General features: G+C 68.5%; 46 protein-coding genes (1 of these 46 running past the window's edge). 5 read left to right on the top strand and 41 right to left on the bottom strand.

Annotation, left to right across the window (positions count from 1 at the left end):
- Nucleotides 1-384: 384 nt before the first annotated feature.
- Nucleotides 385-1686, bottom strand: a complete 1302-nt coding sequence (tyrS, locus tag E3T22_RS12170; protein WP_134480665.1) for a tyrosine--tRNA ligase — start codon at nucleotides 1684-1686, stop codon at nucleotides 385-387.
- Nucleotides 1687-1827: 141 nt separating this feature from the next.
- On the opposite strand from tyrS, the gene E3T22_RS12165 reads away from it, so the two are divergent.
- On the top strand, nucleotides 1828-2511 hold the full coding sequence (locus E3T22_RS12165; protein WP_198414995.1) for a DNA-binding protein: 684 nt from the start codon (nucleotides 1828-1830) through the stop codon (nucleotides 2509-2511).
- Nucleotides 2508-3131 (top strand): hypothetical protein, encoded by a 624-nt coding sequence (locus tag E3T22_RS12160; protein WP_088455758.1) that lies wholly within the window; start codon nucleotides 2508-2510, stop codon nucleotides 3129-3131. Before E3T22_RS12165 ends, E3T22_RS12160 begins: the two co-directional genes overlap by 4 nt.
- A gap of 85 nt (nucleotides 3132-3216) precedes the next feature.
- Here the strand turns inward: E3T22_RS12160 and E3T22_RS12155 are convergent, their stop codons facing one another.
- From E3T22_RS12155 to infC, 19 genes are all read right to left on the bottom strand, one after another.
- Nucleotides 3217-3657 (bottom strand): OsmC family peroxiredoxin, encoded by a 441-nt coding sequence (locus E3T22_RS12155; protein WP_088455757.1) that lies wholly within the window; start codon nucleotides 3655-3657, stop codon nucleotides 3217-3219.
- A gap of 64 nt (nucleotides 3658-3721) precedes the next feature.
- Nucleotides 3722-4315 carry a DNA-3-methyladenine glycosylase gene (locus tag E3T22_RS12150; RefSeq protein WP_134480664.1) on the bottom strand — a complete coding sequence of 198 codons (594 nt, stop codon included), beginning with the start codon at nucleotides 4313-4315 and terminating at the stop codon, nucleotides 3722-3724.
- A 43-nt stretch (nucleotides 4316-4358) separates the two neighbouring features.
- Nucleotides 4359-5795 carry an argininosuccinate lyase gene (gene argH / locus E3T22_RS12145; RefSeq protein ID WP_103459410.1) on the bottom strand — a complete coding sequence of 479 codons (1437 nt, stop codon included), beginning with the start codon at nucleotides 5793-5795 and terminating at the stop codon, nucleotides 4359-4361.
- 8 nt (nucleotides 5796-5803) lie between these two features.
- The gene (locus tag E3T22_RS12140; RefSeq protein ID WP_088455754.1) at nucleotides 5804-7003 is read right to left on the bottom strand and encodes an argininosuccinate synthase; all 1200 of its coding nucleotides are present in this window, start codon (nucleotides 7001-7003) and stop codon (nucleotides 5804-5806) included.
- Between the two features lie 60 nt (nucleotides 7004-7063).
- On the bottom strand, nucleotides 7064-7993 hold the full coding sequence (argF, locus tag E3T22_RS12135; RefSeq protein WP_134480663.1) for an ornithine carbamoyltransferase: 930 nt from the start codon (nucleotides 7991-7993) through the stop codon (nucleotides 7064-7066).
- Between the two features lie 63 nt (nucleotides 7994-8056).
- Nucleotides 8057-9262, bottom strand: coding sequence for an acetylornithine transaminase (locus E3T22_RS12130; RefSeq protein WP_134480662.1), 1206 nt, complete (start codon nucleotides 9260-9262; stop codon nucleotides 8057-8059).
- The gene (gene argB, locus E3T22_RS12125; RefSeq protein ID WP_088457930.1) at nucleotides 9259-10197 is read right to left on the bottom strand and encodes an acetylglutamate kinase; all 939 of its coding nucleotides are present in this window, start codon (nucleotides 10195-10197) and stop codon (nucleotides 9259-9261) included. Before argB ends, E3T22_RS12130 begins: the two co-directional genes overlap by 4 nt.
- 14 nt (nucleotides 10198-10211) lie before the next feature.
- A complete protein-coding gene (gene argJ, locus E3T22_RS12120) occupies nucleotides 10212-11393 on the bottom strand; it encodes a bifunctional glutamate N-acetyltransferase/amino-acid acetyltransferase ArgJ (protein WP_134408904.1) in 1182 nt (393 codons plus the stop codon).
- Entirely contained in the window at nucleotides 11390-12433 is a 1044-nt protein-coding gene (gene argC, locus E3T22_RS12115; RefSeq protein ID WP_134480661.1) for an N-acetyl-gamma-glutamyl-phosphate reductase, read from the bottom strand. Before argC ends, argJ begins: the two co-directional genes overlap by 4 nt.
- 268 nt (nucleotides 12434-12701) lie before the next feature.
- Nucleotides 12702-15236, bottom strand: coding sequence for a phenylalanine--tRNA ligase subunit beta (pheT, locus tag E3T22_RS12110; RefSeq protein WP_134480660.1), 2535 nt, complete (start codon nucleotides 15234-15236; stop codon nucleotides 12702-12704).
- Nucleotides 15236-16276 (bottom strand): phenylalanine--tRNA ligase subunit alpha, encoded by a 1041-nt coding sequence (gene pheS, locus E3T22_RS12105; RefSeq protein WP_088455748.1) that lies wholly within the window; start codon nucleotides 16274-16276, stop codon nucleotides 15236-15238. Before pheS ends, pheT begins: the two co-directional genes overlap by 1 nt.
- Before the next feature lie 59 nt (nucleotides 16277-16335).
- On the bottom strand, nucleotides 16336-17259 hold the full coding sequence (locus E3T22_RS12100; RefSeq protein WP_103480082.1) for an amino acid ABC transporter permease: 924 nt from the start codon (nucleotides 17257-17259) through the stop codon (nucleotides 16336-16338).
- Nucleotides 17256-17903, bottom strand: coding sequence for an amino acid ABC transporter permease (locus E3T22_RS12095; protein ID WP_088455746.1), 648 nt, complete (start codon nucleotides 17901-17903; stop codon nucleotides 17256-17258). Before E3T22_RS12095 ends, E3T22_RS12100 begins: the two co-directional genes overlap by 4 nt.
- Nucleotides 17904-18016: 113 nt before the next feature.
- Nucleotides 18017-18886 carry a glutamate ABC transporter substrate-binding protein gene (locus E3T22_RS12090; protein ID WP_134480659.1) on the bottom strand — a complete coding sequence of 290 codons (870 nt, stop codon included), beginning with the start codon at nucleotides 18884-18886 and terminating at the stop codon, nucleotides 18017-18019.
- 36 nt (nucleotides 18887-18922) lie between these two features.
- On the bottom strand, nucleotides 18923-19651 hold the full coding sequence (locus E3T22_RS12085; RefSeq protein ID WP_174776253.1) for an amino acid ABC transporter ATP-binding protein: 729 nt from the start codon (nucleotides 19649-19651) through the stop codon (nucleotides 18923-18925).
- A 160-nt stretch (nucleotides 19652-19811) separates the two neighbouring features.
- The gene (locus E3T22_RS12080; RefSeq protein WP_088455743.1) at nucleotides 19812-20612 is read right to left on the bottom strand and encodes an RNA methyltransferase; all 801 of its coding nucleotides are present in this window, start codon (nucleotides 20610-20612) and stop codon (nucleotides 19812-19814) included.
- Nucleotides 20613-20719: 107 nt separating this feature from the next.
- Nucleotides 20720-21106, bottom strand: coding sequence for a 50S ribosomal protein L20 (rplT, locus tag E3T22_RS12075; protein ID WP_088455742.1), 387 nt, complete (start codon nucleotides 21104-21106; stop codon nucleotides 20720-20722).
- Between the two features lie 27 nt (nucleotides 21107-21133).
- Nucleotides 21134-21328: a 50S ribosomal protein L35 gene (gene rpmI, locus E3T22_RS12070; RefSeq protein ID WP_066594389.1), complete on the bottom strand. Its 195-nt coding sequence runs from the start codon at nucleotides 21326-21328 to the stop codon at nucleotides 21134-21136.
- Nucleotides 21321-21905, bottom strand: coding sequence for a translation initiation factor IF-3 (infC, locus tag E3T22_RS12065; RefSeq protein WP_084020755.1), 585 nt, complete (start codon nucleotides 21903-21905; stop codon nucleotides 21321-21323). Before infC ends, rpmI begins: the two co-directional genes overlap by 8 nt.
- Before the next feature lie 294 nt (nucleotides 21906-22199).
- Between infC and E3T22_RS12060 the strand changes: the two genes are divergently transcribed.
- A complete protein-coding gene (locus E3T22_RS12060; RefSeq protein ID WP_088455741.1) occupies nucleotides 22200-22550 on the top strand; it encodes a DUF1844 domain-containing protein in 351 nt (116 codons plus the stop codon).
- 82 nt (nucleotides 22551-22632) lie between these two features.
- On the opposite strand, the gene E3T22_RS12055 is transcribed toward E3T22_RS12060, so the two are convergent.
- The 8 genes from E3T22_RS12055 to E3T22_RS12020 all read right to left on the bottom strand — a co-directional run bounded on the left by E3T22_RS12055 (nucleotide 22633) and on the right by E3T22_RS12020 (nucleotide 32983).
- A complete protein-coding gene (locus tag E3T22_RS12055) occupies nucleotides 22633-23472 on the bottom strand; it encodes a DNA-formamidopyrimidine glycosylase family protein (RefSeq protein ID WP_134480658.1) in 840 nt (279 codons plus the stop codon).
- On the bottom strand, nucleotides 23465-28360 hold the full coding sequence (locus tag E3T22_RS12050) for a DEAD/DEAH box helicase (protein ID WP_134480657.1): 4896 nt from the start codon (nucleotides 28358-28360) through the stop codon (nucleotides 23465-23467). Before E3T22_RS12050 ends, E3T22_RS12055 begins: the two co-directional genes overlap by 8 nt.
- A 162-nt stretch (nucleotides 28361-28522) precedes the next feature.
- Nucleotides 28523-29377, bottom strand: a complete 855-nt coding sequence (locus E3T22_RS12045; protein ID WP_134480656.1) for an SseB family protein — start codon at nucleotides 29375-29377, stop codon at nucleotides 28523-28525.
- Nucleotides 29361-30107, bottom strand: a complete 747-nt coding sequence (gene priA, locus E3T22_RS12040) for a bifunctional 1-(5-phosphoribosyl)-5-((5-phosphoribosylamino)methylideneamino)imidazole-4-carboxamide isomerase/phosphoribosylanthranilate isomerase PriA (protein ID WP_088455737.1) — start codon at nucleotides 30105-30107, stop codon at nucleotides 29361-29363. Before priA ends, E3T22_RS12045 begins: the two co-directional genes overlap by 17 nt.
- 63 nt (nucleotides 30108-30170) lie before the next feature.
- Nucleotides 30171-30803: an imidazole glycerol phosphate synthase subunit HisH gene (hisH, locus tag E3T22_RS12035; RefSeq protein ID WP_088455736.1), complete on the bottom strand. Its 633-nt coding sequence runs from the start codon at nucleotides 30801-30803 to the stop codon at nucleotides 30171-30173.
- Nucleotides 30800-31417 (bottom strand): imidazoleglycerol-phosphate dehydratase HisB, encoded by a 618-nt coding sequence (hisB, locus tag E3T22_RS12030; protein ID WP_088455735.1) that lies wholly within the window; start codon nucleotides 31415-31417, stop codon nucleotides 30800-30802. The genes hisH and hisB overlap by 4 nt, the downstream gene beginning before the upstream one ends.
- A 9-nt stretch (nucleotides 31418-31426) precedes the next feature.
- Nucleotides 31427-32512: a histidinol-phosphate transaminase gene (locus E3T22_RS12025; protein ID WP_088455734.1), complete on the bottom strand. Its 1086-nt coding sequence runs from the start codon at nucleotides 32510-32512 to the stop codon at nucleotides 31427-31429.
- Nucleotides 32513-32620: 108 nt separating this feature from the next.
- Nucleotides 32621-32983: a LysM peptidoglycan-binding domain-containing protein gene (locus E3T22_RS12020; RefSeq protein ID WP_103459426.1), complete on the bottom strand. Its 363-nt coding sequence runs from the start codon at nucleotides 32981-32983 to the stop codon at nucleotides 32621-32623.
- 315 nt (nucleotides 32984-33298) lie between these two features.
- Here E3T22_RS12020 and lexA point away from each other — a divergent pair, with 315 nt between their 5' ends.
- Nucleotides 33299-34000 (top strand): transcriptional repressor LexA, encoded by a 702-nt coding sequence (lexA, locus tag E3T22_RS12015; protein ID WP_088457929.1) that lies wholly within the window; start codon nucleotides 33299-33301, stop codon nucleotides 33998-34000.
- An 87-nt stretch (nucleotides 34001-34087) separates the two neighbouring features.
- Here the strand turns inward: lexA and metE are convergent, their stop codons facing one another.
- The 3 genes from metE to hflX all read right to left on the bottom strand — a co-directional run bounded on the left by metE (nucleotide 34088) and on the right by hflX (nucleotide 39296).
- Complete coding sequence (metE, locus tag E3T22_RS12010) at nucleotides 34088-36409, bottom strand: 5-methyltetrahydropteroyltriglutamate--homocysteine S-methyltransferase (protein WP_103459427.1); 2322 nt, start codon at nucleotides 36407-36409, stop codon at nucleotides 34088-34090.
- Nucleotides 36409-37470, bottom strand: a complete 1062-nt coding sequence (locus E3T22_RS12005) for a methylenetetrahydrofolate reductase (protein ID WP_134480655.1) — start codon at nucleotides 37468-37470, stop codon at nucleotides 36409-36411. The genes metE and E3T22_RS12005 overlap by 1 nt, the downstream gene beginning before the upstream one ends.
- A gap of 281 nt (nucleotides 37471-37751) precedes the next feature.
- Complete coding sequence (gene hflX, locus E3T22_RS12000; RefSeq protein WP_134480654.1) at nucleotides 37752-39296, bottom strand: GTPase HflX; 1545 nt, start codon at nucleotides 39294-39296, stop codon at nucleotides 37752-37754.
- A 41-nt stretch (nucleotides 39297-39337) separates the two neighbouring features.
- Here hflX and E3T22_RS11995 point away from each other — a divergent pair, with 41 nt between their 5' ends.
- Complete coding sequence (locus tag E3T22_RS11995) at nucleotides 39338-39964, top strand: class I SAM-dependent methyltransferase (RefSeq protein ID WP_134408853.1); 627 nt, start codon at nucleotides 39338-39340, stop codon at nucleotides 39962-39964.
- Between the two features lie 66 nt (nucleotides 39965-40030).
- Here the strand turns inward: E3T22_RS11995 and dapF are convergent, their stop codons facing one another.
- The 10 genes from dapF to E3T22_RS11945 form a co-directional block, all read right to left on the bottom strand.
- Entirely contained in the window at nucleotides 40031-40912 is an 882-nt protein-coding gene (dapF, locus tag E3T22_RS11990; RefSeq protein WP_088455728.1) for a diaminopimelate epimerase, read from the bottom strand.
- A 37-nt stretch (nucleotides 40913-40949) separates the two neighbouring features.
- Nucleotides 40950-41858 carry a tRNA (adenosine(37)-N6)-dimethylallyltransferase MiaA gene (miaA, locus tag E3T22_RS11985; RefSeq protein ID WP_088455727.1) on the bottom strand — a complete coding sequence of 303 codons (909 nt, stop codon included), beginning with the start codon at nucleotides 41856-41858 and terminating at the stop codon, nucleotides 40950-40952.
- Between the two features lie 6 nt (nucleotides 41859-41864).
- Nucleotides 41865-43514, bottom strand: coding sequence for a tRNA (N6-isopentenyl adenosine(37)-C2)-methylthiotransferase MiaB (gene miaB, locus E3T22_RS11980; RefSeq protein ID WP_088455726.1), 1650 nt, complete (start codon nucleotides 43512-43514; stop codon nucleotides 41865-41867).
- A 37-nt stretch (nucleotides 43515-43551) separates the two neighbouring features.
- Complete coding sequence (locus E3T22_RS11975; protein WP_088455725.1) at nucleotides 43552-44181, bottom strand: regulatory protein RecX; 630 nt, start codon at nucleotides 44179-44181, stop codon at nucleotides 43552-43554.
- Nucleotides 44182-44186: 5 nt separating this feature from the next.
- Nucleotides 44187-45323 carry a recombinase RecA gene (gene recA / locus E3T22_RS11970; RefSeq protein WP_088455724.1) on the bottom strand — a complete coding sequence of 379 codons (1137 nt, stop codon included), beginning with the start codon at nucleotides 45321-45323 and terminating at the stop codon, nucleotides 44187-44189.
- A gap of 336 nt (nucleotides 45324-45659) precedes the next feature.
- Nucleotides 45660-45881: a DUF3046 domain-containing protein gene (locus tag E3T22_RS11965; RefSeq protein ID WP_088455723.1), complete on the bottom strand. Its 222-nt coding sequence runs from the start codon at nucleotides 45879-45881 to the stop codon at nucleotides 45660-45662.
- A gap of 67 nt (nucleotides 45882-45948) precedes the next feature.
- Nucleotides 45949-46257, bottom strand: a complete 309-nt coding sequence (locus E3T22_RS11960) for a helix-turn-helix domain-containing protein (protein WP_088455722.1) — start codon at nucleotides 46255-46257, stop codon at nucleotides 45949-45951.
- Nucleotides 46258-46422: 165 nt separating this feature from the next.
- Nucleotides 46423-46962 (bottom strand): CinA family protein, encoded by a 540-nt coding sequence (locus E3T22_RS11955; protein ID WP_134480653.1) that lies wholly within the window; start codon nucleotides 46960-46962, stop codon nucleotides 46423-46425.
- On the bottom strand, nucleotides 46955-47557 hold the full coding sequence (pgsA, locus tag E3T22_RS11950) for a CDP-diacylglycerol--glycerol-3-phosphate 3-phosphatidyltransferase (RefSeq protein WP_088455720.1): 603 nt from the start codon (nucleotides 47555-47557) through the stop codon (nucleotides 46955-46957). The genes E3T22_RS11955 and pgsA overlap by 8 nt, the downstream gene beginning before the upstream one ends.
- Before the next feature lie 4 nt (nucleotides 47558-47561).
- Nucleotides 47562-49965, bottom strand: partial view of a DNA translocase FtsK gene (locus E3T22_RS11945; protein WP_088457928.1) — the 3' portion only. It continues 509 nt past the right edge of the window; only the last 2404 of its 2913 coding nucleotides appear in the window; its start codon lies off the right edge, out of view — the gene reads right to left on this strand; it ends in the stop codon at nucleotides 47562-47564.

Raw genomic sequence — 49965 nt, 5'->3', positions numbered from 1 at the left:
TTCCAAAGGAATCTCTTTCGCGGTATCCCCTAGAAAGGGACCCTACGACCGAGGTTTTTGGCATTTGACATTGTGCACGCTGTTGAGTTCTCAAGGATCGGACGCACCCAGCCGCCGGTCAATTGACCTTTGCACTGAGGCACTTCGATGTTGTTCTGTTTCCGTCAAGTCCGGCATCCGAATGAATTCGCTGCCAACACTTGGAAGTGGTCCCGCTTGAGGCCGGGAAGCTCTTCGGCTTTCCGCACCTGTGGGGTGACAAGAGATGACATTACGCGGGTTCCGAATGCCCCGCAATCCCGGGAGCATCCCGGGCGTGTCGCAGATAGACACCCGCCCGCAATGCGGTCGTAACCTGCCGGTCACACAGCGGGCGGGCGGGGCCTATTCGACGAAAACGCCGGCGAGGGTCTTCTTGCCACGACGGAGCACAGCCACTCCCCCGGGCAGGACCGATCCTTCAACGGTGGCCGTCTCATCGGTGACCTTCACGTTGTTCAGGTAAACGCCGCCCTGGCCGATCGCGCGGCGGGCTTCACCCAGGCTCTTGGTCAGTCCGGTGTCCACGAGTAGCTGCATCACCTGCGCCTGCGGGAACGTCGTGGTGTTCGGCAGCGCCCGAAGCGCCGACTCGAGGGTTTCGGCATCAAGATCGGCGAGCTCGCCCTGACCGAAGAGGGCCTGCGTGGCCCGAATGGCCGCATCCGTCGCCGAGACACCGTGCACCAGGCTGGTCACCTCGTAGGCGAGGGTGCGCTGGGCTTCGCGCTTGAACGGCTCGGTGTCCACCAGCTCCTCGAGCGCATCGATCTGCACGCGAGTGAGGAACGTGAAGATCTTGAGCCGGGCGATGACGTCGGCGTCGTCGGTGTTCAGCCAGAACTGGTACATCGCGTACGGGCTCGTGAGAGTGGGATCCAGCCATACCGCGTTCCCCTCGCTCTTGCCGAACTTGGTTCCGTCGGTGTTCGTGATCAGCGGGGTGCCGATCGCGTGCACGCTCGTGCCCTCCGCGCGGTGGATGAGGTCGGTGCCGCTGGTGAGGTTGCCCCACTGGTCGCTGCCCCCGGTCTGCAGCACACAGCCGTGGCTGCGGTAGAGCTCGAGGAAGTCCATGCCCTGCAGCACCTGGTAGCTGAACTCGGTGTAGCTGATGCCCGCGTCGGAATTGAGCCGTGCGCTCACCGCATCCTTCTTGAGCATGGTGCCCACCCGGTAGTACTTGCCGATGTCGCGCAGGAAGTCGATCGCCGACAGCGGCGCCGTCCAGTCGAGGTTGTTCACCAGGGTGACGGCGTTGTCGCCCTCGGCGCTGAGGAAGCGGGTGACCTGAGCCTGCAGGTAGCCGACCCACTCGTTGACGACCTCCGGAGTGTTCAGCGTGCGCTCCGCCGTGGGGCGCGGGTCGCCGATGAGCCCGGTGGAACCGCCGACGAGGCCGAGCGGCCGGTGGCCGGCTAGCTGCAGCCGACGCATCAGCAGGAGTTGAACCAGGTTGCCGAGGTGCAGGCTGGCCGCGGTGGGGTCGAAGCCGCAGTAGTACGTGATCGGGTCTCCGGCGAGCAGGGCGCGCAGCGCCGACTCATCGGTGGAAACGTGGACCAGGCCACGCCAGGAGATTTCCTCCCAGACGTCGGCGAAGGTGGGATCGTTGGCTTGCTGAGCAAGGATGCTGGGGTCTGACACGAAGCCAGATTACCAGCGCAGGCGGCCGGGTTCTCGGGATTCAGCCTCCGACACGGGCCGGATATCAAGCCCTGAAGCTAAATACAGCTGGATTAATGCTTGAAGCTTGATTAGGCTGTGATTAGGACGGAGGCTTAACCCATGTTTGTGATTACCGCCGATCAAATCGACAGCCGCCATGATCGTGATCGCGCCAGCGACATGATCGCCGAGTTGGTGCAGCGCCACGCCGAGGCTTTCACGCTGCCCCCCGACCAGACCTCCGGCGACGAGATCCAGCTCCTCGTCGGCACGGCCGCCGACGCGTTCGCTATTTTGCTCGATCTGCACCGCACCGGATTCTGGAGCGTCGGGGTGGGCGTCGGCCCGGTGCGTACCCCGCTGCCGGCCACCACCCGGCAGGCCACGGGTGACGCGTTCATCGCCGCCAGGGCCGCGGTGACCCGGGCCAAACGGGCCGAGGCCCGCTTCGCGCTGGACACCCCGCCCGCCGCGGACCGGCCCGGAACTTCGACAGCCACGGAAGTGGAGGCACTCGTGACGATGCTGCTCCTGCTGCGCCAGCGCCGCAGCGGTGAGGGGTGGGAGGCGGTGGACCTGCTCGAGAACGGGCTCGCGCAGACCGACATCGCCCGCAGGCTCGGCATCTCCACGGCCGCGGTGAGCCAGCGGGTGAAAAGCGCGCAGTGGAAGGTGGAGCGCGCCGCGCACCGGGCACTGGTTAGGCTGCTAGACAATCTTGACAGTGGCACCCTCACCAGTGACACCCTCGACAACGACACCCACGACAGCGACACCAGTGAAATGGATGGCCTCCGCCGATGAATGCCCTGACTTCCCTCGACGTCGTGCAGTACCTGTACTGGGTGCTCCTGCTCCTGGTCACAATGGCCTCGTTGATCCTGGCCGTCCTCGCCTTCCGGCTGGGTAAGCAGCCGTTCGCGATCGCGTCGGCCGGGGCGTTGGGCGGGGCCCTGCTGCTCGCCGCCCTCCCCCTCGGGGAGGCGCCGGTGGTCTTCGGGGTGGTCATCGGCCTGGCCGCGCTGGCGTTGGCCGTGATCGGCGGCGGTCCGGCCGCCGTACTGGCCCTGCAGCTGGCCACGAAGAACTCGGTGGCGCCCGGCAGCCACGGCGGCATCCTCGTCGGCACCGAGTCCTCCCCCGCCGCCGACACGGCATCCGTCGGCGATGCGGTCCCGTCGACTGCGGTGCACGAGGTGCTGCGCGGCGGTCTCACCATCGGCATCCTGGAGCGTTTGGCCGTCGCCGGCGCCATCCTGGCGGGCTTTCCCGAGGCCCTCGCCGTTGTCGTCGCGATCAAGGGCGTCGGCCGTTTCACCGAGCTGGCATCCTCTGAGGCGCGCGAACGGTTCATCATCGGTACATTCGCCAGCCTCATCTGGGCGTGCGCCTGCGCCATCCTTGTGAGCCTCGCGCAGTCCTGACGCCGGCTGCGGCCGCCCGCACACATGAATACAAGCCCGGCCCGCAGGATCATCCTGCGGGCCGGGCTTGTTGGTTGCGGGGTGCTTAGTCTTCGAGCACCGCGTCGAGGGTGATCTCCACGCCGGTGAGCGCCTTGCTGACCGGGCAGTTCTCCTTCGCGGCCTGCGCCGCGGCGAGGAAGGTCTCACTGTCGATGCCGGAAACCTCACCGGAGACGGTGAGGTGGATGCCGGTGAGGCGAAAGCCACCGGCGGGGTCGGCACCGAGGGTGACATCCGCGGAGACGTCCAGGGCCTCGATGGTTCCGCCACTGGCGGCCAGTTCGGCGGAGAGCTGCATGGAGTAGCAGGCGGAGTGGGCGGCGCCGAGCAGTTCCTCAGGGCTGGTGATCCCATTGGCGTCGTCAGCGGCGCGCCGGGGGAACGACACGTCGTGGGTGCCGAGCTGCGAGCTCGTCAGTTCGACCTGGCCTGCGCCGTCGTCGAGAGTTCCGGTCCAGGCTGTGCGGGCGGTACGTGTGGGCATTGATGCTTCCTTCTGTGTCGCTTTTCTGGGGATAGCCAGAGTAACTGGCCGGTAGGTATGAGAATCATTGGAGTGCGTGCGGATGCCGTCGGTACGCGGACACCGTCCGGTCCCCCGGAATCCAGAACCGCCAGGCGTACTCGGTGCCGCCGCCGGGGCCGCTCACTCCGGTCCGCGGGCCGGTCTGCACCGCCGGAGCCTCCTCGGCCAGGCTCAGCTCGAACGGTTCGGCGCCGAGGTCGGCACCGTCCTGGTGCAGCCCGATTCCCAACGCCTGGGTGAGGCGGGCCGGACCGCGCGCCAGGTCCCGCACAGCCACCGTCGGACCGCGACGGGCGCGAGCCGCCTCGTGGCCCGCCACGATCTCGCCGGCCCGCAGCAGCACCGCCGACGCCTCGCCCTCGGGAGAGCAGACGATGTTGGCGCACACGTGCATGCCGTAGCTGAAGTACGCGTACAGGTGACCCGGCGGCCCGAACATGGTGGTGTTTCGATCGGTGCGCCGACGGAAGGCGTGCGAGCCGGGGTCCGTTCCGGCCAGGTACGCCTCCACCTCGGTGATGCGCAGCACGGTGTCGCCGTGCCGGAGCAGGCCGCCCAGCAGCAGCGGAGCCACGTCGACCGCGCCCCGGGCGAACAGGTCAGGGTCGACGGTCATCCGCAGCGTTTTCGTCGGGGCGTGCCGGTGCTCAGCGGTACGCTCAGCGAGCCAACGCCGTGGCCAGGGAATGCACCCGGGCCACCAGGGCGGCGCGCTGCTCGGCGACGCGCACGGGCGCGGTGCCGGCCTGGCCGTCACGGCGGTTGACCGAGCCCTGGATGGTGAGCACCTCGCGCACCTCGGGAACGAGGTGCGGCGAGATCTCCGCGAGTCCGGCGTCGTCGATCTCGTGCAGGTCGAGGCCCTGGGCCTCGGCGACCTTCACCAGGGTGCCGGTGATCTCGTGCGCGTCCCGGAAGCTGACGTGCCGTTTCACCAGCCACTCCGCAACATCCGTGGCCAGCGAGAAGCCCTGCGGCGCCAACTCGGCCATGCGCTCGGTGTGGAAGGTAATCGTGGCGATCATGCCCGTGAACGCGGGCAGGAGCACCTCGAGGGTTTCGATGGAATCGAAAACCGGCTCCTTGTCCTCCTGCAGGTCGCGGTTGTACGCCAGCGGCAGGCCCTTGAGAGTGGTGAGCAGCCCGGTGAGGTTGCCGATCAGCCGACCGGACTTACCGCGCGCGAGCTCGGCGATGTCGGGGTTCTTCTTCTGCGGCATGATCGACGACCCCGTGGAGTACGAGTCGTGCAGGGTGACGAAACCGAACTCGCGGGTGTTCCAGAGGATGATCTCCTCGGCCAGGCGGGACAGGTCGATGCCGATCTGCGCCGTGATGTAGGCGAATTCGGCCACCAGGTCGCGGCTGGCGGTGCCGTCGATGGAGTTCTCCACGACGGCGCCGAACCCGAGTTCGGTGGCGATGAGGGTCGCGTCGAGGCCGAGGGTGTTGCCGGCCAGCGCGCCGGAGCCGTACGGGGAGAAATTCGCCCGCTTGTTCCAGTCGGTGAACCGTTCGAGGTCGCGCACCAGCGGCCAGCAGTGCGCGAAGAGGTGGTGGGCCAGCAGCACCGGTTGCGCGTGCTGCAGGTGCGTGCGGCCGGGCATGATGGCGGTCTCGTTCGCCTCGGCCTGCGCGGCGAGGGCGTCGATGAGGTCAACGACGAGCCGGGCGATGACGGCGGCGTGGTCGCGCAGCAGCATCCGCACCAGGGTGGCGACCTGGTCGTTGCGGCTGCGGCCGGCGCGCAGCTTGCCGCCGAGTTCGGTGCCGACGATGTCGATCAGCCCGCGCTCCAGCGCCGAGTGCACGTCTTCGTCGGTCGGGGCCGGCTGGAACCGGCCATCGTTGACGGCCTCATCGAGGGTGTCCAGGCCGGCGAGCATGCCGGCCAGTTCGTCCTCGGTGAGGTAGCCGGCAGCGGCCAGGGCACGCGCGTGGGCGCGCGACCCGCGGATGTCGTACCCGGCCAGCTGCCAGTCGAAATGGGTGGATTTGCTGAGGCGCGCCAACTCCGGCGACGGTCCGCCGGCGAAGCGGCCGCCCCAGAGGGCGCCCGCCTCACCCGCACGGTTGATGCTCGTGTCGCCGGTCATGCCGGGACCTACTTCGCGGCCTGGTCGCGGCGGGCCGCGATCTTGCTCGGCAGGCTCCACAGCTCGATGAAGCCCTTGGCCATCGACTGGTCGAACGAGTCGCCGGTGTCGTAGGTGGCCAGGTCGAAGTCGTACAGGCTCTGCTTGCTCTGACGCCCGGTGACGACGGCGGTGCCGGCGTGCAGCGTCATCCGGATGTCGCCGGAGACGTACTTCTGGGTGTCGTCGATGAAGGCGTCCAGCGACTTCTTCAGGCCGGAGAACCAGAGGCCGTCGTAGACGAGCTCGCTCCACTTGGCTTCGACGCCGCGCTTGTAGCGGGCGACGTCGCGCTCGACGGTGACGTTCTCGAGCTCTTCGTGCGCCGTGATCAGGGCGATTCCGGCCGGGGACTCGTAGACCTCGCGGCTCTTGATGCCCACGAGACGGTCTTCGACGATGTCGATGCGGCCGACACCCTGGTCGCCGGCGAGCTTGTTCAGCAGCACCACGGCCTCGAGCGGGGTGACCGGCTTGCCGTCAACGGCAACGGGAACACCCTGGTCGAAGGTGATGATGACCTCGGTGGCCTCACGCGGGATGGACGGGTCCTGCGTGTAGGTGTAGAGGTCCTCGATCGGCGCGTTCCACGGGTCTTCCAGGAAGCCGGTCTCGACGGCGCGACCCCAGACGTTCTGGTCGATGGAGTACGGGCTCTTCTTCGACTGCGCGATCGGCAGGTTGTGCAGCGCGGCGTACTCGATTGCCTTGTCGCGGGTCAGCGCGAAGTCGCGCACCGGAGCGAGCGAGGTGAGCTCGGGAGCCAGGGCGGTGACGGCGGCTTCGAAGCGCACCTGGTCGTTGCCCTTGCCGGTGCAGCCGTGCGCGACACTGTCGGCGCCGAGGGCGCGGGCGGTGGCGGCGAGGTGCTTGGCGATCAGCGGGCGGCTGATCGCGGAGACCAGCGGGTACCGCTTCTGGTACAGCGCATTGGCCTTGAGCGCCGGGACGATGTAGTCGTTGGCGAATTCGTCCTTGGCGTCGACGACGATCGACTCCACGGCGCCGCAGTCGAGGGCGCGCTGTCGGATGACATCCATGTCCTCGCCCTCTTGTCCGACGTCGACAGCCAGTGCGACGACCTCTTTGCCGGTGGCGTCCTTCAGCCAGCCGATGCCCACCGAGGTGTCAAGGCCCCCGGAATATGCCAGTACAACCCGCTCAGCCATGGTTCTCCTTCATAAGTTTTGCGTGATTCAAGTTTATTGGTGGTGCGTGCGAGCCGGCGGTTAGCGCGCGTTGTGCGCGAGCAGCCAGACGAGCAGCGCCTTCTGGGCGTGCAGGCGGTTTTCCGCCTCGTCCCAGATGATGCTCTGCGGACCGTCGATGACGTCGGCCGTGACTTCGTAACCACGGTCGGCCGGCAGGCAGTGCATGAAGTGCGCGTCGGGTTTGGCCAGGGCCATCAGGTCGGCGTCGACGCGGTAGCTGCCGAGGGAGCCGAGCCGGATGGCCTTTTCCTCTTCCTTGCCCATCGACACCCAGGTGTCGGTGATGACGACATCAACGCCGGCAACGGCCGCGGCCGGGTCGGTGAACAGGGCCACGGAACCGCCGGTCTGGGCGGCGATGGCCTCCGCGTCGGCGACGACCTGCGGGTCGGGTGTGTACCCGGCCGGCGAGGCGATGCGCACGTGCATGCCGGCAGTCGCCCCGGCGAGCAGGTAGGACTGCGCCATGTTGCACGCGCCGTCACCGAGGAAGGTCAGGGTCTGACCGGCGAGGTCGCCGCGGTGCTCCCGGATGGTGAGCAGGTCCGCGAGCAACTGGCAGGGGTGGAAGTCGTCGGAGAGCGCATTGACCACGGGCACCGTGGTGTTCAGGGCCATCTCTTCAAGTCCGGCCTGGCCGTAGGTGCGCCACACGATCGCGGCGACCTGACGCTCGAGCACCCGGGCAGTGTCAGCGGCGGTTTCCTTGCCGCCGAGCTGGCTGCTCGCGGTGCTGATGATCAACGGGCTGCCGCCGAGGTCGGCGATGCCGACGGCGAACGAGACCCGGGTGCGGGTGGAGGACTTGTCGAAGATCACAGCGACAGTTTTCGGTCCGGCCAGCGGCTGGACCGAGAATCGGTCTCGCTTCAGTTCCAGGGCCAGATCGAGGATCTCGGCCTGTTCGGCCGGAGAAATGTCGTCGTCGCGCAAGAAATGGCGGGTCACGGGGTCACTTTCGCTGAATTCTGAGGTGTAATGCGGGATTCCTCCACCTTATCTCGTGGCGGGTTACCTAGTGGCGGGCACGAGACCCGAACTGGTCACACGGGCCAGGGCCGCCCGAAAACGCTCGTCGAAGTCGGCCAGCTCGGCATCACCGACGATCAGTGGCGGTGCGATCCGGATGCTGAATTCGTTCGCGGCGTTCACGATCAGGCCTTCAACCAGCGCGGCGGCGGCCAGCTTGAGGGCCACCGGTTCGCTCAGGCCGATGCCCAGCAGCAGCCCGCGGCCACGCACTTCACTGATCAGGGGCGAATCCATGCCGACGATGAGCTCACGGATCTCCTCGCCGCGACGGGCGGCGTTGCCGACGAGGTCGTCGCGTTCGATGACGCCCAGCACCGCATTGGAGGTGGCCGTGACGAACGGGTTACCGCCGAAGGTGGAGCCGTGCTGGCCGCGGAGGAACAGGTCGCTCGTGTCGCCGAAGGTGACGAGCGCTCCGATCGGCACTCCCCCACCGATGCCCTTGGCGACAGTGACGGCATCCGGCACCACGTTGGAGTGTTCGTAGGCGAACCACTTGCCCGTGCGGCCGGCGCCGGTCTGCACCTCGTCGATGATGAGCAGCACGCCGTGCTGGGTGCAGAGCTCGCGGGCACGGCGCAGGTAGCCCTCCGGCAGGTCGATGACGCCGGCCTCACCCTTGACGGGTTCGAGGAACAGTGCGGCGACGGTGTCGTCCAGTTCACGCTCGAGGGCGGCGATGCTGGTCTCGATGTGCTGCACACCACCGGGAACGGGTTCGAACGGGGCGCGCATCAGCGGCTTGCCGGTGAGGGCGAGCGCGCCCATGGTGCGGCCATGGAACGAGTCGTTCAGCGCGAGGATCCGGCTGCGGCGACCGCCGGCGGTGTTCAGCCGGGCGAGCTTGAACGCGGCCTCGTTGGCCTCGGCTCCGGAATTGCAGAAATAGACCCGGCCGGCGTCGCCCGCACCGGTGAGGCGTTTGAGCCGCTCGGCCAGCTCGATCTGCGACGGCGAGGCGAAGTAGTTGGAGATGTGCGCGAGGGTGCCGATCTGCTGCTGGGCGGCGGCGACCATGTCGGGGTGGGCGTGGCCGAGGGAGTTGACGGCGATGCCGGCCAGGAAGTCGAGGTATTTGGTGCCGTTCTCGTCCCAGACGTAGCAGCCCTCACCGCGCACCAGCACGGCCAGCGGGGGCGACAGGGTTTTCATCATTGCGTCTGCGTAGCGTTCGTGCAGGGTCATGCGGGAACCACCTCAGTACCGATACCGCTTCCGGTGAAGATTTCGACCAGGATCGAGTGCGGCACTCGACCATCGATGATCGCCGCTTTGGCGACGCCGCCCTCGACGGCGTCCAGGCAGGCTGTCATCTTGGGGATCATTCCCGATTCGAGATCGGGAAGCAGGGTGCGGAGCGCATCGACGTCGATGACCGACACGAGAGAGTCGCGGTTGGGCCAGTCGCTGTACAGGCCGGCCACGTCGGTGAGGATCACGAGCTTGGCGGCGTTCAAAGACACGGCGAGGGCCGCGGCGGCGGCATCCGCGTTGACGTTGAGCGACTGGCCCGGCACCTCAACGTCCGGCGCGATCGACGAGACCACCGGAATCCGGCCGGCGCTCAGCTGCGCGTGCACGGCCTCGGGATCGACGCCGATCACGTCACCGACCAGGCCGAGGTCCACCTCTTCGCCGTCGATGACGACACCGCGGCGGCGTCCGCGGAACAGGCCGGCGTCTTCGCCGCTGAGGCCGGCGGCGAGGGGGCCGTGCGCGTTGATGTGGCTGACCAGGTCGCGGTTGATCTGTCCGGTGAGCACCATCCGCACCACGTCCATGGCCTCGGGGGTGGTGACCCTGTAGCCACCGCGGAATTCACTCTCGATACCGAGGCGGGCGAGCATCGCGGAGATCTGCGGGCCGCCGCCGTGCACCACGACGGGGCGGATGCCCGCGTAGCGGAGGTACACCATGTCCTCGGCGAACGCGCGCTGCAGTTCCTCGCTGACCATGGCGTTGCCGCCGAACTTGACGACGATGATCTGGTCGTGGAACTTCTTCAGCCAGGGCAGGGCCTCGATCAGCGTGGCGGCCTTGACCTTCGCCTCCGCGGGGGTGTTGTCGACGTCGTCGAGGGTGGGAACCTGTGGCGGTGTGGCGGGAGTGGCGGTGCTCATCGGCTCGGTGCTCATCAGCTGGAGTACGCGCTGTTCTCTTCGACGTAGTCGTGGGTGAGGTCGTTGGTCCAGATCGTGGCGCCCGCGGTGCCGGCGTGCAGGTCGATGACCACCGAAACGGCGCGCGGGGTGAGGTCGACCAGCTCGCGCGGCTGGTCCGGCTCGCCCGCCGTACAGACCTGGATGCCGTTGATGGCCACATCGATGCCATACGGGTCGAATGCCGCGTCGGCCTCGGGGATGGTGCCCACCGCGGCGAGCACCCGGCCCCAGTTGGGGTCGTTGCCGTAGATCGCGGCCTTGAACAGATTGCTGCGCGACACGGCGCGGGCCACCGTGACGGCCTCGGTTTCGGACGCGGCGTTACAAACCTCGATAGCCACATCGTGCGAGGCGCCCTCGGCGTCGCCCTGAAGCTGCAGGGTCAGGTCGCGGCACAGGTTGGTGAGCGCGGTGGTGAATTCTTCGGGGTCCGCGTCGACGCCGCTGGCGCCGGAGGCCAGCAGGCTGACGGTGTCGTTGGTGGACATGCAGCCGTCGGAGTCGAGCCTGTCGAAGGTGACTCTGGTGGCTTGCCGCAACGCGGCATCCAGCTGTGCGGAGGACAGGACGGCGTCGGTGGTGATCACGACGAGCATGGTGGCCAGGCCGGGGGCGAGCATCCCGGCACCCTTGGCCATCCCGCCGATGGTCCAGCCGGCCGGGGACACCTGGGTGGCCTGCTTGGGCCGGGTGTCGGTGGTCATGATCGCCTGCGCGGCGGCGAGGCCTGCGGAGGCGGATGATGCGGCGGCGTCCTTGAGTGCCACGCCGGCGTCGAAGACGCCCGCGGTGATCTTGCCGAGGTCGAGCTGCTCCCCGATCAGGCCGGTGGAACAGACCAGAACGTCGCCGGAGGAGACCTGGAGCTGTTCGGCGACGGCCTCGGCCGTGGCGTGGGTGGTCTGGAAGCCGATGCTGCCGGTGTAGCAGTTGGCGCCGCCGGAGTTGAGGACGATGGCGCTGACGCGGCCGTCGCTCATCACCTGCTGGCTCCAGATGATCGGGTTGGCCTTGCACCGGTTGCTGGTGAACACCGTCGCGGCGTTGGCGAGCGGGCCGAGGTTGGCGACGATGGCCAGGTCGAGGCCACCGGACTTCTTGAGGCCGGCGGTGACGCCGGCGGCGGCGAATCCGGCGGGGGCGGTGACGCTCACGGGGCAACTCCATTCGTGCTGAGACCCCGGGTTTCGGGCAGCCCCAGGGCAATGTTGGCGGACTGGATGGCGGCGCCGGCGGTGCCCTTGACGAGGTTGTCGACGGCGGTGACCGTGACCACCCGGCCGGCGGCTTCGTCGATCGCGAGGCCGATGAGGGCGGTGTTGGCGCCGAGAACGTCGGCGGTACGCGGGAACTGTCCGGTCGGCAGGACGTGCACGAACGGTTCGTCGGCGTAGAGGGATTCCCAGGCGTGGCGCACGGCGGCGGCGCTGGTGCCAGGTACCAGGCGGGCCGTCGAGGTGGCGAGAATGCCGCGCGACATCGGCACGATCACCGGGGTGAACGACACGGTGGGCCCGGTCGCGCCGGCCCAGCGCAGGCTCTGCTGGATCTCGGGGATGTGCCGGTGGCTGCCGCCGACGGCGTAGGGGTTGGCGGAGCCGAGGATCTCGGCGGCGAGATTGGGCACCTTGAGGCTCTTACCGGCGCCGGAGGGGCCGACGGCGAGCACGGCGACGATGTCGGCCGGTTCGATCACGCCCGCGAGGATGCCGGGGGCCAGGGCGAGGGCGACCGTGCTGGCGTTGCAGCCCGGCGCGGCGATGCGGCGGGCGCCGATCAGCCGGTCACGTTGCCGGCCGCCGGCGACGGGCAGTTCGGGCACACCGTAGGCCCAGGCGCCGAAGTAGTCGCCGCCGTAGAACGCGGCCCAGTCGGCCTCGCTCTCGAGGCGGTGGTCCGCGCCGCAGTCCACCACGAGGGTGTCGGCACTCAGTTGGGTGGTCAGTGCCCCGGATGCGCCGTGCGGGAGGGCGAGGAAGACGACGTCGTGGCCGGCCAGGGTGGTCGCATCCGTGTCGGCCAGCACGAGGTGGGACAGTGAGCGCAGGTGTGGTTGCACGTCGACCAGGCGCTGGCCGGAGTTGCTGTGCGCAGTGACCGTGCGCACCTCGAAATCGGGGTGAGCGGCCAGCAAACGCAGCAGCTCACCGCCCGCATACCCGCTGGCGCCCGCAACCGCTACCGAAAAGACCATGGACCAAACCTACCCGGCCGCCAGCACAGCCCGACAATCGCGCATTGCCCAATGAAGCCCCGCGGCACGCGCAAGTCCCCGCGGCAAGCGCAAGTCTCCGCGGCACGTGCAAACCCCCGCGGCACGCGCAAGTCCCCGCGGCACGCGCACCAAAACGTGCCGCCGCACTCGGGACGTGCCGCCACGCTCGAGACCTGCCGCCACGCAGCCCGACCGGATCAACCCGGTTCGGCGAAAGGAGTGACGGCAGGGCTCGGCAGCGTCGAAATTATTCGCGTAGGTGCGCTCCGTAGCGGGCGGCGGCGAGCTGCACGCCGGCCAGCTTCGCGTCGCTGGCCTCTGCGGCGGTGAGGGTGCGGTCCGGCGCCCGGAACCGCAGCGCGAAGGTGAGCGACTTCTGCCCGGCCTCGATGCCCGTTCCGCGGTAGTCGTCGACCAGCTCGATGCTTTCCAGCAACGTGCCGCTGCCCTCCCGCACGGCCGTGAGCACGTCCCTGGCCGGAACCTGCACACCCACCACGAGCGAGAGGTCCTGGGTGGCGGCGGGCTTGGTGCCGATCACGGTGGCCTGCAGCTCCCCGGTGACCTGGGCAAAGACCGCGGACAGGTTGAGCTCGACGACCGCGACCACGGCGGGCAGGTCGGCGCCGCGGGCCACGGCGGGCAGCAGTTCGCCCGCGAAGCCCACCGACAGCTCGCCGGCATCCGTGGCCACGAACAGCTCGGCGGTGCGGCCGGGGTGCATGGCCTGGTGGGTGCCCTGGCGCACCAGGATCGGCAGGCCGACCGCGAGGCCGATCTGCGCTACGGCGGTGAGGGCGTCCTGCCAGGATGCGGCGATGGGTGCCTGGCCGGGCTGGTGCCGCACGGTGTTGCCGAGCAGCACGATACCGGCGGTGAACGGCTGCGGCGGGATGCCGGCGTTCAGTTTCGCCTCGAGTTCGGCGCTGGGCCGCACCGCGGCCGGCGGCACGATGGTGCTGCCGTAGCTGACGCCCTCGACCGGGCGGAAGACCGAGCCGAGCTCGAAGATCGCCAGGTCGGTCGAGCCGCGGGACAGGTTGCGGTGTGCGATCTGCAGCAGGCCGGGCAGCATCGAGGTGCGCATGAACGGGGCCTCGCCGTCGAGCGGGTTGGCGACCTTGATCTGCGGAACCGTGCTGCTGGCGGGGTCGCCGAACAGGTTGTTCGCCTTCTCGGCGACGAACGGGTAGGCCAGCACCTCGGTGTGTCCGGTGGCGGCGAGCACCGTGGCGACCGAGCGCTTGAGCTGCTGGGTGCGGGTGAGGCCGCGGCCGGGCGGGGCGATGGGTAGCACAGACGGGATGCGGTCGTATCCGACGATGCGGGCGACCTCCTCGGCGAGGGTCCACTTGTCGGTGAGGTCCGGACGCCAACTCGGCGCGGTCACGGCCAGGCCGGTCGCGGTCTCGGTCATCGAGGCGCCGATCTCGGCCAGCGAGGTGCGCACCTCCTCGCGGGTGTACTCCAAGCCGATCAGGCCGGAGACGAAGCCGGTGGGCAGGTCGATCGGGGCACGCTCCGGGGTGGCGTCGTGCAGCGAGCCGAGTCCGTCGGCCACTCCCCCGGCGAGTTCCACGAGAAGCTGCACCACCCGGCCGGCAGCCACGGCGGCAACCTCGGGGTCGACGCCGCGCTCGAACCGGCGGGACGCTTCGCTGGGCAGCTTGTGCCGGCGGGCGGTGCGTGCGATCGACACCGGGTCGAAGTTCGCGGCTTCGATCAGCACGTTGGTGGTTCCTGCGCCGATCTCGGTGGTCGCGCCGCCCATCACACCGGCGAGGCCGATCGGGCCGGACCCGTCGGTGATCAGCAGGTCTTCGGGGTTGAGGGTGCGGGTGACGTCGTCGAGGGTGACGAGCTTCTCGCCGGGCTGCGCGCGACGCACGACGAGGCCGCCGGTGAGCTTGTCGAGGTCGTAGCCGTGGATCGGCTGGCCGAGTTCGATCATCACGTAGTTGGTGATGTCCACGATCAGCGAGATCGAACGGATCCCGGCCAGCTTGAGCCGGGCGATCAGCCAGGCCGGCGACGGCCGGGTGGGGTCGACGCCGCGCACGACGCGGGTGACGAAGACGCTCGCGCCGATGCGGTCGCGGATCGGGGCGGTGTCCTCAATCGAGACCGGGAAGACCTCGGTGGACGCTGTCGCGGTGACGGCCAGGGCCGGGTCGCGGAAGGTCGCTCCGGTGGCGTGCGAGTACTCGCGGGCCACTCCGCGGATCGAGAAGGCGTAGCCGCGGTCGGGGGTGACGTTGATCTCCACGGCGGAGTCGTCCAGGCCCAGCAGGCTGATCGCATCCGTGCCCACCTCGGGGTCGAGCCCGAGGTCGCCGAGCACCAGGATGCCGGCGTGCTCGTCGCCGAGGCCGAGCTCACGGGCCGACGCGATCATGCCGTCGGAGACGTGGCCGTAGGTCTTGCGCGGCGCGATCGGGAACGGGCCGGGCAGCACGGCGCCGGGCAGGGTCACGACGACCTTGTCGCCGACGACGAAGTTGTGCGCGCCACAGACGATGCCGTGAATGGCGGGGCCGCCGTCGGCGGCGAGTTCGCCGTCCGCGGCGACGCGCACCTGGCACCAGTTGATGGTCTTGCCGTTGGTCTGCATCTCACCGACGAACTCGAGAACCTGGCCGACCACGATGGGTCCGGTCAACTCGAAGCGGTGGATCTCTTCTTCTTCCAGGCCCACGCTCACCAGGGCGGCGTGCACGGCTTCGGGGGTGGTGCCGGGTTCGAGGTCGACGAATTCGCCAAGCCAGCTCAGGGGAACGCGCATCAGACGGCCATCCCATACTGCTGGCTGAACCGAACGTCGCCTTCGACCATGTCGTGCATATCCTTCACATCGTTGCGGAACATCAGTGCTCGTTCGACGCCGACGCCGAACGCGAATCCGGAGTAGACCTCGGGGTCCAGGCCGGCGGAGCGCAGCACATTGGCGTTGACCATGCCGCAGCCGCCCCACTCGATCCAGCGGGCACCGTCCTTGAAGGTGGGGTGCCAGAGGTCGAGCTCGGCGCTCGGCTCGGTGAACGGGAAGTAGTTGGGGCGCAGGCGCACCTTGGCTTCGTCGCCAAACAGGGCCTTGACGAAGTGGTCGAGGGTGCCGCGCAGGTGCGCCATGGTGAGGCCCTTGTCCACGGCGATGCCCTCGATCTGGTGGAACACCGGGGTGTGGGTCGCGTCGAGCTCGTCGGTGCGGTAGACCCGGCCGGGCGCGATGCGGTACACGGGCGGCTCGGTGCCGAGCAGCGCGCGCAGCTGCACGGGCGAGGTATGGGTGCGCAGCACCAGGTGCGCCTCGGGCGGGTCGATGAAGAAGGTGTCCTGCATGGCGCGGGCCGGGTGGTCCTCGTCGAAGTTGAGCGCGTCGAAGTTGAACCACTCGCTCTCGAGCTCTGGTCCTTCGGCGACCTCCCAGCCCATGCCCACGAACACGTCAGAAACGCGTTCCTGCAGCAGGGTGAGCGGATGGCGCGCGCCGGCCCGCCAAGTGGAGGCGGCGGCGGTGACGTCGACGGCTTCAGCGGCGAGCTGGGCGGTGGCCTCGGCTTCGACGATGGCGGCTTCGCGGGCGCCCAGCGCCTGGTTCACCCGGGCGCGGGCCTGGCCGACGAGCTTCCCGGCGGCGGCCTTCTGGTCGCCGGGCACGCTGCGCATGAGGGCGTTCAGCGCGGCCAGCGGCGAGGCCTCGCCGACGTGCGCCGAGCGCACGGCCTTGAGGGCGACGGAGTCAGTCGCGGCGTCGATGGCCGCGAGGGCGGCGTCGACGGCCGCGGTGACAACGGGTTCGGATATTTCAGTGGGGGCAGACACGAGACCCAAGTTTAGTGCCCGGCCGCGGGTGGGCTGCGGCCGGGCACAACGTGGTCGGGTCAGCGGCCGGAGTCTCCGCCGTCGGCACCGGCACCTACACCGGCACCCGCACTCAGTGAGCTATCGGGAATCGGCTCCGGCGCCATGGGGCCGATCAGTTTGCCTGACTTGGGGCCTGAACGCCGGGCGATGAACCGCGCGAACCACGACAGGGACAGGTTCATGGCCAGGTAGATCACGAGGACTACGAGGAAGAAGGAGAAGAAGTACCGGTTACCGAAGTAGTCCGGCAGGTTGCGCGCGCCGACGCGCAACAGTTCGCTGTAGCCGACGACGAAGGCCAGCGAGGTGTCCTTGAGCAGCACCACGAGCTGCGCGATGATGATCGGCAGCATCTGACGGAACGCCTGCGGGAACTCGATGCGGAACCGGGTCGACAACGGGGTCAGGCCGATGGCGAGGCCGGCTTCGCGTTGACCGCGTGGCAGCGACTGGATGCCCGCTCGGAGCGCCTCACCGATGATTGCGCCGTTGTACAGGCCGAGGGCTGCGACACCGGCCCAGTATTGACCGCTGGAAAAGACCAGCAGGATGAAGAGCATCATCAGCAGGACGGGCATCCCGCGGACGAACTCGAGGATGATCGCAGCCGGGATCGCGATGGCCTTGTGGTCGGCCGCGCGGGCGAAGGAGAACACGACGCCAAGCACCAGTGCGATCACGGCGGCGACGCCGGCCATGCGTAACGTGGCGAGCACGCCCTCGCCGATCGATCGCCACACCTGGACGTCGGTGAAGACGTCCCATCGGGTCGGGTCCCAGAGACCGGGCTGCACGGCGCCGTTGGCGTTGGGCTTGGGGGCGCCGAGGGCGAGCACCAGCAGGGCCAGGCCCGCGAGGATGATCACGATACCGACAACGGAAATGACTCTGGAACGGGCGCGGGCCCTGGGCCCCGGCGCGTCGTACAGGACCGAGGTCATCGCAGCACCGCAACTTTCTTTTCCACCCGGGCGGCGATCTGCCCGAGCGTGATCGTGATGATCAGGTAGAAGAACGCCACGGCGAGCAGGATCGCGATGACGGCGTCGCCGCGGTCGTTGACGACCCGGCGGGCTGCCCCGAAGAGCTCGAAGACGAAGAAGGCGCCGGCGACGGAGGTGTTCTTCGTGAGTGCGATGAGAACGTTGATCAGAGGCGGGATCACCATGCGGATGGCCTGGGGCATGATCACGTAGGACAACGACTGTCCGAAGGTGAGGCCGACGCTGCGTGCCGCCTCGGCCTGGCCGACCGGGACCCCGTTGATGCCGGAGCGCAGCGCCTCGGCGATGAACGGCGAGGTATAGACCGTCAGACCGATCACGGCGAGGGGGAAGTAGCCTGGCGAGAATTGCAGGTACGGCAGCATGAAGGCGCAGAAGAACAGCACGAGGGTGAGCGGGGTGTTCCGCACGATTTCGGTGTAGACGGTTGCAAATCCGCGGAACGATGCGATGGGCGAGATTCGCAGGGCGGCGACGATGGTTCCGAGCACGAGCGCGCCGATGCCGGAGAGAATCAGCAACCCGAGCGTGTTCCGGAAGCCTTCCAGAAAGAGCGGCAGGTTTTCGATGACTGCGTCCATGACTCACCTCCTCTTCTGTGTTGGTCTTCAGTTGGGTCTGGGTGTTTCAAAAGCGGAAAAACTGCCGATCGGGGTGGCCGGTGCGGCCACCCCGATCGGTCGGTGCGGTGGTGCTAGTAGCGGTCGACCGCCGGCGGCTCAGGCGTTTCGAGCACGGAGCCCGCGGTGCCCTCCCAGGCCTCGGCCCAGGTGCCGTCCTCGTAGGCTTCTTCAAGAACGTCGTTGATGAAGTTGCGGAACTCGGTGTCGTCCTTGGCCAGGCCGATGCCGTAGGGCTCCGCGGTGAACGGGTTGCCGACAACCTCGAACTCACCGGCGTTCTGGTCGGCGAGGCCGGCCAGGATCACGTTGTCGGTGGTGACTGCGTCGACCTCGCCGCTGCGCAGCGGGCCGAGGCAGTTGGAGTAGGTGTCGGTCGCGATGACGTTGGTCGTGTACGCGGCGATGTTCTTCTCCGACGTCGAACCGCTCACGGTGCAAACCTTCTTGTCAGCGAGGTCCTCCGGTCCGGCGATGTCAGCTTCGTTACCCGCGAGAACGAGGAGATCCTGTCCAGCCTCGTAGTACGGGCCGGCAAAGGAGACAACTTCCTTGCGCGCGTCGTTGATCGTGTAGGTGGCGACGACCAGGTCGACGTCACCGTTCTGGATGAACGGCTCGCGGTTAGCGGACACGGTCTCGGTCCAGGTGATGCCCGACGCCTCAATGCCGAGCTTCGATGCGATGAGCTTGCCGATTTCGACGTCGAAGCCGACCGGGTCCCCATCCGGGCCCTTGAGGCCGAAGAGCGGCTGGTCGAACTTGGTGCCGATGGTGATCTCGCCGGCCTCGTTCAGCGCCGCCATGGTGGTGCCCTCATCGAAGGTCACCTCTTCCACGGGTGCCGCGGACGGCGTGCTTGCGCCCGAATCGGTGCAGCCGCTCAGCGCGAACGCTCCGGCCAGAGCGATGGCTGAGATCATTAGACCCTTGTTGCGTCTCATGGTTTCCTCCTGTGTGCTGTGTGTCTCGCCGACAGATTAGTGGGCAAGTATTTTGGAGAGGAAGTCCTTCGCTCTCGTGCTCTGGGGGTTGGTAAAGAATTTCTCCGGGGTGGTTTCCTCGACGATGTCACCCTCGGCCATGAAGATGACCCGATCGGCGGCCTTCCGGGCGAAGCCCATCTCGTGCGTGACGACGATCATGGTCATGCCCTCATTGGCGAGGTTGACCATCACTTCGAGCACCTCATTGATCATCTCGGGGTCGAGCGCGCTGGTGGGCTCGTCGAGCAGGATCACCTTGGGGTCCATGGCCAGGGCCCGGGCGATGGCCACACGCTGCTGCTGGCCACCGGAGAGCTGGGATGGCATCTTCTTGGCCTGGTTGGCAACCCCGACGCGTTCGAGCAACGCCATGGCCTTCTTCTCGGCGTCCGCCTTGCTCATGCCGCGCACCTTGATGGGGCCGAGCGTCACGTTCTCGAGCACGGTCTTGTGCGCGAAGAGGTTGAACGCCTGGAATACCATGCCCACGTCGGCCCGGAGATGGGCGAGGGCCTTGCCCTCGGCCGGCAGTTCCATGCCGTCGATGGTGATCGAGCCGGAGTCAATGGTCTCGAGCCGGTTGATGGCCCGGCACAGGGTGGACTTGCCCGAGCCGCTGGGACCGATGACCACCACGACCTCGCCGCGGGTGACGGTGGCATTGATGTTCTTCAGAACGTGCAGTTCCCCGTAGTGCTTGTTGACGTCCGTCATGACGACCAGGGGTTCGCCCCGGCGCACGGTGATGTTGGACGTCGCCGGTGATGCGTCTGTTGGCTCCATACCCTCCAACTTAGGCCCGTGCTGCCAGACCGACCACCTTTACCGCAGCTTTAACCCGGTCGGTAACCCAAACGTAATAGACGCCCGACCGGGAAAGATGCTAAGGGCGGTGCGAGAACGCGCTTTCGTAGAGACACACCGAAGCGGCCGTCGCCAGGTTCATCGATTCCGCGTGACCGTAGATGGGAACGCTGATCGAACGGTCCGCCATGGCCAGGTCTTCCTCGGTGAGACCGCGGGCCTCATTGCCGAACAACCAGGCGGTGGGCCCGGCGAGTAGGCCGCTATTGCGGGCCGCGAGCAGGTCCTCGCCCTTGATGTCGGCGGCGAGGATCTGCATGCCGGCGAACTTCGCCCGCTCACGCACATCGGTGAGAGTGACGCCAACGGCGACGGGCAGGTGGAAGATCGAACCGGTGGAGGAGCGCACCACCTTGGGGTTGTACAGGTCCACGCTGCGGCCGGTGAAGATCACGGCGTCGGCGCCCGCCGCATCCGCTGCCCGGATGATGGTGCCGGCGTTGCCGGGATCGCGCACCTCTTCGAGGATGGCGATGAGCTTGGGCTCGTTGGCGAAGATCTTCTTGATCGAGGTGGGGAACTGGTGGCACACCGCGATGAAGCCCTGCGGGGTGACGGTGTCGGCCATCGTCTCGAGCACCTGCTCGGTGACGAATTCCACGTCCACGCCGGCGGCGACCGCGGCATCGCCGATCTCGGTGTAGCGCTCGAGGGCCGTGGGAGTGGCGTACAACTCCACGACGAGTTCGGGGCGGAAGGTGAGGGCTTCGGAGACGGCCTGCGGACCCTCGAGGAGGAACAGTCCCGTCTCGGAGCGGGCGGCTCGGTTCGCAAGTTTCGCGACGGCACGCACGCGAGGAGATCGGGGGTTATCTAGCATGCACCCAGTTTAGGTGCCGGGCACCCCGGCCATCTAATGCGCCGCCGGGTACGCAAAACGGGAGCGACCATCAGTGATGGTCGCTCCCGTGAAACAAGCAGGTGTGACTACTTGGCAACCTTGGCTGCGGAGGTGTCAGCGGGCAGTGCTGCCTTGGCGCTCTCAACGATGGCCGCGAAGGTGGCGGGCTCGGTGACGGCGAGGTCGGCGAGGATGCGACGGTCAACCTGGATGCCGGCCAGGGCGAGGCCCTGGATGAGGCGGTTGTAGGTCAGGCCGTTCGCACGGGACGCAGCGTTGATGCGCTGGATCCACAGGCGACGGAAGTCACCCTTGCGTGCACGACGGTCACGGTAGCTGTAGACGAGGGAGTGAGTGACCTGCTCCTTGGCCTTGCGGTACAGGCGTGAACGCTGACCGCGGTAACCCTGTGCGCGCTCAAGGATTACGCGACGCTTCTTGTGGGCGTTTACGGCCCTCTTTACTCTTGCCATTTTCTAATTCCTTTAGGGGTACGGGGCCTAGTGGCCGAGAAGCTTCTTGATGGCCTTGACGTCGGCCTTGGCGAGAACCTGGTCCTGGTTCAGGCGGGACTTGCGCTGCGTGCTCTTGACCTCGAGGTTGTGGCGAAGTCCGGCCTGCTGCTTCATGATCTTGCCGGAGCCAGTGACCTTGAAACGCTTCTTTGTCCCAGAGTGGGTCTTCTGCTTAGGCATTCTTTTCCTCCTGTTTGGCTGCTTTATCTGCAGCTCTATGTGCATTGGCCTCTGCCTTGGCCTCTGATTTGTTCTTCAGCGGGCCAATCACCATGACCATGTTTCGACCGTCGATGGTCGGGCTCGATTCCACAGAACCGAATTCCGCGACATCCTCGGCAAATCTCTGAAGCAGACGTACACCCTGATCGGGACGGGACTGTTCACGGCCACGGAACAGAATCATGGCCTTGACCTTGTCGCCGGCCTTCAGGAAGCCTTCGGCGCGCTTGCGCTTGGTCTCGTAGTCGTGCTTATCAATCTTGAGACGGAAACGAACCTCTTTGAGGATCGTGTTCGCCTGGTTGCGCCGGGCTTCTTTCGCCTTCTGCGCAGCTTCGTACTTGAACTTGCCGTAATCCATGATCTTCGCGACCGGCGGCTTGGACGTGGGGGCTACTTCGACCAGATCGAGGTCAGCCTCCTGTGCCAGGCGCAGGGCGACATCAATCGCCACGACCCCAACCTGTTCGCCGTTGGGACCAACGAGACGGACTTCGGGGACGCGGATACGGTCATTTGTACGGGGATCGCTGATGCGTCTCTCCTCTACTCAAGCATCGTGGCTACAGCCTGACAACGGATGTCGTCCGGAGACGAAGAGGAGACAATCGCGCGCGCAATTCCTGGGATCGGGAACATTTCCTTGTTCCGTCACTCATCAACCACGTACGGCACCCTATCTACCGTGCAAGCTGGAAACCAGCGAGCGACGGCGGAGTGCAAACAACCCGGTAACCTTTATGAAGCGGTCAAGCGCGGGTGGGAGATTATCCACTTTCGTACCGAGACTTTCATCTCGGAGCCCGGGTAAGCATAGCAGAGGAAACCAGTGAGCGACAATTACGATCAGGACCAGTCCGGCCAGGCCACGAGAGACATCGCGGATGTGGCGGCGGTGGAGATCATCACGACCGCGGCGGTGCACCTGATGAGCGCCTCGGCGGTCAAGGTGGGCCTCGCCGACGACCCCGACACGCAGATCGACCTGGACGAGGCGCGCAAGTTGATCACGGCCCTCGCCGGCCTGATCACGGCATCCGCCCCCGATATCTCGGACATGCACGCGCGGAGCCTGCGCGACGGGCTGCGGTCGTTGCAGCTGGCGTTCCGCGAGGCGTCGACCATCCCGGACCCCATCGGCCAGGGCCCCGGCGAGAAGTTCACCGGCCCGGTCAACTAGCTCCGTCCCCCGCAACTGTTGCCGAATCAGACATGTGCGTCCGGTGCGCCGGGCACAATTGTCCGGACGGGCAACAGTTGGCTCAGGTTTGGCAGCGCGGGCACCAGTAGGTGACCCGCTGTTCGAGTTCGCTGCGGCCCAGCCGGCCACTGCGGATGCTCGTGCCGCAGCGCCGGCACGGCTGCCGTTCGCGCCCGTAGACGAAAGTGCGTGCGCCCCGGCGCAGGTTGCCGGTGGTGGTGCGCTCCGAACGGTCCCGGTTGGCCATGATCAGCCGGTGCGCCAGCGCGACCAGGCCGGCGACATCGGTGACCTCAGCGATCGGCCGGGTGGGCAGCAGCCCGCGCAGGAAACACAGTTCGTTGACGTATACATTCCCGAGCCCGGCGAGGTTGCGCTGGTCGCCGAGGGCGACCGCCACCGGCCGGTCCCCCGCTGCACTGTCTTCGGCAGTGCTGTCTCCGGCCGTTCTGTCTCCGGCCGTGCTGTCCCCGGCTGCGCGGAGCCGGCGCACGGCCTCCGCGGCGTCCCAGTTCGGGCCGAGCAGGTCGGGACCGAGGTAGCCGAGGTGCTGCTCGTCCTCCGGGGTGGGAAACAGCTCGAGGGTGCCCAGCTCGAATCCCACGGCCACCCAGTCCGCGGTCTCCAGCACGATGCGGGCCTGGAATGCGGGCCGCTGCCATTTGGTGCCGTGCCGGTAGAGGTGCCAGGTGCCCTCCATCTTCAGGTGCGAGTGGATGCTGGTCTCCCCCACGTGCGCCACCAGGTGTTTGCCGCGGCTGATGACCTCGTGCACGGTCTGGCCGGTCAGGTCGACGGTGGCGAAGGCGGGCACCCGGATGTCGCAGCGCGTGAGGGTGGCGCCGTGCAGGGCGTCGTCGAGGCTGCGGGCGCTGCGGTAGACGGTGTCACCCTCAGGCACTGAGCCTCAGCCCCCTCGGCGTCTCGGTGAAGCCGGCGGCGCGCAACGCGTCGCCCACGGTGGTGCCGAGCACAAACTCGGCGTTCACGGTTTCCACGGCGAGCTTGGGCACCCGCCCGGCGGTGACGGTCGCGGCCAGCGACCGGGTCGCCGCGAGCACGGTCTCGGATGCCGCCGGTCGTGGGGTGCCCGCTGTGCCCGGTGCCGCGCGGGAGGCAGGTGCCGTCGCCGGAGCCGAACGGGGCGTCGCGGCGGGTGCGGGTGCGTCTTCGGTGGCACCCGCACCGGTCTCGCCGGCCTCTCCGTCAACGGCGGCGGCCGGATCGAACACCAGCATCGACTTGCCGCCGCGCTCCACGTAGAGCACCAGGTGCCCGTCGACGAGTACCACCAGGCCGCCGGCCTTCCGGCCGGGCCGGTGACCGGTGCCCTCGGGCAGGGCCGGCCAGGGCAGCACGGCGCCGTAGGGGTTGGCCGGGTCGGTGGCGGCGAGGGTCACCGCGGCGGAAACCGACCTGTCGCCGCGTTCGGCGCGTTCCCGCTGGTCGACGTAGCCGCGCATCCGGTCGATGGTGCCGGCGGTGGCGAACTGGGAGGCGCCGAGGCCCTCCACGAAGTAGCCCCGGCGGCAGCGGCCCATCTCCTCGAAGCCGCTGAGGGTCTTATAGACCAGGGCGAAGCCGCCGAGCACGTTCTCGCCCATCACGGCGCCGCGGGTGACCACGCCGTAGCGTTCGAGCATGGTCTCGCCCAACGCGTGTGCGCGGCGGGTGGCCGAGGTGTCGGCGACGGGCACGATCGACCAGCGGCCGGAGACCGTGGGCGGGCCCTGCCGGCTGGGCAGGCTGGGCCGGGGTAGGGCGCGGCCGCGGTGCAGCCGGGCGCGCGGTGCGGCCCGGCGGGTGGAGTGCGCGGTCTTGCCGCCGGAGACCAGCGAGCGCACCGGGGCGAAGGTGTCGTTGCTCACCAGTCCGGACCAGACCAGGTCCCACAGCGCGTCGACGAGGGCACCGTCGTCCTGGCTGCCGACCGAATCGGCCAGCTGCCGGAAGAAGTAGCCACCACCACCGCCCAGCGTGGCGAGGATCTCCCGCTGCAGCGCCGTGGTGTCCAGCTCGGTGGGCACCGGCAGGGTGAGCGGGGCGGTGTCGGCCAGATGCAGGCTCACCCAACCATCGTTGCCGGCGAGCGTTCCGGCGCCGGCCCAGAGCACCTCGCCGGCGTTGGTGAGTTCGTCGAGCATGCCCGGGTTGTAGTCGCTCACCCGGGCGGGGAGGATCAGGGTCTCCCAGGCGGAGGCCGGGATGCGAGCGCCCTCGAGCTGTTCGATCACGGAGACCACGCCGTCGACACCACGCAACTTACCGCCCACGTGCTGCCAGGCCGGCAGGAATCGACCGAGGGTGGCCTGGTCGACAGGCTCCACCTCGTGTCGGAGCGCGGCGAGCGAGCGTCGCCGCAGGCGCCGCAGCACCTCGGCGTCGCACCATTCGCTGCCGCTGCCGTGCGGGCGGAACTCGCCCTCGACGATCCTGCGGGCATCCGCCAGGCGGCGCAGGGCGCCCAAGGCGATGGCCGTGCCGAACCCGAATCTGGCGGCGACATCGGCGGTGGTGAACGGGCCGTGGGTGCGGGCGTACCGGCTGACCAGGTCGCCGAGCGGGTCTTTCACACTTTCGGTGAAGGCCTCCGGGATGCCCGGTGCCAGCGGAACGCCGAGGGCGTCACGCAGCCGGCCGGCGTCCTCGATCACCGCCCAGCGCTCCTCGCCGGCGATGCCCACCCTGAGGGCGCGGCGCGCGGCGGTGAGCGCATCCAGGTGTGCACGCGCCTCGGCCTCGCCGGCGGCGGGCGGGGCGGAGGCGCCGTCGGACTCCGACTCACCGACCGCATCCGCCGGCTCGCTCCGTTCGGCCACGCCGGTCGCGGCTTGCAGTCGGGCGGCGACCTCGGCCACGGTGAGCGGGCCGAGCCCGCGGAGCAGGTCGGCCACGCCCTCCAGGCCCTTGGCCCGGCGGTCGGGGGCCAGGCGCTGCAGCTCCGCGTCGGTACGGTCGATCACGACGGGATCGAGCAGCTCCCGCAGTTCCACCCGCCCGAGCAGTTCGGCGAGCAGGCCGGAGTCGATCGAGAGGGCGGTGGCCCGGCGTTCGGCCAGCGGCGAGTCGCCCTCGTACATGAACGCCGCGACGTAACCGAAGAGCAGGGCGTTGGCGAACGGGCTGGCCGAGTCGGTGCTGGTCTCCACCAGGCGGATGGCGCGGCTGGCCACCTGCTTGGCCAGGGCCACGAGGGCGGGCAGGTCGTAGACATCCTGCAGGCATTCGCGGATGGTTTCGAGGATGATCGGGAACGACGGGTATTCGCGCGCCACGTCGAGCAGCTGGGCGGCTTTCTGGCGTTGCTGCCAGAGCGGTGAGCGGCTGCCCGGCCGGTACCGGGGCAGCAGCAGCGCCCGGGCGGCGCACTCCCTGAATCTGGAGGCGAACAGGGCGGAGCCGCCGACCTCGTCGGTGACCAATTGCTCGAGTTCGTCGGGGTCGAAGACGAAGAGGTCGGCGCCGGGCGGTTCGGCCTCGGTGTCGGGGATGCGCACGACGATGCCGTCGTCGCTGGCGACGCAGGCGCCGTCGATGCCGAAGCGTTCCCGCACCCGCGCGCCGACCGCCAGGGCCCACGGGGCGTGCACGGTGAGGCCGAACGGGGAGTGCAGGATGACTCGCCAGTCGCCGAGCTCGTCGCGGAACCTCTCGACGACCAGGGTCTGGTCGGTGGGCAGGTAGCGGGTGGCTGCACGCTGCTCGTCGAGGAAGACCAGCAGGTTGGTGACCGCCCGTTCGTCGAGGCCGACGGCCAGGCAGCGGGCTCGGGCCTTCGCGGGCGTGAGCGCGGACACCTCGCGGAGGAACGCGCCGATGGCCGCGCCAAGCTCGGCGGGCCGGCCCAGGCCGTCGCCCTTCCAGAACGGCAGCCGGCCCGGTTCGCCGAACGCGGGCAGCACGAGCACCCTGTCGTGGGTGATCTCCTGGATGCGCCAACTCGTGGCGCCGAGCGCGAAGACGTCACCGACGCGGGACTCGTAGACCATCTCCTCATCGAGCTCGCCGACCCGACGGCCGGTGGGCTGGTCGCCGCCGACCATGAAGACTCCGAACAGGCCACGGTCGGGGATGGTGCCGCCGCTGGTGACGGCCAGGCGCTGTGCGCCGGGCCGGCCGGTGAGCAGGCCGGTGTCGCGGTCCCAGATGATCCGTGGGCGCAGTTCGGCGAACTGATCGGACGGGTAGCGTCCGGCGAGCAGGTCGAGGGTGGCCTCGTAGGCGGAGCGGGGCAGGGTGGCGAACGGGGCGCTGCGCCGTACGGCGTCGAACCATTCCTCGGCGTCGATGGGTTCGAGCGCGACGGCGGCGATGGTCTGCTGGGCGAGGATGTCGAGGGGGTTCGCGGGCACCTGCAGCGACTCGATCATGCCCGACACCATCCGCTCGGCGGCGACGGTGGCGTGGATGAGGTCGGCCCGGTGCTTGGGGAAGATGATGCCCCTGGACACCTCGCCGACCTGGTGGCCGGCCCGGCCCACGCGTTGCAGGCCGCTGGCCACCGACGGCGGCGATTCCACCTGCACGACCAGGTCGACCTCGCCCATGTCGATGCCGAGTTCCAGGCTCGACGTGGCCACCACGCAACGCAGCCGGCCGGACTTGAGGTCGTCCTCGATCATGGCCCGCTGTTCCTTGCTGACCGAGCCGTGGTGGGCGCGGGCGAGGAGCAGCTCGGCACCTTCGGTCTGGCCGCTGCCGCCCATCAGCTCGGCGGGCGGCCGCGGTGGCGGTGCGGTGGCGGTCGTTCGGGCAGCGGATGCTGCGCCGGCCTGGGCACCGGCCGCTCCCCCGGCGTCCGGGCCGCCCGCGAGCACCAGCTCGGCCTCCTCGGCCGCGGCGAGCCGCTCACTGTAGATCTCGTTGAACCGGGCGGTGAGCCGTTCGGCGAGGCGGCGGGAGTTGGCGAACACGATCGAGGAGGAGTGCGCGAGCACGGCGTCCACGATGGCTTCTTCCACGTGCGGCCAGATCGACCCGGTTTGCGGGGCCGCGGCGGAGGTGGCGCCCTCCGAGGCGGGCACGGCGCCGAGCTGGGTCATGTCGTCCACGGGCACCACGACGCGCAGGTCGAACCGCTTCTCGTTCTTGGGCGCCACGATCTCCACGGGTGCTTGACCGCCGAGGAACCGGGCCACCTCAGACGCCGGCCGCACCGTGGCGGACAGGCCGATCCGCTGCGCGGGGGTGGCCAGGAGCGCGTCGAGGCGTTCGAGGGACACGGCGAGGTGGGCGCCGCGCTTGCTGGCCGCGACGGCGTGGATCTCGTCGATGATGACGGTGTCGACGCCGCGCAGGGACTCGCGGGCGGCGGACGTGAGCATCAGGAAGAGCGATTCGGGGGTGGTGATGAGGATCTCTGGCGGTGTCTTCACGAGCGCCCGGCGGTCCGCGGCGGGGGTGTCGCCGCTGCGCACGCCAACGGTCACCCGCACCGGCGCCAGGCCCAGCCGTTCGGCGGCCTGGCCGATGCCCACCAACGGGGCGCGCAGGTTGCGTTCCACGTCAACGCCGAGAGCCTTCAGCGGCGAGATGTACAGAACCCGGGTGCCCGTGGGCGCGGCGGCCGCATCCTGTTCAACCGGTGTCGTGGAGGTCGAGTACAGCTTGTCGAGGGCCCAGAGGAACGCGGCCAGGGTCTTGCCCGACCCGGTGGGCGCGACGACGAGGGTGTGCGATCCGCGGGAGATGGCGTCCCAGGCGCCGAGCTGGGCCTCGGTGGGCGCATCGAACGCGCCGGAGAACCAGGTGCGGGTGGCCGGTGAGAGGCGCTGGAGGATCTCCGTCATCTACCCATCCTTGCCGATACCCCCGACATCGGCTCGTAAAGCCGCTCTTATCTGTTGCCGATGCGGACATCTGCGCCCGGTGCGCCGGGCGCACATGTCCGCTTGGGCAACAGTTGTTTCTGCGGGTGACGGATGGGCCGGGCGGCCGGCGGGCGTGGAGGGTCAGGCCGAGGCGACGAGCTGCACCCGCAGGGAGTCCACCCCGGTGGCGATCACATCGTTGGCCGCCCAGCGCGCCGCGAGGCGGGCCAGGGTGGCGTCCAGGAGGGCACGGCTGAGCCCGTCGACGAGTTCGAGGCGCACGATCAGTTCGGGCCCCGCCAGCCGGGACTGCGGGTCGCCCGCGGTCAGGCTCACGGAGAGCACTGACAGCTCGGTCGCGATGGACTCCTCGAACGCCACGGCGACGGAGCGGCTGGCGTAGCTGGGGGTCCAGGGCGCGCCCTGGGCGATCGCCCAGAGCGCCGGTCGGCGCACCGCGAACTCGGTGTCGGCGGTGGGGTCGAGCACCACGAGGTCGGTGCTCTCCTGGGCCGCCGCCAGTGCCACCCGCACGGCGTCGGCGGGCACCGGGCGCGCCTGGGCGTTCCACTGGTGCATGGCCGCGGCCGAGGAGAACACCGGGAGCACCGCGCGGCCGTCCGGGCCGGCCACGGTGATGATCGACAGTTCCTGGGTCTTGTCCACCCGCAGCCCGTGCGGGCCGGCGGCTCCGTCTGAAACGGTGCCGGCCTCATCCGCGCCGAGGGCGGTGACCAGAGGGATCAGCAGGCGCGCCGAACGGAAGGCGTCGACGACGTCCTCCTCGCCGGTCTCGCGGGCCTGAAAGCGGCGGAGCGCGCGCAGCAGGGCGGGCGGCGCGAGGCCGTCGTCGTCGGCGAACGCGGTGTCCTCCAGCGACCGGTTCGCCCAGGGCTGGCCGGCCGAATCCGCGGACGTGTCGCCGGCAGCCCCACCGGCGGAGCCGCCGACGGGGTCAGGCCGACCGGTCGAGCCGAGGTTACGCGCCGGAGACATCCAGCGCCTCGGCGAGGGTGAAGGCGCCCGCGTAGAGGGCCTTGCCCACGATCGCGCCTTCCAGGCCGAGGGGTACCAGTTCGCGCAGCGCGGCGATGTCGTCGAGGCTGGAGATACCTCCGGAGGCGATCACGGGGCGGTGGGTGCGCTCCATCACTTCGCGCAGCAGTTCGATGTTCGGTCCCTTGAGGGTGCCGTCCTTGGTGACGTCGGTGACGACGTAGCGGGTGCAGCGGGCCTCTTCGAGGCGCTCCAGCACCTGCCACAGGTCGCCGCCGTCCTTGGTCCAGCCGCGGGCGGCAAGGGTGGTGCCGCGCACATCCAGTCCCACCGCGATGGCGTCGCCGTACTGGGCGATCACGCTGGCGGCCCACTCGGGGTTCTCCAGTGCGGCGGTGCCCAGGTTGATTCGCTTGACGCCGGTGTTCAGCGCCGCTTCGAGCGACTTGTCGTCGCGGATGCCGCCGGAGAGCTCCACATTCACGCCGCGGAGCTGCTTGATGACCTTCTTGAGCACAGCGGTGTTGTTACCGCGCCCGAATGCGGCGTCGAGGTCGACGAGGTGGATCCACTCCGCGCCCTGGTTCGCCCAGTCGAGGGCGGCATCCATCGGGTCGCCGTAGTTGGTCTCGGTACCGGCCTCACCCTGGGTGAGACGGACGGCCTTGCCGTCGGCGACGTCGACGGCGGGCAGGAGGACCAGCTTCGGGGTCTTGTTGAACTCGCTCATGATGTGCTGTGGTGACCTTTTCGTGTTGGTGCGGCCGCGATGGAGCGACCGACGGGGGAATGTCTAGTCGCGGAGCGTGCCGAGCCAGTTCTTCAGCAGCCGGATGCCCGCGTCGCCGCTCTTCTCGGGGTGGAACTGGGTGGCCGACAACGGACCGTTCTCCACGGCGGCGAGGAACGGGGCGCCGTGCTCGGCCCAGGTGAGGCGGGGAACCGGGAAGGGCGGCATCACGTCGAGGCTCCATTCCTGGGCGGCATAGGAGTGCACGAAGTAGAACCGTTCCTCTTCCAGCCCGCGGAACAGCACGGTGTCGGGGTCGGGCGTGACCGTGTTCCAGCCCATGTGCGGCAGTACCGGTGCCGGCAGGGCGGTGACGGTTCCCGGCCACTCGCCGAGGCCCGCGGTGTCGATGCCGCGCTCGACGCCGTGTTCGAACATGACCTGCATGCCCACGCAGATGCCCATCACCGGCCGCCCGCCGGAGAGGCGCTTGTCGATGATGTCGCCGCCGTGGGCGTCGTTCAGCGCCGCCATCACGGCGCTGAACGCGCCGACGCCGGGGACCAGGAGTCCGTCGGCCTCGAGCGCGAGCTTGCGGTCGCCGGTGAGGGTGACGTCGGCGCCGGCGAGTTCGAGCGCCTTGACGGCCGAGTGCACATTGCCCGTGCCGTAGTCCAGGACGACGACCGAGGTCACAGTGCGCCCTTGGTGGACGGGATGCCGGAGACCAGCGGGTCGTAGGCCTTGGCCTGGCGGAAGGCTCGGGCGAAGGCCTTGAACTCGGCTTCGGCGATGTGGTGGGGGTCGCGGCCGCCGAGGACGGTGACGTGCACGGTCAACGCGGCGTTGAAGGAGATGGCCTCGAAAACGTGCCGCACCATCGAGCCGGTGAAGTGCCCGCCGATGAGGTGGAATTCGAATCCGGCGGGCTCGCCGGTGTGCACCAGGTACGGCCGACCGGAGATGTCCACGACGGCCTGCACGAGGGCTTCGTCCAGCGGCACCAGGGCGTCGCCGTATCGGGAGATGCCAGCCTTGTCACCGAGGGCCTGCTTGATGGCCTGGCCCAGGACGATGCCGATGTCCTCGACGGTGTGGTGCACATCGATCTCGATGTCGCCCTTGGCGTGCACGGTGAGATCGGTCAGCGAGTGCTTCGCGAACGCCGTGAGCAGGTGGTCGTAGAACGGCACGCTGGTGTGGATGTCGCTCACCCCGGTGCCGTCGAGGTTGATCGAGAGGTCGATGCTCGATTCGCTCGTTTCGCGCTGCAGGTGGGCACGGCGAGGCGAGGGCGTGACGTTGCTCATGGCGTTAGTTTATTCGGCTATCGGGCGGAGCCGTGCGATGGCGGCCAGGAACGCGCTCGTCTCGGCTTCGGTGCCGGCCGAGACCCGGAGGTGGCCGGGGATACCGACGTCGCGGATCAGGATGCCTTCGGCCAGGAGCGCTTGGAAGATCGCGTGCGGGTCGGAGACTCCGCCGAATAACACGAAGTTGCTTCCGCTGCGCAGTGGGCTGAAGCCGAGGTTCGTCAGTTCGGTCACCAGGCGATCGCGTTGCACCCGGATGTCGTCGACCATGGCGAGCATCTCACCGGTGTGGGCGAGCGCGGCCACGGCCGCCGCCTGGGTGAGGGCGGACAGGTGGTAGGGCAGCCGGACCAGGCGTAGCGCATCCGTGACAGCCGGGTCGGCGGCCAGGTAGCCCAGCCGCACGCCGGCGAAAGCGAAGGCCTTGCTCATGGTCCGGGACACGAGCAGGCGCTCCCGGCCGGGCAGCAGGGTGAGGGCGCTGTCGGTGCCGTCCGGTGCGAACTCGGCGTAGGCCTCGTCGACGACAACGATGCCGGGGGTGGCGTCGTAGACGGCCGCGATGGTCTCCAGCGACAACGGGGTGCCGGTCGGGTTGTTCGGTGAGCAGAGGAAGACGATGTCGGGCGAGGTTTCCTCCACCCAGCGGGCGGCGGTCTCCGGCGAAAGTTCGTAGTCGGCGTCGCGGCCGCCGGGGATCCAGCGGGTATCGGTGCCGGAGGCGAGGATCGAGTACATCGAGTAGGTCGGCGCGTAGCCGAGCAGCGACCGGCCCGGCCCACCGAAGGCCTGCAGAACCTGCTGCAGAACCTCGTTGGAACCGTTGGCGGCCCAGATGTTGTCGCGGGTGAGACCGTGACCGAGGTAGCCCGCGAGGGCGTCGCGCAGCGGGCTGAATTCCCGGTCGGGGTACCGGTTGACGGTGAGGATCGCCTCGGCCAGGGCCTCCGCGATGTCGGCGGCGACCGCGGGCGGGATCGGGTGGGTGTTCTCGTTGACGTTCAACGCCACCGGCACGTGCAGCTGGGGTGCTCCGTAAGGGGTTTGTCCGCGGAGGTTGGCACGCAGGGGCAGGTCGTCGAGGCTGGTCACCCGAACAAGCTTAGTTGCGCCCGCGGCCGACCCCTCGTATCCGAGGCGGGGCGGGGCGAGCAGCTCCGGGCTGATCGGCTCCGGGCTGAGCGGCTCGGGCTGAGCGGCTCAGTAGTCGGCGGGAAGGGCGAGGCGCTGGCCGGGCTGCACGGCCTCGGAGGACAGCTGGTTGAGGTTGACGATGTCGATGATCACGTCGCGCGGGTCTTGTCCGGGGGCGACAGACTCGGCCAGCTGCCAGAGCGACTGGCCGGCCTCAATGGTGACGTAGTCGAACGCGGCCGCGCCGATACCCGCGCTGCCCTCTGCCGCGGCCATGCCGCCGTTGACGGCGATGCCGATGACGCCGAGTACCAGGGGCACTGCGGCGAGGGCCGTGAAAACGGCCCGCCCGCGGCGGGTCAGCCGCAGGTGTGTGGTGGGCGGGGTGGCCGGGCTGTGGTTGTCCGGTGCTGCATATGCTGCGCTCATGTCAAACCTCCTGGTAACGCATCTGGCCCTCGGCCGGGAGGGCCAGATGCGAATCTATGTTCCGAATATATCTTCGAGTGTTCGAACAATCAACCCTGTTTCCGGATATTATGGAGACAGATTCCGCAACACACTCGAATGCATGTCTACGAACCGCTGCTCTGTGGCTACAGTTTCGATCGGGTAGCTGCACTCAAACAGACACCACCGACATTGCTGCCCGAGCCCGAGAAGTATGAGCTCGACGAGCACCAGCCCGGCGAGCACGAGCCCCACCAGCACCAGCCCGAACCGACTAACCAGAGGAGCGTCAACGTGGCACAACAGAGCACACCTCGGGACAAGGGCGGCACGCGACGCCGCAAGAGCCTGAGCGACAAACAGCGCGCGGTGATGGACGTCATCCAGCGTTCGGTGCGCGACCGCGGTTACCCGCCGAGCATGCGCGAGATCGGCGACGCCGTTGGTCTGTCCTCGTTGTCGAGCGTGACCCACCAGCTGCACCAGCTCGAGCTGAGCGGGTACCTGCGGCGCGACCCGCACCGGCCGCGCGCACTCGAGGTGCTCATCGAGCTGCCTCAGTCCTCAGAGGAGGTCACGCCAGGCGCCGCCGATGACTACCAGTCCGGCATCCAGGTGGGTGATGCGGCGATGGTGCCGCTCGTCGGCCGCATCGCCGCCGGTATCCCGATCATGGCCGACCAGCAGATCGACGAGATCTTCCCGCTCCCCCGCCAACTGGTGGGCAAGGGCGAGCTGTTCATGCTCAAGGTCGTCGGTGATTCGATGATCGACGCCGCCATCTGCGATGGCGACTGGGTGGTCATCCGCCAGCAGAAGACCGCGGAGAACGGCGAGATCGTCGCCGCCATGCTCGACGGCGAAGCCACGGTGAAGGTGCTGCGACAGCGCGACGGCCACACCTGGCTGCTCCCCCGCAACACCAACTTCGAGCCGATCCTGGGTGACTTCGCCGAGGTCCTCGGCAAGGTCGTCGCGGTGTTGCGTTCGGTCTAGATCCGCAACGCTCCAGGCACACAACAGGCCCGACCCCGCGAGGGGTCGGGCCTTCGTGTTGTGCCGGCGTAGTCAGGGCGGGCCAGGTCAGACCAGCGTCGCCCGAACTGCGCGGGTGGCATCGACGATGTTGCGCAGGGACTCTACGGTCTCCGCATACCCGCGGGTCTTCAGTCCGCAGTCCGGGTTCACCCAGACCTGGCGAGCGGGGATCGATTGCAGGGCCCGCTCGAGAAGTTCGGTGATCTCGGCCACACCGGGCACCCGCGGCGAGTGGATGTCGTAGACGCCCGGGCCGATGCCGTGGTCGAAGCCACTGGTCTGCAGGTCGGCGACGACCTCCATCTTCGACCGAGCGGCCTCGATGCTGGTCACGTCGGCGTCCAGGTTGCGGATCGCGTCGATGACGACCCCGAACTCCGAGTAGCAGAGGTGGGTGTGGATCTGGGTCTGGTCGGCGACCCCCGCGGTAGCGAGCCTGAACGACCCGACCGACCAATCCAGGTAGTCGGCGTGGTCCTTCTTCTTCAGGGGCAGCAGCTCGCGCAGCGCGGGCTCGTCGACCTGCACCACCCGGATACCGGCCGCCTCGAGGTCACCGATCTCGTCGCGCAGCGCGAGCGCCACTTGCCGGGCGGTCTCCCCCAGCGGCTGGTCGTCGCGCACGAACGACCAGGCCAGGATGGTGACCGGTCCGGTGAGCATCCCCTTGACCGGCTTCTCGGTGAGGGTCTGGGTGTAGCTGGACCACTCCACGGTGATGGGCGCCGGCCGCCGGACGTCGCCCCACAGGATCGACGGACGGGTGCACCGGCTGCCGTAGGACTGCACCCAGCCGTTCTCGGTGACGGTGAAGCCATCGAGGTTCTCGGCGAAGTACTGCACCATGTCGTTGCGCTCGGGTTCACCGTGCACGAGAACGTCGAGGCCGAGGTCTTCCTGCAGCTGCACGACCCGGCCGATCTCGGCGCGCATGAGCTCCTGGTAGTCGGCGGATGCGAGTTCACCCGAGACCAGGCGGGCGCGAGCGCGGCGGATATCGCTCGTCTGCGGGAACGAGCCGATGGTCGTGGTCGGCAGCGGGGGCAGGTCGAGCACGGCATCCTGAGCGGCCAGGCGGGCCTCGTAGTCGCCGCGGCTGAAGTCGGCCGGGGTGAGGGTGTCGAGGCGGGCGCGTACGGCTCCGTCACGCACGCCGGGCGAGACCCGGCGCGCCTCCAGCGACGCGGTGGCCGCGTCGAGATCGGCCTGCACGGCAGCCTGCCCCTCGGAGAGGCCGCGAGCGAGGGTGGCGACCTGACCGATCTTCTGGTCGGCGAACGCCAGCCAGCCGGTGAGGTCGGCGCCGAGCTTGGTCTCGTCGGTGACGTCGTGCGGCAGGTGCAGCAGCGAGGTGGAGCTGGAGACCGCGATCCGGTCGCTCAGCGCGCCCAGCTGGGCCACCTTGTCGAACGCCGCCGCGAGGTCGCCGCGCCAGATGTTGTGACCGTCGATCACGCCGGCCACGAGGGTGGTGTCGGCCAGGCCGGGCACGTCGGCGGGCACCGTGCCGCGCACGAGGTCCAGGCCGATGGCCTCGACCGGGGTCTTGGCCAGAACGGGTAGGGCGTCGTCGAGGCTGCCGTAGGGCGCGGCCACGAACAGTCCGGGCCGCCTGTCGAGGCCGCCGAGGGTGTCGTAGGCCCGGGCGAGGGCGGCGAGGGCACGGTCGCGCGGGATGTCGATGCTCTCGCTGACGAGGGCCGGTTCGTCCAGCTGTACCCACTCTGCACCCGCGGCGGCGAGGCGCTCGATCAGGGTGGCGTAGACCGGCAGCAGGTCGTCGAGGCGATCGAGCGGGTGAAAGCCGGCCGGGGCCGTTTCGCTCGGCTTGGCCAGGAGCAGGAAGGTGACCGGACCCACGATGACGGGTCGGGTGAGGAAGCCGGCGGCGACGGCCTCGTCGAATTCCCGCACGATGCGGTCGCTGGCGAGGTGGAAGTTCGTCTCCGGGCCGATTTCCGGCACCAGATAGTGGTAATTGGAATCGAACCACTTGGTCATTTCGAGCGGCAGGTTCTCGCCGGCGCCGCGGGCCAGGGTGAAGTAGCCGGCGAGGTCGAGGTGACCGTCGGCGTCGACGAGACCGGCGAAGCGGGTGGGGATGGCGCCGACGGTCACCGCCGCATCCAGCACCTGGTCATAGAAGGAGAAGCTCTCCGGAATCGACGAGTCGCTGCGGCCGAGCCCGAGGCCGACGAGCCGCTCCCGGGTGGTGTTGCGCAGGGCTGCCGCGGTGGCTTCGAGTTGAGCGGCGTCGATCCGGCCGGCCCAGAAGGCTTCGACGGCCTTCTTCAGTTCGCGGCGGCGGCCGATCCGCGGGTAGCCGAGGATCGTTCCGGTGGGGAATGCGGGGACGGTGATGGTCATCAGTAGTGGTCCTTCGTGGAGTGGATTCCGGCACGGGTGTCGGCAGGGCTGGTCGAGGGATGGGTCGGAGGTGGGTTGTGAGCGGAGACGACCGGTTGTGCCGGTGCGAGCGCGCCGGCGCGGTCGAGCACGGCGAGCACGGTCTCGTGCTGGTTGAAGGCGTAGAGGTGCAGGCCGGGAGCCCCGCCGGCGATGAGCTTCTCGGCGAGGGCGGCGGCGTGGCTGACGCCGATCTCGCGCTGGCCCTCGAGGGTGGGTTCCACTTCGAGCTGGATCGAGAGTTCGGCGGGCAGTTCCTCCCCGGAGAGCTCGAGGATGCGCCGCAGCCTGCCGGGGCTGGTGACGGGCATGATTCCGGGCAGGATCGGGAACTCCACTCCGGCTTCCCTGGCTCGCTGGATGAAGCTGAGGTAGTGGTCGGCGTGGAAGAAGAGTTGGGTGATGGCGAGGTTGGCGCCCGCCGCCTGCTTGGCCAGCAGGGTGTCGATGTCCTGCGCGGTGGATCGTGAGCGCGGGTGCCCGTTAGGGAACGCGGCCACGGCGATGCGCACGTGCTCACGTTCGGTCTTCACGGCGCGGGCGCGAGGGAGTCCGGGGATGGGGGTCTCCTGGTACGGCACTCGCTCGGCCTGTACCCGATGGATCAGTTGCACCAGCTCGCCGGCACTGTGCAGGTCGCCGAGGAAGGCGTCGTTCTCGGTCAGGCCCTCGGGCGGGTCACCGCGGAGGGCGAGGAAGCTGCTCACGCCGGCATCGAGGAACTCGCGGATCAGGCTGCTCGCCTCGGCGTGCGAGGAACCGACGCAGGTGAGGTGCGCCATCGGGTCCACGATGGTGGCCCGGCGGATGTAGCGCAGCACGTCCAGGGACGAGGTGCGGGAGGAGCCGCTGGCACCGTAGGTCACCGAGATGAACTTCGGACGGGCCGCAGCCAGGGCGTCGATGGTGGCATGCAGGGCCATCGTCGCGGCATCCGTCTTGGGCGGGTACAGCTCAAACGAGAACGGGATGCTCGACCGACAGTCGGGGTCCGTCGGTGGGGTCGTGGGGGTCGCTGTCATGGTTCCTCATTCGGCATGGTGGGTTCAGTTCGAAGGGCCTGGCGGCCGCGGACCGCCACGGATACCGGGCGGCTGCTCGCGGGCGGGTGCCGGGCTCGGCTGTCGCTCCATGCCGGGCAGAGTATCCCGCCGGCAACGAATGTGATGACTCTAACAACGCACCTTCGGGCGCGCTGCTGCGTGGCCGATTGTTACGTTCGCGGCCGATCTGGGGCGTTAACAGCCGAAGGCGGCACCCGTTCCTGGTTCAGGAGCGGGTGCCGCCTTCGGGCGGATCGGGGTCAGCCGGGGATGGCCGGTGCCACCACGAACGGGGTGAACTGGGCCTCGATACCGGGCGACACGAGGGCCGTTACCTGGGTGCCGGTCTCGGAGTAGTCCAACGCCAGAACCTTGCCCTGCTCGTGCAGGATCGGGATGAGGTCACCGCGGTCGTAGGGGATCAGCAGTTCCAGGCGGATTTCCGGACGGGGAAGCATGGTCTCGAGAACCCGCAGCACCTCGTCGATGCCCTCGCCGCTGCGCGCCGACACGAAGATCGCCTGGGGGGCGAGGCCCCGCAGCACGAGCCGGTCGTCGTCGCTGACCAGGTCGCTCTTGTTGAACAGCACCAGCTCGGGGATGTCACTGGCACCGACCTCGCCGATGACCTCGCGCACCGTGGCCAGCTGGCTGGCCGGGTCGGGGTGGGACGCGTCGACGACGTGGATGATGACATCGGAGTCCGCGACCTCCTCGAGGGTGGAGCGGAACGCCTCCACCAGCTGGTGGGGCAGGTTGCGCACAAAACCGACGGTGTCGGTGAAGGTGTACAGCCGACCGTCGTCCGTGGTGGACTTTCGCACCGTGGCGTCCAGGGTGGCGAAGAGGGAGTTCTCCACGAGCACGCCGGCCTTGGTGATGCGGTTGAGCAGGCTGGACTTGCCGGCGTTGGTGTACCCGACGATCGCGACCGACGGCACCGCGTTGCGCTTGCGGTTGGCGCGCTTGGCCTCGCGGGCGGGCTTCATCTCCAGCATCTGCTTGCGCAGCCGCGACATCCGGGTGTGGATGCGGCGCCGGTCGAGTTCGATCTTCGTCTCACCGGGTCCACGCGAGCCCATACCGGCACCGGCGCCACCGACCTGGCCACCGGCCTGGCGGGACATCGAGTCACCCCAGCCGCGCAGCCGGGGCAGCAGGTAGGCGAGCTGGGCGAGTTCGACCTGCGCCTTACCCTCCCTGCTCTTGGCGTGCTGGCTGAAGATGTCCAGGATCACGGCGGTGCGGTCGATGACCTTCACCTTGACCACGTCTTCCAGGGCTCGCCGCTGGCTGGGTGCGAGTTCGGTGTCGGCGATCACGGTGTCGGCGCCGAGCGCCGCCACGATGGAGGCGAGCTCGAGGGCCTTGCCCTTGCCGAGGTAGGTGCTGGGGTCCGGGGTGGCGCGGCGCTGCAGCAGACCGTCCAGCACCGTGGCGCCGGCGGTTTCGGCCAGGGCGGCGAGCTCGCGCATGGAGTTCTCGGCGTCGAGCAGGCTACGGGCGGAGTAGACGCCGATCAGGACGACGTTTTCCAGGCGCAGCTGGCGGTACTCAACCTCGGTGACGTCCTGCAGTTCGGTGGAGAGCCCACCGACGCGGCGCAGGGCGTTGCGGTCTTCACGTTCGGTCTGTTCGCCGTCGTGGTCGCCGCCGTCGAAACCGCCGTTGGCCGGGCGTGCCGAGAGGGCCTGCGCCGATCCGCTCGCGAACAGCGAGTAGCCGGAGGACCGGCTCTCGGCGCTGGCCAGCACGCGCGCAACTACATCGTCATCGCCATCGTGTGGAGCGTTTATATCAGTCATTGCTTTAACTCTAGTTCCTCTTTTTTCGATAAGTTCGCTGTATGGCTTCCGAACACTATTTCTCGTCGACTCCGGGCAGCGACCTGAAATTGCGGCAGATCACCGTGAAGATCGCCGGTCAAATCCGTGCGGTCACCACCGCGAACGCGATTTTCTCCCCCGAGCACATCGACACCGGTACCAAGGTGCTGATGCGTGAGGCTCCGCTGCCCTCCGGCGGCGGGGATGTGCTGGACCTCGGCTGTGGCTGGGGACCGATCAGCCTGCATCTGGCGCTGGCCGATCCCACGGCCACGGTGTGGGCCGTCGACGTCAACGAGCGAGCCCTCGAGTTGGTGCGGATGAACGCCGCCAGCCTGGGGCTCACCAACATCAACGCGGTCCTGCCGGCGGATGTTCCCGATTCCGTCGTGTTCGCCGGCATCTGGTCGAACCCGCCGATCCGGGTGGGCAAGGCCGAGCTGCACACGATGCTCGAGCACTGGCTGCCGCGTCTGAAGCCCGGCTCGGATGCCTGGCTCGTCGTGCAGCGCAACCTCGGCTCCGATTCGTTGCACCGCTGGCTCGCCGAGGAGTTCCCCGGCGCCGGGCAACCCGGCGCGCTCGAGGTTTCCCGCTACGCCACCGACAAGGGCTTCCGCATCCTGCAGGCCCACAAACCCGCCTGACGCTCCCCCTCGAACTGTGAGGTAGGCCCCACAACCCGGGGGCCTTTGTCACAGTTCGCGGCGGGGTTAGGCGAGGGCGAGGGTGCCGTCGAAGACCAGGGTGGCGGGGCCGGACAGGGAGACGTGCTCGCCGTCCTCGGTGGGGAACATCCGCACGCCCAGAACGCCGCCGGGGACCTCGACACGCCACTGGTTCGGCGCGCCCTGGCCGGCCCAGTGCCGGGTGGCCAGGGCCGCCGCGACGGCACCGGTGCCGCAGGACAAGGTCTCTCCGCTGCCGCGTTCGTGCACGCGCATACGGATGCGGCCGACGCCGTCGACGACGAGCGGGTCATGCGGCAGCACGAACTCCACGTTGGCGCCCTCGGCGGGCTCGGGGTCCAGCTGCGGAATGAAGGTCAGGTCGGCGCTCTCGAGCTCGTTTTCGTCGGCGAGGGCCACCACCACGTGCGGGTTGCCCACGTTGATGCCCAGCCCCGGGCGGGCAACGGCGAGGTTCTTGGCACGCACCAGGGTCTCCCCCGGTTCCAGCCGCCACCGGCCGAGGTCCACCTGGAACCCGGTGGCGTTCTGCTGCACGTCGCGCACGCCGCTGCGGGTGCCGATGGCCAGAGTGTCGCCGGGGCCGAGGTCGACGAGGCCCTGTTCGAGGAGGAATCGGGTGTACACCCGGATGCCGTTGCCGCACATCTCCGAGACTGTGCCGTCGGCGTTCCAGTAGTCCATGAACCACTCGGCGCCGTCGTCTTCGGCGAGGGCCGCGGCACCCGCATCGAGGTTGGCCGAACGCACCGCGCGGATGATGCCGTCGGCGCCGACGCCGAACTGGCGGTCGCAGATGCCCTGGATCTGCTCCGGGGTGAGGTCGAGTCGGCCGTCGGGGTCGGCGAACAGCACGAAGTCGTTGCCGGTGCCGTGGCCCTTGGTGAAGTGGAGATCGATGCCCATGTGTTCAGTTTAGGGACTCGGGCTACGGTATTCGGCGTCAGGGCAGGTGGCTGACGGCCTGGTCGACACGGTCCGCGTCGTCGGCGTCGATCCAGTGCGTGTGCGGGTCACGTTTGAACCAGCTCACCTGACGGCGGGCGTATCGCCGGGTCAGCTGCTGGGTCGCCTCGACGGCATCCGCCTGCGACATTGTGCCGTGCACCTGGCCGAGGGCCTGGGCGTATCCGATGGCCCGGCTGGCCGTGACGCCGCCTTCCAGGCCGGCGGGGATGAGGGCGCGCACCTCCTCGACGAGTCCGGCCGTCCACATGCGGTCCACTCGGGCGTCCAGGCGCGGGGTGAGCACCTCGCGGGGCAGGCGCAGCCCGAGGGTCACGGCGGGCATCCAGTAGACCGGGTCGCCGGGCAGGGCCGCGGTGTGCGGGGCGCCGGTGAGTTCGACGACCTCGAGGGCGCGCACGAGCCGGCGGCCGTTGCTGGCGCCGATGCGGGCGGCGGCGCCGGGGTCGACGGCCTTGAGCCGGTCGTACATCAGGCCGGGGCCCTGATCCACGAGCTCGGCCTCGAGGCGGGCGCGGAGCACCGGGTCGGTGCCGGGGAACTGGAAATCGTAGACGACGGAGGACACGTAGAGACCGGACCCGCCCACGAGGATGGGCACGGCACCGCGGTCGAGGATGCCGGTGATGGCGGCGCGGGCCTCCACCTGGTAGCGGGCGACGGTGGCCTCGTCGGCCACGTCGAGCACGTCGAGCAGGTGGTGCGGCACCCCGCGGCGCTCGGCGGGGGCGAGCTTGGCGGTGCCGATGTCCATGCCCCGGTAGAGCTGCATGGCGTCGGCGTTCACGATCTCCGCCGGCCGGCCGGCCGCGATCAGCCGTTCGGCGATGTCCAGGGACAGCTCGGATTTGCCGGTACCGGTCGGCCCGACGATGACAACGAGCACCGGGTCCTAACGTTCCGCGTCGTCGACCGGGTAGATCGGGATCGTCGTGGCGCCACCGTGCAGTGTCAGGCTGGGCCCGCCCACCCGCAGGGTCGGCAGACCCAACGAGACCGCGCCGCCGGTGGACGCCGCCGGGGCGGGCACACCGCAGGACTCGGCCTGCTCCCGGTCCCAGGCGTCGCCGGCGATGGTGCGGCGGATCCGGAGCGGCGTGCCGTCGAGGGAGTCGGCGATGAGGTGGAACGGTGCGGCCTGGGTGACGGTCACGGTGACCATGTCGCCGGGCCGGGGCAGGTCGGAGCCGGCGGGCACGTCGAAGTGCACGAGCCGGCTGTCGGGGGCCCGGCCGCTGAGCCGGTGGGTGTCGGCGTCCTTGCGGCCCTCACCGTTGGCGACGAGGAGTTCGACCTCACGGCCGATGATGGCGCGGTTCTCCTCCCAGGAGATCCGTTCCTGCAGGGCGATGAGCCGTTCGTAACGGTCCTGCACGACGGCCTTGGGCACCTGGTCGGCCATGGTGGCTGCGGGGGTGCCCGGCCGGATGGAGTACTGGAAGGTGAACGCCGTGGCGAACCTGGACTCTTCGACGACCCGCATGGTCTCGAGGAAGTCTTCCTCGGTCTCGCCGGGGAAGCCGACGATGATGTCGGTGCTGATCGCCGCGTCGGGCATCTGCGCGCGTACGCGCTCGAGGATGCCGAGGAACTTGGTGGACCGGTAGGACCGGCGCATGGCTTTGAGCACCCGGTCGGAGCCGGACTGCAGCGGCATGTGCAGCTGCGGCATCACAGCGGGGGTGTCCGCCATGGCGTCGATGACGTCATCGGTGAAGGCGGCAGGGTGCGGGCTGGTGAAGCGGATGCGTTCCAGTCCCGGGATCTGGCCGGCGGCGCGCAGCAGCTTGCCGAACGCCAGCCTGTCACCGAACTCCACCCCGTAGGAGTTGACGTTCTGGCCGAGCAGGGTCACCTCGATGGCGCCGTCGTCGACGAGCGCCTGGATCTCGGCGAGGATCTCGCCGGGGCGGCGATCCTTCTCCTTGCCGCGCAGGGCGGGCACGATGCAGAAGGTGCAGGTGTTGTTGCAGCCGACCGAGATCGAGACCCAGCCGCTGTAGCTCGAGTCGCGCTTGGTCGGCAGGGTGGACGGGAAGGTTTCCAGGGATTCGAGGATCTCCAGCTGGGCCTCACCGTTGTGCCTGGCGCGTTCGAGCAGGCTCGGAAGGGACCCCATGTTGTGGGTGCCGAACACCACGTCCACCCACGGCGCCTTGGCCAGGATGGTGGCCTTGTCCTTCTGCGCCAGGCAACCGCCGACGGCGATCTGCATGCCCGCGTGCTTGCGCTTGACCGAGGCGAGGTAGCCGAGGTTGCCGTAGAGCTTGTTGTCGGCGTTCTCCCGCACCGCGCAGGTGTTGATCACCACGATGTCGGCCTCGGCGCCCGCCGCCGACACATAGCCGGCCGCCTCGAGTGAGCCGCTGAGCCGCTCGGAGTCGTGCACGTTCATCTGGCAGCCGAAGGTGCGCACCTCATAGGTGCGCGCCCGGCCCTCGTCATCCCTCGCCGCCGAGGACGGCGCGATCACGGTCGCGCTGTGCGGCGACGGGTCGAGGGATGACGGGGTGGCGAGGGGTGGTGCGGTGACGCTGCTCATAGTTCCCCCAGCTTACGCGTGCCGTCGTGAACAGACCTCAGCGGAACCGCACCGTGGAGGTGCGGCCCGAACCCCGCCGGGACGCGAGAGCGGCCTTGACGGCGTCGCGCACCACGGAGGAGGCGTATCCCTTGCGCATCAGGAAGCCGGTGAGCCGACGATCGATGGTGGCATCGTCGAACCTGTCCAGCTGCTGCACCCGCTTGAGCGCCAGTTCGGTGGCCCGTTCGGCTTCGTCGTCCGGCATCTCCTCAAGCTTCTCGGCGATGAGTTCGGCGTCGAGCCCGCGCTGGCGCATTTCGGCGCCGACACCGCTGCGGCCCAGGCCCTTGCGTTCGTGGTGGCTGTGCATGATCTGGTCGGCGAGCTTCTCCTCGTCGAGGTAGTGCAGCTCGGTGAAGCGTTCGAGGATGTCCTGCACGGACTCCTCGTCGATCTCGGTGGACCGCAGCAGCTTCTGGGCCTCGACGATCGACAGGGACCGGCCGCGCAGGCGCTGCAGCAGTAGCTTCTCCGCGTGCTCGCGTTCCTCGGCCGCCTCGTCCTCGGCATCATCGGCCTGATCGGCCGGGCTCGCCCCGGGCAGGTATGTCACCGGGGCGAGGCCCTCCCGGCCGGCCGAGGAGCCGGCGTCGGTCTTGCCTCGGGAGGGTTCGAAGTGAACCATGGCGGCTAGGCGCCCTTGCGTGCGGCGGCCTTGGCCGCGATGGACGGAACCTTGGCACCATCCGTGCCCGTGGCGGCACCCGTTGCCGCGGCGGCCGCTGCGGCGGTGGCGGCGTCGTCTGCGGCCTTCTTGGCCGCCTTGCCCTCCGCGCCCACACCGAGCTTGTTGAGGATCTTGGTTTCGATCTCGTTGGCCATGTCCGGGTTGCGCAGCAGGAACTTGCGGGAGTTCTCCTTGCCCTGGCCGAGCTGGTCGCCGTCGTAGGTGTACCAGGCGCCGGACTTCTTGACGATGCCCTGGTCGACACCGAAGTCGATCAGGCTGCCCTCGCGGGAGATGCCGATGCCGTAGATGATGTCGAATTCGGCCTGCTTGAAGGGCGGTGCCATCTTGTTCTTGACGACCTTGACCCTGGTGCGGTTACCGACGGCCTCTGTTCCGTCCTTGAGGGTCTCGATTCGACGGATGTCCAGACGCACAGACGCGTAGAACTTGAGCGCCTTTCCGCCGGAGGTGGTCTCCGGGCTGCCGAACATCACGCCGATCTTCTCGCGCAGCTGGTTGATGAAGATCATGGTGGTGTTGGTCTGGCTCAGACCACCGTTGAGCTTGCGCAGCGCCTGCGACATCAGGCGGGCCTGCAGGCCCACGTGGGAGTCACCCATCTCGCCCTCGATCTCGGCGCGCGGAACCAGGGCGGCGACGGAGTCGACGACGATGAGGTCGATGGAGCCGCTTCGCACGAGCATGTCGGCGATTTCCAGCGCCTGCTCACCCGTGTCGGGCTGGGAGACGAGGAGGGCGTCGATGTCGACACCGAGCTTCTTCGCGTAGTCGGGGTCGAGGGCGTGCTCGGCGTCGATGAACGCGGCGATGCCGCCGTTCTTCTGGGCGTTGGCGATGGCGTGCAGGGTGAGGGTGGTCTTACCCGAGGACTCCGGGCCGTAGATCTCCACGATGCGACCGCGGGGCAGGCCACCTATGCCGAGCGCGACGTCCAGGGCGATCGACCCAGTGGAGATGATCTCGACGGGCGCGCGATCGTCGCTGCCGAGGCGCATGACCGAGCCCTTGCCGAACTGGCGGTCAATCTGGGCGAGGGCGGTGTCCAGTGCCTTCTCGCGGTCTGCTGCTGATGCCATGGTGTGCTCCTTTGGGTCGTGCGCGTGGCGCCTATAGGCTGTCGTTTCGACCAGCGGGAGGATCCCGGTGACCGCCCTCGACAAGGCAGGTGCGCGGTTGTCGTTGACGAATCCGACTGTACGCAGCACCACCGACACTGGCCGGCAGGCACCGCGACGGTGGACAATCCGTCTTCGACTTCTACTGTGGAGGAGCCTACCAAGAACCGAACAGACATTCGACGCTGGGGTGGTGTGTCGGAATCTTCTCGCGAAACGAGGAACGGCCCGGCTGGAGGGCCGGGCCGGTGGTGGCTCATGGTTCGCTGGTGTCTGGGTGCTGCCGGCGTGACCGGATCAGCTGCGGGCCGGAGGAAGCCCGGCGCCGTGGCGGCGGGCCGGCGGAACATCCGTTTCGGCACAGAGGGCCAACCAGACGTCGCGAGCGGGAACTCCGCCCGCGAGGGCCTGGTCGGCGGTCCGTCCGAGCGGACCCAGCACCAGATCCCGGGTGAGCACCCTGCCGTAGCTCTCGCCGAATTCGTCTTTCAGGGCCTGGCGGAACTCACTCAATCGCATGCGGTACTCACTCGGTTGATGCTCACTCGGTTGACGCGCACTCGGTGCGAAACGTGGAGAAGACCGATTAGCGCATCATCATGCTGGCGTCGAACTTGGCAACCAGCTCGTCGGGTACGGTGTCGGGGAAACGATCGATTCCCTCGATGACGGCCAGCCGATCGCCGACCTCGCGCATGATCACCGAGATCGGTGTGTCCAGCGCGTCTGCGACCGAAGCAAGAATCTCGGAAGACGCTTCCTTCTGACCGCGTTCAACTTCAGACAGGTAGCCGAGGGCCACACTTGCCTTGCTCGCAACCTGACGCAGGGTGCGACCCTTCTGCAGGCGGAAGTCCCTGAGCACATCGCCGATTTCCTGACGAACAAGAATCATCGGAACCTCCTTCTTCGTGCTGTCTAGTCTGCTGGGGCCCACTCAACCGGTCAGTTTTGTGTGGCGGATGGCCAACAGTACTCTATCCATCCGACACCTCAGATTACCGAGGATGACTGGACTTTACTTGTGAATATGTGTTCTGTAACCCACCGGTAACAGGAACTATTCCGCGATCTGAAGCTTTGTGGATTCAATCAGCTGACACACAGCTTCGATCGCGTGCGCAACTGTTTGCATCCGGATCTCTGCCCGGTCGCCGGTGAGACTAATCGCTATGGCCCGCACCCTATCCCCGAAAGACACTCCCAGGTAGACCGTGCCGACGCTCTGGCCGTCTTGTTCGTCGGGGCCGGCGACCCCGGTGGTCGAGATGCCGATGTCGGCCGGGCGCCCGTCGATCGCCAGCGCGGTGCGCACACCGGTGGCCATCTGTCTGGCGACCTCGGGGTGCACGGCACCGTGCTCGGCCAGCAGCAGGGCGTCCACGCCAAGCAGGGTGTGCTTGAGCGGGGTCTGGTACGCCACGACTCCCCCGGCCACGACGACGGATGCGCCGGGGATGCGCACGAGCTCGGCCACGAGCAGTCCGCCGGTCAGGGATTCGGCTACGGCGATGGTGAGGTGTCTGGCGGTGAGGGCGGCGACGAGGGCGGCCGCGGCATCCGGGCCCGACGTCGGTTCAGCGCCGGACGGGTCAGGCATTGCTGGTCGGCTTGGCCTGCTTGTTCTCCCGGCGCGCGGCGACGAGGTATTCGACGCCGGTGTACACGGTGAGCACCAGTGCGATCGTCATGGCGATGGTGTTGACCCAGTGGATCCAGTCGCCGAAGACCAGCCAGAGCGGCAGAAGGGCCAGCGAGATCGCCACGGACTGCGCGATGGTCTTGAGCTTGCCGCCGCGGGACGCCGGGATGACCCTGTCGCGCAGCATGGCGAACCTGAAGACGGTGATGCCGATCTCGCGCACCAGGATGACCAGGGTGACCCACCAGGGCAGCTCGGCGAGGATGGACAGTCCGATCAGCGCGGCGCCGGTGAGGATCTTGTCGGCGATCGGGTCGAGCAGTTTGCCGAGGTCGGTGACCAGGTTGTACCGGCGGGCGATGGCCCCGTCGACGCCGTCGGTGGCGATGGCCACGATGAAGAGCACGGCGGCCCACCAGCGGAGGGCCTCGTCGGCGCCGTTGTCGGCCAGCAGCATCCAGAAGAACACCGGTGCCAGCAGGATGCGCACGATGGTGATGATGTTCGGCAGGTTCCAATTGGACGGCGGGGCCGCAGGTGTCGGTGTAGCCATGGGGTCATTCCCTGTCGGTGAGTTGCCAGGCGTCTTCGTCCGAGTCGCCGTCTTCCTCAGCGTACCCTTCGCTCATCTTCGCCACCGGGTCGTCGGCGTAGCGCGGGTCGGGGGTGGCCTGCTCGTGCGCCTGCGACCGCTGGGACTCTTCGAACTGCGATCGGGCAGTGGCGGCGTGGTGCTCGGCGTCGGAGCCGCGCAGCTTGGCCAGGACGCTGGGCAGCTGTTCGGCGGTGACGAGCACGTCGCGGGCCTTGGAACCTTCGGACGGGCCGACGATCTCGCGGGACTCGAGCAGGTCCATCAGGCGGCCCGCCTTGGCGAAGCCCACCCGCAGCTTTCGCTGCAGCATCGAGGTGGAACCGAACTGGGTGGACACCACGAGTTCGGCGGCGGCGAGCAGCACCTCGAGGTCGTCACCGATGTCAGAGTCGATCTCCTTGCGCGGCGCCTCGGCGGAGACGTCGGGCCGGTAGTCCGGCCGGGCCTGCTGGGTGACGTGCTTGACGACCCGTTCGATCTCGGCCTCGTTCACCCAGGCACCCTGCACCCGCAGGGCCTTGGAAGCGCCCATCGGCAAGAACAGGGCGTCGCCCTGGCCGATCAGCTTGTCGGCGCCGGGCTGGTCGAGGATGACCCTGGAGTCGGTGACGCTGGTGACGGCGAAGGCCAGTCTGGAGGGCACGTTGGCCTTGATCAGGCCGGTGACCACGTCGACGCTGGGCCGCTGGGTGGCCAGCACCAGGTGGATGCCGGAGGCCCTGGCGAGCTGGGTGATGCGCACGATGGAATCTTCGACGTCGCGCGGGGCGACCATCATCAGGTCGGCGAGCTCGTCCACCACCACGAGCAGGTAGGGGTATGGCTTGAGTTTGCGGGCGCTGCCGGCCGGCAGCACGATCTCGTTGTTGACGACGGCCTTGTTGAAGTCATCGATGTGCCGGAACCCGAAGCTGGCCAGGTCGTCGTATCGCATGTCCATCTCCTTCACGACCCACTGCAGCGCTTCGGCGGCTTTCTTGGGGTTCGTGATGATGGGAGTGATCAGGTGCGGTACGCCGGCGTATGCGGCGAGTTCGACACGCTTGGGGTCGATGAGGACCATGCGCACGTCGCTGGGCTTGGCCCGCATCAACAGGCTGGTGATCATCGAGTTCACGAAGCTGGACTTACCCGAGCCGGTGGATCCGGCCACGAGCAGGTGGGGCATTTTGGCGAGGTTGGCGATGACGAAGCCGCCGCCGACGTCCTTGCCGACACCGATGGTCATCGGATGGGTGCTGTTGGTGGCCGTGCCGGAGCGCAGTACGTCGCCGAGGGTGACGATCTCGCGGTCGGTGTTGGGGATCTCGATGCCGATGGCGCTCTTGCCGGGGATCGGCGAGAGGATGCGCACCTCGTTGGAGGCGACGGCGTAAGACAGGTTCTTGCTCAGCGCGGTGACCCGCTCGACCTTGACGCCGGGGCCGAGTTCGATCTCGTACTGGGTGACGGTCGGGCCGCGGGAGAAACCGGTGACCCTCGCATCCACCGAGAACTGGCTGAGCACCTCGGTGATGGACTTGACGATCTCGTCGTTGGCGGCGGAGCGCGCCTTGGCCGGCGGACCGGCGATGAGGGTCGTGGACGACGGCAGCACGTAGGGCAGGTTCGGCTGCTCGCCGAAGCCCAGCTCGGTCGCGGACCGGTCCACCGCCGAGGCGGCCTCGTCGAGGTCGTCCAGGCCCGGCAGCACTTCGGTGAGGCCGGTCGGGTCGTCGGCCTGCAGGCCCGTCGCGTGCGGCACCGCGGCGACTTCGCCGGTGAAGCGTTTGATGGCTTCCTCGGCCTTGAGCAGGTCTTCGAGCACCTCGGTGCCGTAGTGATCGGTGTGAACGGGGGGAACGTGGGCCTGGGGAGACTCGAGCGCGGTGTCGAAGCCGCCCTTGGCGGCATCCGCCCCGCCGTTGAGCAGCGTGCTGAGCGGGTCGGCAGCGGGAGGCCGGGCCTCGTCGGACTCCGACGACATGGCGCTGGAAAAGTCGGGGTCTTCTTCGCGTTTGCTGGTGTTACGTCGCCACCAGGGCAGGGCGCCCTCGTCGGTGTCGTCGTCGTGGGCCGGGTCGAGGCCGTCGAGTTCGATCTGCTTGGTCTTGAGGGCCTGGATGCGTTCCTGGCGGATCTCCTTGGCGGCCGCGCGCTCCTCTGGGGCCGGCAGCGGGGTGCCGAAGAGCCAGGCGTAGAGCTCACGGCTGCGTTCGCCGATCTTGTTCGGCGGGGTCTTGGTGATGATGAAGAGGCTGAGGATCAGCAGCAGGATCACGACGATGGCCGCGCCGACGGTGGTGATCAGGAAGATCAGCGGGGCCGCGATCATCCAGCCGAGGACACCGCCGGACAGGGCGAGCACCTCCACGCCCTGGGTGGGT

The organism is Cryobacterium sp. TMB3-10, from assembly GCF_004402305.1.
GTDB classification, from domain to species: domain Bacteria; phylum Actinomycetota; class Actinomycetes; order Actinomycetales; family Microbacteriaceae; genus Cryobacterium; species Cryobacterium zongtaii.
The sequence above is the reverse complement of the archived record's forward strand: the minus strand, read 5'-3'. Positions and strand labels throughout refer to the sequence as shown.

What these genes read in the sequence shown, in the direction of transcription:
- E3T22_RS12045 (WP_134480656.1), bottom strand. Translation starts at nt 29,377, where the DNA reads ATGTCTCCGGCGCGTAACCTCGGCTCGACCGGTCGGCCTGACCCCGTC.
- E3T22_RS11975 (WP_088455725.1), bottom strand. Translation starts at nt 44,181, where the DNA reads ATGGTTCACTTCGAACCCTCCCGAGGCAAGACCGACGCCGGCTCCTCG.
- E3T22_RS12090 (WP_134480659.1), bottom strand. Translation starts at nt 18,886, where the DNA reads ATGAGACGCAACAAGGGTCTAATGATCTCAGCCATCGCTCTGGCCGGA.
- dapF (WP_088455728.1), bottom strand. Translation starts at nt 40,912, where the DNA reads ATGGGCATCGATCTCCACTTCACCAAGGGCCACGGCACCGGCAACGAC.
- argH (WP_103459410.1), bottom strand. Translation starts at nt 5,795, where the DNA reads ATGACCGGCGACACGAGCATCAACCGTGCGGGTGAGGCGGGCGCCCTC.
- argB (WP_088457930.1), bottom strand. Translation starts at nt 10,197, where the DNA reads ATGAGCACCGCCACTCCCGCCACACCGCCACAGGTTCCCACCCTCGAC.
- E3T22_RS12095 (WP_088455746.1), bottom strand. Translation starts at nt 17,903, where the DNA reads ATGGACGCAGTCATCGAAAACCTGCCGCTCTTTCTGGAAGGCTTCCGG.
- E3T22_RS12050 (WP_134480657.1), bottom strand. Translation starts at nt 28,360, where the DNA reads ATGACGGAGATCCTCCAGCGCCTCTCACCGGCCACCCGCACCTGGTTC.
- E3T22_RS12080 (WP_088455743.1), bottom strand. Translation starts at nt 20,612, where the DNA reads ATGCTAGATAACCCCCGATCTCCTCGCGTGCGTGCCGTCGCGAAACTT.
- rpmI (WP_066594389.1), bottom strand. Translation starts at nt 21,328, where the DNA reads ATGCCTAAGCAGAAGACCCACTCTGGGACAAAGAAGCGTTTCAAGGTC.
- E3T22_RS12130 (WP_134480662.1), bottom strand. Translation starts at nt 9,262, where the DNA reads ATGACCCTGCACGAACGCTACGCAGACGCAATGATGAAAACCCTGTCG.
- recA (WP_088455724.1), bottom strand. Translation starts at nt 45,323, where the DNA reads ATGGCATCAGCAGCAGACCGCGAGAAGGCACTGGACACCGCCCTCGCC.
- E3T22_RS11965 (WP_088455723.1), bottom strand. Translation starts at nt 45,881, where the DNA reads ATGCGATTGAGTGAGTTCCGCCAGGCCCTGAAAGACGAATTCGGCGAG.
- pheT (WP_134480660.1), bottom strand. Translation starts at nt 15,236, where the DNA reads ATGCGCGTTCCCCTGAGCTGGCTTGGCGAATTCGTCGACCTCGAACCC.
- argC (WP_134480661.1), bottom strand. Translation starts at nt 12,433, where the DNA reads ATGGTCTTTTCGGTAGCGGTTGCGGGCGCCAGCGGGTATGCGGGCGGT.
- E3T22_RS12160 (WP_088455758.1), top strand. Translation starts at nt 2,508, where the DNA reads ATGAATGCCCTGACTTCCCTCGACGTCGTGCAGTACCTGTACTGGGTG.
- miaB (WP_088455726.1), bottom strand. Translation starts at nt 43,514, where the DNA reads ATGAGCAGCGTCACCGCACCACCCCTCGCCACCCCGTCATCCCTCGAC.
- E3T22_RS12100 (WP_103480082.1), bottom strand. Translation starts at nt 17,259, where the DNA reads ATGACCTCGGTCCTGTACGACGCGCCGGGGCCCAGGGCCCGCGCCCGT.
- rplT (WP_088455742.1), bottom strand. Translation starts at nt 21,106, where the DNA reads ATGGCAAGAGTAAAGAGGGCCGTAAACGCCCACAAGAAGCGTCGCGTA.
- metE (WP_103459427.1), bottom strand. Translation starts at nt 36,409, where the DNA reads ATGACCATCACCGTCCCCGCATTCCCCACCGGAACGATCCTCGGCTAC.
- E3T22_RS11960 (WP_088455722.1), bottom strand. Translation starts at nt 46,257, where the DNA reads ATGATTCTTGTTCGTCAGGAAATCGGCGATGTGCTCAGGGACTTCCGC.
- hflX (WP_134480654.1), bottom strand. Translation starts at nt 39,296, where the DNA reads ATGACTGATATAAACGCTCCACACGATGGCGATGACGATGTAGTTGCG.
- E3T22_RS11995 (WP_134408853.1), top strand. Translation starts at nt 39,338, where the DNA reads ATGGCTTCCGAACACTATTTCTCGTCGACTCCGGGCAGCGACCTGAAA.
- E3T22_RS12150 (WP_134480664.1), bottom strand. Translation starts at nt 4,315, where the DNA reads ATGACCGTCGACCCTGACCTGTTCGCCCGGGGCGCGGTCGACGTGGCT.
- E3T22_RS12020 (WP_103459426.1), bottom strand. Translation starts at nt 32,983, where the DNA reads ATGAGCGCAGCATATGCAGCACCGGACAACCACAGCCCGGCCACCCCG.
- E3T22_RS12140 (WP_088455754.1), bottom strand. Translation starts at nt 7,003, where the DNA reads ATGGCTGAGCGGGTTGTACTGGCATATTCCGGGGGCCTTGACACCTCG.
- E3T22_RS12005 (WP_134480655.1), bottom strand. Translation starts at nt 37,470, where the DNA reads ATGACAGCGACCCCCACGACCCCACCGACGGACCCCGACTGTCGGTCG.
- E3T22_RS11955 (WP_134480653.1), bottom strand. Translation starts at nt 46,962, where the DNA reads ATGCCTGACCCGTCCGGCGCTGAACCGACGTCGGGCCCGGATGCCGCG.
- priA (WP_088455737.1), bottom strand. Translation starts at nt 30,107, where the DNA reads ATGAGCGAGTTCAACAAGACCCCGAAGCTGGTCCTCCTGCCCGCCGTC.
- E3T22_RS12155 (WP_088455757.1), bottom strand. Translation starts at nt 3,657, where the DNA reads ATGCCCACACGTACCGCCCGCACAGCCTGGACCGGAACTCTCGACGAC.
- hisB (WP_088455735.1), bottom strand. Translation starts at nt 31,417, where the DNA reads ATGAGCAACGTCACGCCCTCGCCTCGCCGTGCCCACCTGCAGCGCGAA.
- E3T22_RS12165 (WP_198414995.1), top strand. Translation starts at nt 1,828, where the DNA reads ATGTTTGTGATTACCGCCGATCAAATCGACAGCCGCCATGATCGTGAT.
- pgsA (WP_088455720.1), bottom strand. Translation starts at nt 47,557, where the DNA reads ATGGCTACACCGACACCTGCGGCCCCGCCGTCCAATTGGAACCTGCCG.